Below are 48,394 nucleotides of genomic sequence, written 5' to 3' on the forward strand. Positions count from 1 at the left end.
CGTTCGGGTTTCATAAAACAAAGGTAAGCAAAGGTAGCTAATTTTAAAACTTAACAACCAGAAATTTCCGCTGAGCCCAAATTTATCATCATGATAATACACTAATAGACATAAAAACTGAAAAAGGTTCTATAAATCATTAGATTTACAGAACCTTTCATAGGTGAAGGGGTGACTAGTGGGATTCGAACCCACGACATTCAGAACCACAATCTGACGCTCTAACCGACTGAACTATAGTCACCATGTTAGGCTTTCCTTTCGAAAGCGATGCAAAGGTACTGCTTTTTTTTATATCTGCAAACTTTTTGAGGAAAAATTATTCAAAAAAATACTCTTTTATGCCTCCATTCGATTTTCCTAATAAATTTTCAGTTCCTTTCAAGAAACGTTTCATCACATTAAGTTCCTCATTATTAATGGATTTATTAATAAAAGTAACAGGATATAATTCAAAGTTCTTTTTTTTACTTAAAACAGGTCTTGAAGTCCAAACCAATGCATATTCACAATCCGCTAAACGGGTTATTCGAAAAATCCGTTGCAACTTCAATCTTACCATAGCTCCTCCATCCGTTTTTTCTTTCGACATATTTGAGATAAAATTACCTAATGAATAAACAATGACATGCCGGGCAGGAGTCCGGGGGTCTTTTACAATTTCCATAGGCTGGAGTACATGCGGATGCGAACCTATTACATGATCAACTCCTTGTTCAATCAACCAGTTAGCCAATTCACACTCCGATCGTTCAGGGAACGAACAATATTCCACTCCCCAATGCATACAGGCTATAATAACATCAGGAAGTTTTCTGCGTGCATCAAGAATATCTTTTTTTATTTGTTCCCGATTAATATAATTCACCACATTCGGAGCATCAGTCTTCAAGCCATTCGTTCCATAAGTATAGTTCAACAATACAATTCTAAAACCATTCTTCTCAATCAATAACGGGTAGTTCTTATGACGTTCTTCCGGGTTCCTATAGGTTCCAGCATGATGTATTTTCAAAGAATCCAACATCAGAATAGTACGTTCCAACCCCAACTTCCCCTTATCCAGACAATGATTGTTAGCGGTCAGCAATACATCAAATCCGGCTTCCTTTATAGCATGAAGATATTCATCCGGAGCACTGAACGCCGGATACCCTCTATAAGGCTTTCCTCCCAATGTCACCTCTAAGTTCCCTATAGCCATATCCGCCTCACTTATTTCTTTCTTCACATGACGGAAGCAATCATTATAATTATACCCGTCTCCTTGCCTGGCTGCATCAATTTGAGCCTGATGTTGCATCAAATCACCGACAAACAACAAAGAGATCTGATCTTGCGCCGATAGCGACAAACCAAACCATAGCAAAAAAAGAATGAAGATCTGTTTCATCTATTCTAACATTAAAGGGTACAAGATAGGAAAAAATTCGTAAAGAACAAAGTTCTACACTAATTTACAGTTTTCATACGCTTGAATTCCGTAGGAGCAACCCCGAACTGTGCCAACAGGCTTCACTAACCTGCACCCGTTCTGAAACAGCAGTACCATCGTTTTTTTCAAGCGAATAATACAAATAAAAAATTAGAAAGAGGATCTACAAGCATTTGCAACAAATCTTTATATATCACACACATGCCTTATTGATGACAATGACCCCAACAGAAACCACGTCAGCAAGCATGCCAACCGCCAGTCCAAAAGACAAGGACATTTAAAAAAAAGACCAAGACGTTTTTAAAAAAGACGGCGGCCTTTTAAAAAAAGCTCGTCATCTTTTTTAAAAATGACCTGATCTTTTTTACCACAGCCGGAATCCGCCATATTCCATAAAGGTACAAATCCTCCATGCGCACTTCTTACAAAAAAAACCTAAAAATAGCCTACTTTACATCAAAACGGAATAGCCTATAAAAAGTATATATATAACTGTATTCAAGCATTTTATGCAAAATTCAGCTTCACAATACAGTGAGGGCATAAGAGCATAAGTGAGAGCAATATTTTTTGCCCTCACCATCTAAATCTTTTATAATAAACCTATTATACATGCAGTGAGGGCATGAGGGCATAAATGTCCCGAACTTCCCAGCGAGAAAGACCGATACATCAAGGACACTCCCGAAAGTATGATTACTCCGAAGAACAAAATAATCTTTTAAGAGCGAAAATCCTTCCTTATGATTTTACAGGTAAGTCCGAAAAACAGGCATAACTTTTGTTCATGAAAACAAGTGTGTCAAAAGCAGGTCAGCTTATCTTGTAAGCATTACCAAACTTTTGACACATTCTTTTTTATCCAGCAAGCTTCGCAAAGCGTGTGGCACTTATTTGTAAATGGCCTTTTTTCCAGCCAGCAACGTATTCTTCATTAAAGATACAATAGTCATAGGTCCCACACCACCCGGAACAGGAGTGATATAAGAACATTTGGGAGCCACTTCATCAAATTTCACATCTCCGGTCAGTTTGAATCCGGATTTCTTTGTGGCATCCGGCACACGGGTAGTACCCACGTCAATAACCACCGCACCTTCTTTCACCATCTCAGCCTTCACAAAATTCGGCTGACCCAGTGCAGCAATGATAATGTCAGCTTCCTGACATTCTTTTACCAAATCCTTGCTGCGGCTGTGACAAACAGTTACAGTGGCATCACCCGGATAAGCTTTCTGCATCATCAGGCTCGCCATAGGCTTACCCACAATATTGCTACGGCCCAATACTACACACTTCTTTCCCTGTGTTTCAATATGGTAACGCTTCAGCAATTCCAGAATACCATTAGGAGTAGCAGATACATAGCAAGGAAGACCAATGGACATACGACCTACATTGATAGGGTGAAAACCATCCACATCTTTCCGATAGTCAATGGTTTCAATCACTTTCTGCTCGGAAATATGCTTCGGTAAGGGAAGTTGTACGATAAAACCATCCACGTCAGCATCCTCATTCAGTTCTCTGACCTTTGCCAGTAATTCTTCTTCCGTCACATCTGCTTCATAACGGATCAGACTGGATTTGAAACCACATACTTCACAGGCCTTTACTTTAGCCGCCACGTATGTCTCACTTCCCCCGTCGTGTCCAACGAGGATTGCAGCTAAATGGGGACGCTTGCCACCTTTAGCCACGATTCCGGCAACTTCCGCAGCAATCTCCTGCTTCACCAGTTCCGAAATAGCTTTTCCATCAATTAGTTGCATACTATTTATTTATAAATAATCCATTGAGCAACAAATGTAGCATAAATCAGCCACGTTGCATAATAAAAAAAGGAGAAAGTTCCGCACTTTCTCCCTACCTGTTTATTTAAACCTTACTTTTTAAGTTTCGGCATCATCTTACCCATCTTGCTGCCGGTCACCATCTTCATCATCTTGCGGGTCTGGTCAAACTGCTTCAGCAGACGGTTTACCTCCTGAATGCTGGTTCCACTGCCTTTGGCTATACGCGTACGACGTGTTCCGTTCAGGATTTCGGGATTTGTACGTTCCTGCGGAGTCATGGAATAAATAATCGCCTCAATGCTCTTGAATGCATTATCATCGATATCAATGTCTTTAATCGCTTTACCCACACCCGGAATCATGGAAGCCAACTCTTTCAGGTTACCCATCTTCTTTATCTGATGAATCTGGCTCAAAAAGTCATTGAAGTCGAACTGGTTTTTGGCAATCTTTTTCTGAAGGCGCTTTGCCTCTTCCTCGTCATATTGCTCCTGCGCACGTTCTACCAAAGACACGATATCACCCATACCGAGAATACGGTCTGCCATACGTGCAGGATGGAACTGGTCGATAGCATCCAACTTTTCGCCGGTACCCACAAACTTGATAGGCTTATTCACAACGGTACGAATAGAAAGAGCGGCACCGCCACGGGTATCACCATCCAACTTGGTCAGCACAACACCGTTAAAGTCCAGACGTTCATTAAATTCACGGGCTGTATTCACCGCATCCTGACCGGTCATTGAATCGACAACGAACAATGTTTCATCCGGATTGACCGCTTTCTTAATCGCCTCAATCTCATTCATCATCTGTTCGTCGATAGCCAGACGACCGGCTGTATCGACAATAACCAAATCATAACCTTTCGCTTTTGCTTCATGAATAGCGTTCAATGCAATCTGCACCGGATTCTTGCTGTCCAATTCACTATATACAGGAACCTCGATTTGTTCTCCCAATACTCTTAACTGTTCGATAGCAGCGGGACGATAAACGTCACAAGCCACCAACAGCGGCTTACGGTTCTTCTTGGTTTTCAGCATACGGGCCAGTTTACCGGAGAAAGTAGTCTTACCGGAACCTTGCAGACCTGACATCAGGATAACCGCCGGACGACCTTCCAACACCAATTCGGCAGTCTCACCGCCCATCAATGCAGTCAGTTCATCATGTACAATCTTTACCATCAACTGGCTGGGCTTCACAGCCGTAAGCACATTCTGCCCCAAAGCTTTTTCTTTCACAGTATCAGTAAAGCCTTTGGCGACCTTATAGTTCACGTCAGCATCCAACAAAGCTTTACGCACATCCTTCAATGTTTCCGCTACATTAATCTCGGTGATTTTCCCCTCACCTTTCAGAATCTTAAAAGACCGTTCCAGTCTCTCACTTAAATTATCGAACATATATATTTAATTATAAATTACAAATTATGATTGCCTGTCCTTCTTTACTAACCTTCAGAATAACAACAGGGTGCAAAAATACAAAAAACTTATGAACCTTATATCTTTTTATTCTGCCATTTTGCTTTTTTCAAATAAATAATGCTGCTAAGCAGTAACAAACTATAGTACACCACCTCTATAGAAAAACAAACAGAAACCGGTGCTTTCACCACCATGCCTATCCATAGAATGTAAAGGGCGTAGAATACCAAAGTCCCCATTTCAAGTATCAGAGCAGCCTGCGTATTTCCAGTTCCCGAAATGGCATTGAAATAAATATTCGCCACTGATGCAATAATCATCGCTCCGGCAATGACATACAACGAAGGCACAGACTCTACCAGCAACGCCGGTTCGTTGGTGTAAACCGAAAGCATGGCATGAGGAAAAAGCACCACCACCGCCACACAGACCACCATAATGAGAAACGACATCCGGGCTATACGCCAAATCAAACGCATGACATGGGTTATCCCCCCCGCACCAATCAGATTGCTGACCAATGAATTGGTAGTAGTAGACAATGCCTGAACCGGAATGAGCATCACAATATAGATACTACGCACGATATTGGCAATCGCCAGCTCGCGTTGACCCAACCGTTCTATCGCGATGAAAAAGACAAACCAAGTAGCCATGGCCAAAAAATATTGTATCATGGTAAAACACGAAATACTCAGAATTTTTCCCAATAAAGAAAAGTCAATCTTCTGCCAGTGATTCAAGCCGAATTTCTTAAAATCCACCTTTGCGTAGGTATAAATCAAGAAAAAAGCCAATGAAGCGGCTTCAGCCATCACCGAAGCGACAGCTGCTCCTTTAATCCCCATCTCCGGCATTCCAAACTTACCGAAAATCAAAATATAGTCCAACAGCACATTCACCAATGCCATGACCACTGCATTCATTGTCAGCACCTTAGTACGTGTAATGCCAATATACAGCGCACGGAACATCACGTTGACAAAGGCGAAGAAAAAGCCCCAAATACGCCAGTTGAGAAATTCCATGGTAGCATCAAAAATGGAATCAGATGAAATGAGCAAGCGGACAATGGATGGGGCCAAAAGATGTGTCAGCCCAAACATGAGCACCGCCAATCCCAGCAAGAATGTCCCTCCCTGTATCATTACGGGACCCACATCTTTGTAACGTCCTTCTCCATTACGACGAGCAATCAAGATTTGTGAACCGACACTAAAACCGAAAGCAATAGTGAAGACACAGATATAAAACAATCCACCCATGGCGGAAGCTCCCAACTCGACTTCTCCTACCCTGCCCAGGAAAGCAGTATCTGTCACATTGATAATGTTTTGCGCCAATAATCCGAGAAAAATCGGATAACTTACGTTCCATATTTCTTTGTTGGTATACATATATTTTTTTTGCATTGAGTAAAAGAGTTGCAAAGATACTACATTCTTTTCAATCCGGTGTTCTGAATGGAGTGAAGAAACCGTAAACAGACCAGGAATTTACTTAGCGGACAGGCGTGCCGGAACAAATATATCACAAAAGCATCAGCACGCTCCCTCATTCCACAGTTCCTACCAATCAATCACACAAATAAAAAAAAGGATATTCATCATCCAAGTAAATAGTTTCTATTGAAACAGTTGATTTTTTCAATAGACAACACAAATAATTGCACAAAAGGTTTGCCCGTGTGTTATTTTATCCTACCTTTGCGCCCATAAACAAAAAAATTAAGTAATAAATGAAGAAACTATTATTAATTAGCGCAGCGATGCTAATCGTTTCAAATTCAACTTTCGCAGGAGGTTACTTGACAAATACTAATCAACATGCTTCTTTCCTTAGAATGATTGCCCGTGGTGCTTCTATCGATATAGACGGTGTATATTCAAACCCTGCGGGTCTGGCATTTTTACCCCAAGACGGATTCTATTTATCACTAACTGGACAAAGTGCTTACCAAACACGTGAAATCACTTCAACTTCTCCTTTATTCCAAGCTATTGATGGGCAAGGAACTTCACGCCTTTATAAAGGAACTGCTTCTGCTCCATTTATTCCTAGTTTTCACGGAGCTTACAAAAAAGGAGATTGGACTATCTCAGCTAATTTTGCTATAACAGGCGGTGGAGGTAAAGCCTCTTTCGATGCTGGATTACCAATGTTTAGTGCCCTAGCTATGAAATTAATTAGTCAAAGTTCCGGTGGTAAAATCACTCCTAATATGTATGATATAACTACAGCAATGGATGGAAAACAATACATATATGGCTTGCAATTGGGATTGAGTTACAAAATCAATGATTGGCTTTCAGTATTTGCAGGAGGACGCATGAACTACTTTAGTGGCGGATATGAAGGTTTCTTAAACGCAAAATTGAATGAAAAATCTGCAGCAGTTCTACCTATAGACCCCACGTTAGCAGATATTCGTTTAAATTGTGATCAAAGCGGTTGGGGAATTACTCCTATCATTGGCGCAGACGTTAAGTTAGGGAAATGGAATTTTGGTGCAAAATATGAGTTTATGACTAATCTTAACATCGAAAATAAGACCAAACAACTTGACTTAATCAATGTTGATAAAAAATATTTAACAGCTTATCAAGATGGGGTAAACACTCCCAATGATATTCCATCCTTATTAACCATAGCTGTAGGCTATGAGATCCTCCCTACTTTGCGTACTTCTGTTGAATATCATTTTTTTGATGATAAATCTGCAGATATGGCAGAAAGAAAGCAAAAGTATCTGACAAAAGGAACTAATGAATATCTTGCTGGAATTGAATGGGATGCAACGAAACAATTGACAATAAGCGGCGGATATCAAAAAACTGATTATGGATTGTCTGACGACTTTCAAACTGATACTAGTTTTTATTGTGACTCTTACTCTTTAGGTTTCGGTGCCCGTATCAACTTTAACCAAGCATTGAGCTTAGATATAGCTTATTTTTGGACTAACTACAGCGACTATACCAAGAATAATCCGCGTGGACTTGCAGATGCTTCAAAAAAAATAACAGACATAGATGTTTACAGTCGTACCAATAAAGTGTTTGGCATAAGCTTGAACTATAAATTCTGATTGGGTATGACTATAACTAAAAAAAATTAACTTTAAATTGATTTATATTATGAAATTATTGTGTTTTTTTCTTTTATCTTGTAGCTTACTAATTTCATGTTCTAACGATGAAGAGATGCTTGAAATTTGCAATTCCGAATTATTGCCTCGTTTTGCAGGTGATGGAGAATATGACGTGTTAGGAATGGGATATGATGTTACAGGTGAATATTTACATCCTCTTTCTGTGAAAAGTCCCGTATTGGACATAAATAAATATAAACAAGATCATGAGGGACGTTTAATTACAGGTACTCCTTCATTTGGATATGACAAGATGGTTTCAGGCTATAATTCTACAGATTATGTAAAAAAGATAACTGAAGAATCTAAAGTAAAAATAAATCTACGATTTGGAAATGCTAAAGATACAATGGCGTGTTTTAGTCAAAGTATTACTAACACTTTTACATCAGAATATTCTCGCTCCACTAAGTATTCATTCGCTAGTTTAGATGCTATTAGGAATACAAAATATATACGAATAAATGATGAGGTCAGTGATATTTCTAAATATCTATCCAATGAATTTACCGAAGATTTAAAGAATTTATCTGCTGATAGAATTGTTGAAAGATATGGTACACACGTACTTACAGATTTTGTCATAGGAGGACGTTATAAGTTAATATTCAGGTCAGTAATAGCAAAACAAATGGATTCTAGCACTAAAAGAAAAGCTGTGGAATCTAGTTTTGAATTATCTTTAAAGAAAATAGGCTTTAGCGTAAATGTTGAAAATTCTACTCAAATAGATGAATCATTAACTGTTGAAAACCAAGCTAAAGAATTATATATCTTATTTTATGGTGGTAATGGTACTAATCTAAAATATGATTTGGAAAAGGGAATGCCTACTGGAGTAGATATACAAGGATGGGAAAATTCTGTGAAATTGGGCAACGTGAATTTAACACAGATTAACTGGGAAGAAACTTATCCAATCTATGAATTTATTCAGGATCCGATAAAGAAACAAGAGATAAAAATGGCGGTGGAACGGCATATAGAACAAGCGCAGTTGAAGACATTAGAATTGCTTCCGCTGTATACTTATAGTGGTGGGGATTTTGCCCCCAGTGACATTAGCACTACAACTACCTATATTCCAGATTATGCTCTTAACAAATTGGAGTATATTGAAGGATATGTTTTGAAAGAGCAACTAGAAGGAACTGTTCCATTATATTATTATTGGACATCATATTTCAACTATACTACAACAAAAGATGATATCAGCCCTTATATTTCTAAGGGTATTATAGGATATGTTTATGCAAGTCCTTATACCGCTGATAATCTATGTCCATTATATGAATACTACAAATTAGAAGGGATTCCCCCAACTAAAAGATATCGTACTTCCACAATGTCTAATATACCAGAAATGGATCCTATTTGGCACCGAGATAATCATCTTTCAGGTTATATTTATCCAAATAATTAGGGATATTCATTAAATATTATAAAATTAGCCAATTAATTTATACACAATGTATTGCAAATTAGTTGGCTTTTTTGTATCTTTAGGTATTCCCCCACAAATAAGGTTTGACAGCCAAAACGGGAGAAATATCCAAATTAAGATATGGCAAAGATACAAAATATTTCGGAGATCCACCTAACTTTGGACTTTACAAAATTTGATATTCTGAAGAACTATCGTAAGAGTTTTTATAAGAGTGAGCTTGGCAGACTTCACTCTGTGTTTCCGTTTGAGAGCATAGCCAAAGAAACAGGCTTGTCAGAACACCAACTAGGGCACAGGAACTGTTTCAGTCCTTGTGTAAAATAGCCCTTATGGTCCTGAAAGCATACACCGGATTCTCTGACAGACTGCCAGTAGAATATCTTAACGGAAACATACACTATCAGTTGTTCTGCGACATCATGATAGCCCCGTCCCGACCTATACCAACTACAAGATTATCAGTGCTATCCGTAATGAAATAGCATTTAACATTGATTCCCTTCAGAAAGTGCTTGCCTCACACTGGAAACCTTATCTTGAGAACCTTCACGTGTATATGACTGATGCTACATGTTATGAAAGCCACATGCATTTTCCTACGGACATGAAGCTCCTTTGAGAAAGTATCGAAGGCTCTACGGGCATATATGCCGGCATTGCAAGGAGCTGGATATAAGGCGTCCACGCAACAAATACAGGAATGTGGCAGAATCCTATCTGTCCTACTGCAAGAAAAGAAAGAGGAGAACTTCAAGAACAAGAATGCTCAAGCGTCGTATGGTCAGGCTCCTTGAAAAACTCCTCAGTCAAAGGGATGAAATTCATAGAGAGTATGGAACCTCACTCCGATATACCCAAGATTACCATAAGTGTCTTTCCATCATCAGAAAGGTTCCTGTATAGGAAAAGGAAATGTTTGAAGGGCGAAAAGTCAGTAACCGCAGTCAGCATTGACCGTCATTATGTATGCCCCATCGTCAGAGGCAAGGAAACCAAGTCCATCAAGTTCGATACAAAGGTCAATAATATACAGATAGATGGCATATCGTTCATCGAACACCTCTCGTTCAAGACATTCAATGAGGGTATACGCTTGAAGAACTGTATCCGTATGCAGCAGAAGCTCATGAATGTAAGGGTAAGATGTGTGGCTGCCGATTCCATATATGCCAATAATATCAACAGAAAGTTCTGTACAAAATATGGAATATCCACATCCTTTGTGCGCAAGGGAAGGGTGATAAAAGATGAGCCTTTAAGGAAAGCGCTTAGAAGTGAACTCTCAAAAAAAGAGTCACCCAGCTTGAAGGAAGCTTCGGTAATCAAAAGCAACATTACTCGCTCGCAAGGATAAAGGCAAGGAACAGGAAGACGGAAATCCTGTGGATTTTCTTCAGAATACATACGGTAAATGCCATACTAATGATTTACAGGATCAGGAACAGAACGGTGAAAGCAACATGATATGAGTTTACAGAAAGAATCAGAAGAGGTCAGCAGACTTCTTCCGGAGCTTCATGTCTTACCCAATAAAAGTATATGAGAATATAAAAAAAATGACAACAAAATAGCATATGAAGTGATTATACTCTATCACCTTCATATGTCATGGTATTTTGTAGGAACATTTACTAAATATCTCTTTATAAAAAACTCCAAAGAAACTGATAATCCTTCAGCTGCACCCGCAACTGTTTCAGCGACCGGGTGATATGAAATTCTACAGTCTTTACAGAAATATCCAGCCGCAAAGCAATTTCCTTGTTCGGTAAATTTTTCATCCGGCTCAAAATAAACACCTCCCTGCTTGTAGGAGGCAATTCACTAATGGCTTCCTGCACCAAAGCTTGAATCTCATCACAAAACAATTTATCGGGATCACAAGCCTCCAAAGTCGAGATACGCAAAGCCAGTTCTTTCTGCCGCATATCTCCTATATGCTGCTCGGCACGCATACGTACCTCCAAGTGTTGCAAATGATTCAATGAACGATTTTTTATGGCAGTCAACAGCAACGCAGAAATATTGGTATCCTCCTGTAACTCATTCCGGTGCTCCCATACATTAGTAAAAGCCCCCATTACAATATCCTCAGCCTCTTCCCTGTTCCTGACATACGAGTAAGCAAACTGAACAAACTGTTGCTGACGTTTGCTAAACACCTCCGTCAGTTCTGACATAAAAACATTCTTCGTCTCTTTCATTTAACTAATTTTCTGTTTCCGTTTTTAGATCTTGACATAAATACCTTTCTTGTATAAAATATGAACAATACTCCAACAAAATAATACATACAACAAAGCATAGGCTAATGAACCGGGATAATTTCCCAACACCGGAACCAGTACCTTTTCATAAATAAAGACACTTGCCCCCGTAGCGCCCAATAGAATCCCCATTATTTCCGCAAACACATAGATAAACAAAGGGTTCACTCCGAACGACCGGAAAAAAACGCACCAACCTTGATAACCTTTTATATCAATGATCCAGATAAGCAGAGCCAAAAAGCTGGATGCCAATCCGCAGGTTGTAATGACAAAAGTAGGCGACCACACTTTCTTATTGATAGGGCAGCCGTAACTTAACAAAAAGCCAGCAAATGTGAGAATTGTACCCACCAAAAACAACCGTTGTATCTTCTCGTCATTATCTTTAGCAGAAAACAATAACTTTCCACAATAAAACCCTACCATTACATGGCACACCGCAGGAAGCGTACTCAATAGTCCTTCCGGATCAAACGCCATTCCACCATCATGGTACATGTGGGATGTACCCAATGCCCATACATCAAAACGGGCCACTATATTAGTGGCCGACAAGTTAAAGCCGTCTCCCATAGCCAATAAAAGAAAATAGACGGCCAAAGTCACCAAAATGATAGCGGGAAAATATTTATGCTTCACCGTTATAGCAACCAGACTAGTCACACCGTATCCTATAGCAAGCCGTTGCATGACTCCTAAATAACGCAACTCTTCAAAATTCAGATGATGTGTAAAAACCGATTTGGCCAGAAGATTCAAAAACAGACCGATACAAAAAATAACGACTGTACGTTTCACAATCTTCCGTAATGTAGCATGAGAATAAGTAAAATTATATTTCCGCAAAGAAATATAGGTGGATATTCCCATAATGAACATAAAAAAAGGAAAAACGAGATCGGTAGGGGTTAACCCGTTAAAGGCGGCATGCTCCAACGGAGTATACACATGCCCCCATGAACCGGGGTTATTTACAAGAATCATGCCTGCAATAGTGATGCCTCTCAAGATGTCAAGAGCAAGCAACCGTTTGGGGGTATTTGCTGTCATGCGCGTTAGATTAATAAATTGGTTAACTCGGACAAAGATAGCATTCTATTAGCAATAAAGAAACAAATCTGTGAAAAATATTTTTATATTGTAAACATATTAATCTCTCTGAAAAACATGTTTATTCCGTTTTTATTGCTATTTTTGTCCAAAAAGAATTTCTATACCCCCTTTATTTAAAAACTTAACACAGATTTATTATGAAGAAAAAGAGTCTGCCAGTATTTTTCGTTGGGTTATTAATGTGTGGATGCCAAATGAAAGAAGTAATCAATGAGTACAATGTAGTTCCATTGCCTGTTACCATGAGCGAGCAGCAGGGACGTTTTTACCTGAACAGTGATGTTCCTATCGTCGTTAACGCCTCACAAGAAGTGAAACACATTGCTTCCGGCCTGTCAACCACTCTCCTGGATATAGCCGGTCTCAAGCTGAAACCGACTGACGAGTTACATGAAAATGTACCCTCCATTGTTTTTGACAGCATTCCGGGGATGGAAAAAGAAGCCTACAAGTTATCGGTCACCCCTCAACTGATAAAAATTACCGCATCGGCGCCTAACGGCTTTTACTATGGATTACAAACCCTGTATCAACTGTTGCCGGTGGATGTCTATTGTAAAGAAAGAGCACGTAATGCCGAATGGAGTGTACCTTGCGTTGAAATAGAAGACGCCCCGACATTCCGCTATCGCGGAGCCATGCTGGATGTATGCCGCCATTTCGCATCTATAGATTATATCAAAAAATTCATAGATGTATTGGCTGCACATAAAATGAACACCTTCCACTGGCATCTTACAGACGACCAAGGCTGGAGAATTGAAATCAAAAAATACCCCAAACTGACTGAGATCGGCTCTCAACGTTCAGAAACCATGGTGGATTATTTCTATACCCATTACCCATTCAAATATGACGGCAAGCCCCACGGAGGTTTTTACACACAAGACGAAATAAAAGAAGTCGTTGCATACGCTCAAAGCAAATATATCACTGTCATTCCGGAGATAGAGTTACCTGGACATGCCTTGGCCGCTATCGCTTCCTACCCTGAATTGTCCTGTACTCCGGACAGCACCTACGAAGTTTGCAAATTATGGGGTGTGTTTGACCAAGTATTCTGCCCTACCGACACCTTCTTCCAGTTTATGGAAGGAGTCATGGACGAAGTGGTGGAATTATTCCCAAGCTCTTATATACATATAGGTGGTGATGAATGTCCTAAAACAGCTTGGGAACAATGTGAACATTGTCAAAAACTGATACGTGAACTGGGATTGGAAAATGACATCACTCCCAATCCCGTAGACGGAAGAAAGCATACGAAAGAAGAGAAATTACAAAGTTATATCGTAAGCCGTGTGGAAAAATACCTGAACAGCAAAGGACGTAATATCATCGGTTGGGATGAAATACTGGAAGGAGGGCTTGCCCCCAACGCCACAGTGATGTCATGGCGTGGTGTGGAAGGCGGAATGACCGCAGCCAAAGCCGGACATGATGCTATTATGACTCCTAATCCTTACGCTTACCTTGACCATTACCAGGAAGAACCGGAAATAGCCCCTGTTACTATCGGTGGATACAACACACTGAAAAAGACATACAGCTATAATCCTGTACCGGCTGATGCAGACAGTTTGGTAAAACAGCACATCATTGGTGTACAGGCCAATTGCTGGGCAGAATATATGCCAACTGAGGATAACCGTGATTATCAAATCTTCCCACGCCTGATCGCTATATCCGAAACCGGCTGGACTCCGATGAAGAAAAAGAATTTTACTTCATTCTGCAACCGCATGGTTGAAGACTTCCAACGTCTGGAAGCAATGGGCGTAAAACCTTGCCTCAACTTCTTTGATGTAAATATCAACACCCGTGCCACCCAAGAAGGTGTACTGAATGTAGAGCTGGAAACATTCTATCCGGGAGCACAAATCTATTATACGACTCATGGTGAGCAACCATCCATACATGCCAACTTATACAATCATCCATTCCCATTGGACGGCACATACGACTTGAAAGCCGCTGCTTTCGTTAACGGCAAACAAATCGGTAAGGTTACTCATAAACAGCTTTACAAGAATTTAATCAGTGGGAAAAAATATGAAATCATGCCCGAACCCAAAGGTATGAAAGGTGATATTTTAGGAGAAAATGATATATTGGGCGCAGACACTGTGACTTTAGGACTGACCAATGGAAAACGTGGAAATAATGCCTCCTCCACCCCGTGGGTAGGTATCAGCCCAGACAATAATGACAAAGTTACTTTTATAGTAGACTTTGAGAAAGCCACTATCCGTAAAATCAGATTCGGTACATTGTATAATGCAGCAGGTGGAATATTGCCGGTGAGCAAAGCTGTAGTCTATGTTTCCTCTTTAGACAACAAATTCGAGAAAGTAGCCGAAAAAGAATTCACTTACGATATCAAAGAAAATACGTTCAGAGGTTTTGATGAAGAAATAGAATTTCCGGCACAAGAGGCGGTGAAGGTAAAAATAGAATTTACAAGCGGAGGTAAAATACGCAATGGAATTGATTGCTATAGCCCGCATGATAAAAGCGAGGTACCCAGCACAATAGCTTTGGACGAAATAGAAATCTATTAATTACCTATTTATATAAGGAGAATTAAATTCCATTGTAATCCGGCTCAAAACCTTGTTTTCTATTTCCTGATTGAAAACTTAGCCGGATGACAATGGAATTTCATTTTAAAAAGCACAACAAACGAAACAGGAAAAATGGTATAAAAATCTGTAATCTGGGTACAATCTTATTTTTTTCAACTCCATACTTTTGTACATAGAATTTATATTGAAAGACTTAAAATATGAACGCTATGAACAAAGTCATTTTACTTTTAATATTCAGTATTTTAACAACAACCAGTATGGCACAAAAAAAGATCAAACAGACAGCAGGACGCGACCAATTAGGAACATTCGCTCCTAAATTCGCGGAACTTAATGACGACATTCTTTTTGGAGAAGTGTGGAGCCGCACCGAGCAACTCAGTCTTCGTGACCGCAGTTTAGTCACAATCACCTCACTCATCAGTCAAGGAATAACGGACAGTTCGCTTACATTCCATCTCCAATCAGCCAAAAACAACGGTATTACGCGTACGGAAATTGCAGAGATCATCACTCACATCGGCTTCTATGCAGGATGGCCGAAAGCATGGGCGGCATTCCGTCTTGCCAAAGAAGTATGGAATGAAGATATCTCTTGTAAAGATAAAGATGAAAAAACAACGTTCCAACGCGAAATGATTTTTCCTATCGGAGAACCAAACACCGCTTATGCACAATATTTCACTGGTAACAGTTACCTCGCCCCTATCTCTCGTGAACAGGTAAGCATTTCCAATGTCACCTTTGAACCACGCTGCCGTAACAACTGGCACATCCACCATGCAACTCAAGGTGGCGGACAAATGCTTATCGGCATAGCCGGTCGTGGCTGGTATCAAGAGGAAGGTAAAGCAGCTGTTGAGATTCTTCCCGGCACAGTGATCCATATCCCTGCCAACGTAAAACATTGGCACGGTGCAGCCGCCAACAGTTGGTTCGCCCACCTTGCATTCGAACTTTCCGGAGAAAACACATCCAATGAATGGTTAGAACCCGTAACTGATGAAGAATACGACAAGATTCAAATGTTGCCTTGAATGAGGCAACAAAAATAATTTGTATCGGTGCAGACTTTATATGTAGAGGCGCACAATTCTTTTACCAAGACACACGTGCGATTTTCAAATAAATTATGTAATTTTGCCGACTGTTTATAATAACCCTTTAAAATATGAGAAAATATTTATTTTTATTCACATTTTTACTGCTATCGGCAAAAAGTTTTGCTCAAGACAAAGATTTCAATTACAAGTTCTACGGACAAATCCGCACCGACTTCTATTACAATAGTCGTGCCAATGAAGAAACTGTTGACGGGCTCTTCTATATGTATCCTAAAGATAAAGTGTACGATGCAACAGGTAAAGACCTGAATGCGACAGCTAATGGAAGCTTTTATACTTTATATACCCGTTTGGGAATAGATGTGCAAGGTCCCAAGTTGGGAAGAGCAAAAACCTCCGCAAAAGTAGAAATGGACTTCCGCGGATCAGGAACAACCTTCTCCACTGTACGTCTGCGCCATGCCTATTTAAACCTTGATTGGGGAAAACCGTCTTTACTGTTGGGACAAACCTGGCATCCGTTATATGGTGACGTTGCTCCACAAATTCTGAATCTGAATATGGGAGCTCCTTTCCAACCGTTCAGCCGTGCCCCACAAATACGATTCCGCTACAAAGCTGGTGATATACAACTGACAGGCGCGGCTATTTGGCAATCCCAATACCTGTCTCAAGGTCCTGATGGGAAAAGCCAGAAATACATAAAAGAAAGTTGTATACCCGAAATCTATATTGGTGCAGATTACAAAAGAAGCAACTGGCTAGTGGGAGCAGGCATTGAAATGATTTCATTAAAACCTCGTACTCAATCGGTAGTAGAAGATGAAGTTTACAAAGTGGATGAACGTGTCACTGCCCTGTCTTACGAAGTTCACATGAAATATACTTCTCCCCTATGGTATGTGGCAGCAAAAAGTATTTTGGGTTCCAATCTTACACAAGTATCCATGCTGGGCGGATACGGTGTAAAATCCACTGATGCCCGTACGGGAGAACAAGAGTATTCCCCCAACCGGAATTCTAGTTCATGGCTGAACATTGCATACGGTAAGAAATGGAAACCGGCTGTTTTTTTAGGTTATATGAAAAATTTAGGAACGAGTGACGAAATAAGTAAAATGTATGGTACAGGAACCAATGTAGACCAATTGGTAAGCACCAGCGCAGAACTAACCTATAATGTGCCTCACTGGAAATTGGGAGTTGAATACAATCTTACTTCCGCATGGTATGGTTCCATGAAAAGTTCTAACGGAAAAATTATTGATACTCATTCTGTTTCAAACAACAGACTGGTAGCAACAGTTTTGTTCATGTTCTGAAAAGTACAAAATAAAGAATATAAAAAAGGCAGCTTTCGAAAAGGCTGCCTTTTTTATATATAGCAGAAAATTAATTATTCACCTTTGATAGCTGCAACACCCGGAAGAATTTTTCCTTCAATTGCTTCCAACAAAGCACCGCCACCGGTAGAGATATAAGAAACCTGGTCAGCCATGCCGAACTTGTTGATACAAGCTACAGAGTCACCACCACCGATCAATGAGAATGCACCGTTCTTAGTTGCTTTTGCGATAGCTTCAGCGATAGCACGTGAACCGGCAGTAAAGTTATCGAATTCAAAAACACCGGCAGGACCGTTCCACAGAATAGTCTTGGCATCTTCAATAGCAGCAGCAAATGCTTTCTGAGTTTCAGGACCTGCATCCAAACCTTCCCATCCGTCAGGAATATTATTTGCAGGAACAACCTGAGTATGAGCATCGTTAGAGAATGCATCAGCAGCCACACAATCAGAGCCCAATACCAAATTCACACCTTTAGCTTTAGCCTTAGCAATGATATCAAGAGCCAAATCCAATTTGTCATCTTCTACGATAGAATTACCAATTTTTCCACCTTGAGCTTTTGCAAAAGTATAAGTCATACCACCGCAAAGAATCAAGTTATCCACTTTATCCATCAGGTTTTCAATGATACCAATCTTAGTAGACACCTTGGAACCACCCATAATAGCAGTGAACGGGCGCTTGATATCTTTCAGGATATTATCAACAGCTTGAACTTCTTTTTCCATCAAATACCCCAACATCTTGTTGTCCGCATCGAAATAGTCAGCGATAACGGCTGTAGAAGCATGTTTACGGTGAGCAGTACCGAATGCGTCATTGATATAGCAATCAGCATAAGAAGCCAAAGTCTTGGCAAATTCTTTCTGAGAAGCCTTCATCGCTTTCTTGGCATCTTCGTATGCAGGATCTTCTTTGTCAATGCCAACAGGCTTTCCTTCTTCTTCAGGATAGAAACGCAAATTTTCCAACAACAGGACTTCACCCGGTTTCAAAGCAGCTGCAGCATCACCGGCTTTCGCACAATCAGGAGCAAATTGAACAGGTACACCTAATTTTTCAGAAACAGCATCGACAATCTGGCTCAATGAATATTTAGCATTTACCTTACCTTTGGGTTTACCCATGTGTGACATGATAATCAAGCTGCCACCATCAGCCAACACTTTTTTCAGTGTAGGAAGAGCACCACGGATACGAGTATCATCAGTAATTTTACCATTTTCGTCCAAAGGTACATTGAAGTCCACACGGACAATTGCCTTTTTACCGGCAAAGTTGAATTTGTCAATTGTCATCATAATCTCTTATTTTTGTTTATAGTGTATAAATACAATCTCGCTTATTTTGGGTGTTGCAAAGTTACTAATATTTTTTATTAGCAGTGTGTCAGGGGGGTAATAATTTTACTTGAAATGAAAAAAGAGGATAAAAAGCACTTTTTTTGAGAAAATCGAAAAAAAAATCATTTTTCCACTAGGGTTGTTTCCAGCTATCCTGTTCTATATACAAAATGCAGAAAGAATGAAAACCGAATTGCTACATAAATATTTCAGAGGAGAAACCACCGAAAAAGAGGAAAACCAGATTGTGGAATGGGTAGAAAGCAGTGTAGAAAACAAGGAACACTTTCTAAAAGAGCGAATGCTGTTTGATGTAACCCTTTTTTCTGACGGTTCGAACATACAACGGAAACCGAAAGGGCATCTGTACCTGTACCCACTGATTGCCATTGCCGCCATGCTGGCTATTGTTTTTGTAATGGATTTGCCACATATGCATAAACCTAAACAACAATTGTCACAAACCATCCGTATTCCAGCAGGTCAACGTGCACAGATGGATCTTCCTGACGGTTCTGTAGTATGGTTGAATTCCCAAACCACACTAACTTATGATGAAGACTTCGGTAAAAAAGACCGTAAAGTCACGTTAGACGGAGAAGCCTATTTCGAGGTGGCACACAATAAGGAGATTCCTTTTTATGTGCAGACAGAAAACATAAAGGTGCAAGTCACCGGAACAAAATTCGATGTATGCTCCTATAAAGGTTCAAACAGCTTTATAGCCAGACTGATAGAAGGTTCCATCAACTTGCTTACCAACAATGCAAAAGAAGAAAAGCCAATTACCAGCCTGACAAAAGGAAAGTATTTCTCAATGGAAAACGGCAAATACAAAACGGGCGAAATGAGCAGTAACAATGCTTTGGCATGGATGCAAGGCATTTATTATTTCGATGATGTTCCGTTTAAAGAGTTACTGGACAAGATTGCTCTATATTATAATTATAAGATAACAGTGAAGAATCCTAAAATCTTAGAGAACTACCGCTGCACTGGTAAATTCAAAGATTTGGACGGCATAGAGCATATACTAAAAGTTATACAAAAAGACCATCCGTTTAAATACAATATTGATAACGAACATAACAAGATAACCATAGAATAAAATCACAATAGAAGTTTAACCTTAAAAAATGAACTGTTATGATTACATAAAAACCTTTGAAAAAAGAATCGGAAAGTACCCCCATACTCCCCGATTCGACAGCTAACAATTGACCTTAATCAAATTTATTAACTTAACACATTACAAAGATATGAGAAAAATTTCTTTGGAAGGGTACTTATGCCCAAAAAGTTTAGCTTTTAAACAAATATTACGAACTATGAAGATCACCTTAATTCTTCTGTTAACCACAGCATTCAGCGCATTCAGTATGGATGTACACTCTCAGAACGCCAAAGTCAGTCTGGATACCAACATCATGAAGGTAGCCCAATTGATTTCTGCCATCGAATCACAAACTAATTACCTGTTTGTCTATAGTAAGAAAAATGTAGATCTAAGCCGCAAGGTAAAAATCAACGCAAAAAATAAAGCCGTATCCGAAATTCTAGATGAAGTTTTTTCCGGAACTGGTATCACTTATGTTATGGAAGGTAAAAACATTGTTTTGACAAAAGAAAGCAATATAGCCCGTGAGGAAGTAAAACAGCAAAATACAATTACTGTTAAAGGTGCTATAACTGATATGCAAGGTGAAGCAATTATCGGTGCAAACATTATTCAACAAGGTACTACTAACGGTACAATTACCGATATTGACGGTAACTTTACGTTAGAAGTTCCGGCTGATGCACAACTGGTTATATCTTATATCGGTTATAAAAAAGTCATAATTCCAGTAAACGGAAAGACTAATTTTACCATTAAAATGGAAGATGACGCATTGAAACTGGAAACTGTTGTAGTAACCGCTATGGGTATTAAAAAGAAAGAAGCCTCTTTAACTTATTCCACTCAGCAACTGAATGGTGACGAACTGAATAAAGTAAAGGACGCTAATATGATCAATTCATTAGCCGGTAAATCTGCCGGTGTGCAAATAACAAAGAGTTCATCCGGTCTGGGAGGTTCGGCAAAAGTATCTATCCGTGGTGCACGTTCAGCATTCGCCAGTGGTAACAACCAACCGTTATATGTCATAGATGGCGTTCCTATGCTGAATATCACAACAGAATCAACAGCCACCGTTATGGGAGGTGAAAATGACGGGGTCAACCATGACTCTGGTGACGGTGTTTCCAACTTGAACCCTGATGATATTGAAAGTATGAGTATATTAAAAGGTGCGTCTGCCGCTGCTCTCTATGGCTCCCAAGCTGCCAACGGTGTTATTTTAATTACTACAAAATCAGGGAAAGCCGGTATGTCAAGAGTTACATTCTCCTCTAACCTGACAGTAGACCATGCTGTCAGCCTGCCGGAATTTCAAAACAATTATGGACAAACTGCCGATGGTACCAGCAGTTGGGGCGACAAAGGAAATCTGACAGACTATAATAACGTAGGTAATTGGTTTGGCAATGGTATTACAGCCATCAACTCTTTAACCTTCCAAACAGGTAATGACAAAATGCAAACTTACTTTTCTTATGCCAATACCCGGGGAACAGGTATCGTGGACTCAAATAAGCTTCAAAAGCACAATATTACTTTCCGTGAAACAGCCAGTTTCTTTAATGATCGTTTAAAATTGGACGGAAATGCCAGTTTGATGACACAAACTATCCGTAATACTCCTGCCGGAGGTGGTTATTATCTGAATCCGCTGGTTGGCTTGTATTCTTTTCCCCGTGGTGCCGATCTGGCTCCCTACGCTGAAAACTTTGAAGTTTTCGATACTGACCGCAATATGAACTTACAGAATTGGTATACAAAAAATGAAGACGGCTCATTCAGCGAATGGGATCAGAATCCGTACTGGATAAAAAATCGTGTGACCAACAAGAGTAAACGTTACCGTGCATTAGCTTCTATCAGTGCAAATATAAAAGCAACTGACTGGTTAAGTATCCAGGCACGCGGGAATGTAGACTATGTAAGTGATAAGTTTGACAACAAGATGTATGCATCAACAGCAGCAAACATTGCCGGAAAAAATGATGAAACAGGGTTACCTAACGGACGCTATGTATGGTCGGATGAACAAAACTTCCAAGTATATGGTGATTTCATGGCCATGTTCAACAAAACCTTTGGTGATTTTTCCATCAATGCCGCATTAGGAACCAGCATTAACGTCAGCAAAGCCAATTCTTTAATGATCGACTCCAAAACAGCATCTTTATATCGTCCTAATGTATTTACCGTTTCCAATATCATATTCTCTTCAAAGGGATATATCAACCAAACAATTGAAGCGAAACGTACTATACAATCTTTATTTGGTACAGCACAAGTGGGTTGGAAAGATGCTATTTATTTAGATATTACAGCACGTAATGACTGGTCTTCCACCCTGGCAAACACAGAAAGTATGAAAAATGGATTTTTCTATCCGTCAGTAGGTTTGACTTGGATTATGAGCAACAGCATCAAACTACCGGAATGGATCAATTTTTCAAAATTCCGTGGTTCATTTGCACAGGTCGGCAATGACCTTCCCATCGGCATCACCAATTTAGCTGATATCATTCAATGTGGTGGAAGTATCCAAACAAACGATATAGAACAACGTGGTGATTTGAAACCGGAAATCAGTACTTCCATTGAATTCGGTACAGAATGGAAGTTTTTCAATAATCGTTTCGGAATTGACTTTACATGGTATCGTACAGATACAAAGAACCAACTGTTAAGAGTAGCCAATCCGGCTGGTTCACTTTATGCGTTCCGTTATATCAATGCAGGTAAAATTCGTAACACTGGTATCGAATTGACACTAGAGGGTACTCCTTTGATGAATGAAAATTTCCGTTGGAAAACCGCTGTAAACATGTCCATGAACAGAAACAAAGTTGTTTCCTTACACAAGGATTATAAATCATTCCGCTACGGTTCTGAAGGATTCTCCATGGCTTATGACATGTGGGTAAAAGAAGGTGGGAAACTGGGAGATATTTATGGAAACGGATTCGAAAGAGATGAAAATGGTAAGATTAAATTAAACGAGACAGGAAATCCAATCAAAGTTACAGGTAACAATACTTTACTAGGCAATGCTAATCCTGATGCTTTATTAGGATGGAGCAATACCTTTACTTACAAAGGATTTACTTTGTATTTCTTGATTGATGCACGTATCGGAGGAGATGTCATGTCATTGACACAAGCACATCTTGACGCAATGGGAGTCAGCAAAGAATCCGGAAAATCCCGTGATCGCGGTTATGTGGAATATGAAGGCATCCAATTCAAAGATGTTCCTAACTTCTATGGTACAGTCGGAGGACGTAACGGCATCTCAGAATACTATATGTATGATGCAACGAATGTACGCTTACGAGAATTGACACTAGGCTATTCATTCCCGGAAACCCTCCTTGCCAAAACCAAATTCATCAAAGGATTAGATCTCACATTGGTTGCACGTAACTTATTCTTTTTGTACAAAGATGCTCCATTTGACCCGGATGCAACTTTATCAGTAGGTAATACTCTGCAGGGCGTTGATGTTTTCGGCATGCCGACTACACGTAATATTGGTTTCAACGTTAAATTTACATTCTAATTTTAAAACAAAGACATTATGAAAAGTTCAAAATATATTTCAATTTTATGCGTGGGAAGCCTTCTGAGTTTAGCCTCATGCACAGACGGATTCGAATCTGACAATAAAATCAACGGTAGTTTTGATGATACTGTAAAAGAATATGATTTCCAAAAATACACTACTAACTTTGAGACAATTCAAAAAGGTATTTATTTTAACTACGACTGGGGAGAAGGCACCACTTGGCCTTGGCAGACATTCCAAAACTTGAATCATGATATGTTCTCAGGATATTTTCATGATTTTGCCTCCAAATTCAGCGATAAAAATACAGTATATGCATTAGAGGCCGGATGGACAGCCAGTGCGTGGAATTATACTTATAATTATATATTTCCAGTAGCCCATAAATCAACATTAATTACACAAGATGAAGCCAAATACAAACATTTTTATGGTGCAACCCTTATTTTAAAAGTAGAAGCCATGCACCGTATAACTGATACTTATGGCCCTATTGTCTATTCTAAATTCGGAAAAAACGAAACAAACTCTGTTGATACCCAGGAAGAAGCTTATAAAGCATTCTTTGATGATCTGGATAAAGCTGTAGACGCATTGGATACTTATTTGAAAGAAGGCGGCAAAGAAGATGGCGTGAAAAGCATTAATATGTGCAATTGTCCTACAGCCAGCAGATGGATAAAATTTGCCAATTCATTACGTCTTCGTCTAGCTATGCGCGTATCTAATGTAGATAAGACACTTGCTACCAGTGAAGCCCAAAAAGCATTAGAAAACTCTTATGGTGTCATAGAATCTTCTGATGAAAACATACAAATCTCCGGTAAGGGGTATCAAAACCCGTTAGCAGGTGTTGCCGGTTGGGGAGAAACCTATATGGGAGCAACAATAGCTTCTGTCCTAAACGGTTATAAAGATCCACGCATCAGTATATATTATAATCCGGCGACATTGGCAGAGCATACAGAGGAATATCTAGGAGTACCTCAAGGAGTATATGCCAAGGACGGTGACCCCAATTATTACCAAAGCTATTCCTTTATCAACACCCAAACAATCACAGCATCCACACCCGCCGTTCTTCTGACAGCAGCAGAAACTTGGTTCTTACGTGCCGAAGCATCTTTACGAGGTATCAATCCGAAAAACGAAAGCGCAAAGCAATGTTATGAAACCGGTGTCCAAACTTCATTCAGCCAATGGGGTGCCGGAGATGCAAGCCTATATCTGACAAGTAAAGGTAAACCGACAGATTACATTAATTACGCAGCAGGCCCCGGAAAAGACATGAAAGCATTAATAACCACCACTCCCAATTTTGACGATGCAGCTAATCAAGAAGAACAACTTGAAAAAATTATCACTCAAAAATGGATTGCTTGCTGGCCAGAAGGCATGGAAGCATGGGCAGAACAGCGCCGTACCGGATATCCGAAATTATTCAAAGTACAAACCAACAACAGCAATGGTACAATTGATACAGACATCATGATTCGCCGCCTCCCCTTCTCACAAGATGATGCCAAAAAAGATCCTGAGCAGTATAAAAATCTGTGTACGGCTCTTGGTGGTGCAGACAATGGCGGTACACGGCTATGGTGGGACACAGGTAAAAACAACTTTTAATTCATATTTCAGTAACAACTATTATTTATAAGAGAGATTTTTAAATGTTTCACTTAATCAAGGTATTAGCATAAGGCAAAAAGATTTCATAAGACGGGGAGCGTGATGTTTCCCGTCTTTTTCTGTTTTTCATACGGCATTCTATTTTATTTTTCTATCTTTGTTCAAGCTATGAAATAACATACCTATACAGCAAACTTTTTCCGGATATTCATCGTTTAACTGAAAAAAATATATGAAAAAGTTTCTAAGTAATACTATCGTACAACTGCTTATTGCCGTAATTATCGGACTGTTGGCAGGCTTTGTTGTTAATGACGCAGTGCTGGAAGTCGTTATCTGTATAAAGCACATCACGGGACAGATTATATTTTTCCTGGTTCCCCTTATTATTCTGGGATTCATATCCCCCTCTATTGCCCATTTGCGCAGCAATGCATCAAAGATGCTTTTATTCGCTTTCGGCATAGCCTACCTATCATCTATCGGAGCCTCTTTTTTCGGAGCAGCCGTAGGTTACAATGTGATTCCTTTTCTGCATATAGCCGATGATGCCAATACACTGAAAGCATTGCCGGAAAATTTACTAAAAATAGATATTCCACCGGTCATGAATGTTATGACGGCCCTTGTACTGGCAGCTTTGATAGGACTTGCTACTGCTTGGGTTAAATCGGATGAAATATCAAAACTACTGGATACTTTTCAAAAGATGGTACTTGAATTGGTGAAAAGAGTACTGCTTCCCGTACTTCCCGTATTTATTGCCGCTAACTTCTGCATTCTTAGCTATCAGGGAGCTGTTACGAAGCAGTTACCGGTATTCCTCTCCGTATTGATAGTTGTTATTGTTTGTCATTTCATCTGGCTGTCATTGCTTTATTTCATTGCAGCTGTTTACTCAAGAAAAAATAGTTGGCAGGTATTGAAATACTATGGTCCTGCTTACCTCACAGCATTAGGTACAATGTCTTCAGCAGCTACGCTGGGAGTGGCGTTGGAATGTGCCCGCAAAAGCCCTATCCTTCGAAAAGAAATCAGTGATGTGACGATACCTTTATTCGCCAATATACACCTATGCGGCTCTATCCTGACAGAAACCGTATTTGTACTCACTGTATCCCAAATGCTTTATGGAAGTATGCCCAGTATATTACAAATTACTTTATTCATCCTGTTATTAGGATTATTCGCCATCGGTGCACCGGGAGTACCGGGGGGGAACAGTACTTGCCTCTTTAGGGCTAATCATCTCTGTTCTTCACTTTAATGAAGCCGGAACGGCATTACTACTTACGATTTTTGCATTACAGGACAGTTTCGGAACAGCTTGTAATATTACCGGAGATGGGGCACTAACGCTTATTACAGATACTTTCGAAAAAAAGATAGCTTCGAAGCCGAAGGCTTTTAAATAAAGGCTCTCTAATAACTATCTTTTTACTTAAGGGTTTTGTAAAGTTACTTTTTTTGATATTATTGCAAATATTCTCAACCCATACTAACCACAAATCAAAAATAGATACTATGAAACGAAAAACACTTAAAAGAAAAATTTCTATTGTTGGCATTTTAGTTTTTGTCAGTATGATAGTTTATTCATGTTGGCAAGATGAATGGTCCTCCAATGTAACTGATGAAGTTATTTTTGACAGCAATAAAGAATTGACCATTGCTAAAGCAGAACAATGGTATAATGCCACCAATCCCTCAGCTACTACAGTTAGATCCTTAAGTGCTGACGGGCGAATTCCAGCAAAGCCTAATTGGAACAAGGCTAAAGAAAGTAGAAAAGGAGATTTAGAGGTAGTCGAAACAACTCTAATGACAAGCGGTAGTACATTTTTTATGGATAACGAGACAAAAGAAAAATATGAACTACAAGATGATTTGGATAAAATATATAATGTAGCACGCATGGTAATATTGAAGAATCTAGAAACAGGTGAGATTTACAACTTCATCATGGTATTCATAGGTACTTATGATTATTTGATGCATACCACCTCTTTTGAAAACAATTCTTATTTACATCGTGAAGCTGATTTTGATGGAAAAGTTTTATTCTACAATTTCAATTATGGATTGGTAAATGGTTGGAAATATGAATCAGGGAAAATAACAGCCTCCATTTCTCCGGGAACAGAGGAAGGATACCGTATGAGTTTGCAAAGAGGAAGAGGACAATCCGTATGTAATACGGAAATAGACTGGATGGAAAAGCGGAATTGTCATAATGATATCGTTTGGGATCATGAACTGGGGCTGCCCGGCATCGATGTAATTTGCGACAAGTATTTACATCCTGAGTATCATGAAGTTTGCGTTTCATTGGATGATGACGAAATGGATGGCGGAGGTGGTGGATATAATCCTCCTTCAAATCCTCCTGAAACACCTCCTACTCCTTGTAAACGTGCTAAAACATTATCGCAGGACGCAGCATTTAAATCGCGTATAAAAGATGTGTATAGAAAAACATTTTCTGCAGGCAATACTGTGGAGCAAGGCTTTATACAGACTTCAGACGGGCAAACTATTTTCCCGAACGTACAAGAATCAGGAAGTGCCAAATTCACAAATGATCAAATAGCAGGAAAAGAAATCATGGAATGGTACCATTCCCACCCTACAGGCTCTATGATTACTTCATGGGCAGATTTAAAGGCTTTAGCTATACGATACCAACAGGGATATGTGAAATCAGAGAATTTTACTTATGGAGTAGTTTCAGAGTTCGGATGTATGAGTATTATGATAACTTCTCCCACAGATTTTAATACTTTCGCTACCAAAGTTCGAAATGGTGAACTTTCCGAAAGTTGGAACGCTTATATAGTTGGTGCAAGCGGAGGGGGAGTTGATGAATGTATAGGTCAGTTGCTTAAATTTTTAGATCGCAATAACTCCGGTCTGTCAGTGATGTTTAGTTCGAATATTGATGAAAGCAATCCGACTTGGAATGCTCAGGAACTAGCTTCTAATGGGAAATCTGTAAATATGGAATGTAACCAATAAAAAGAAAAGTCATGAAAAGAATAGAATTTGTTTTGTGTTTGTTTTTTATCAGCACAGTTAGTTTTGCCCAAAAGGAAATTGCTCCAACAAAAAACTTGGATGCTTATATCGGGACTTGGATGTATCAGTCAAATGATACGATTTTTAAAATAGTTCTTAAAAAAGGATATGCAGAGGATCAACACATGATTATAAATGGTCTTATGGGAGGATATTTTCTATCAGTGAAGGGAATAATTGTAGAAAACTATTTTAGTATCAGAGATACTATTTGGCACTTGGACAAAAAAAAGGGAACTCAAGATTTTTCTATCTGGGCTTCAAACAATGCTACCAGTTTGGACTACATTGATCCTAATCGAGTCGGAGTTTTATTTTACGACCAACGGAAGAAGCACTTCGGCGGAAAAGGGATATTAGGCGGAAAAATACTTCTGCTTTCTTCCGATAAAATTCGTTGGCATCTGGATGAAAAATTAGGATTAGCCCTTGAAGAACCGGATGAATATACAGAACTGATAGGATTTTCTGTTCCTTCGGACGTGATAATGACTAAAGAGAAAGAACAATGATGTGAACAAAGACAACAAAATGTATCAAAAGCCAATGGAGAACCAACAGTAACCCCTGGCTTTTGGTACATTTATTTTCATAATCTTACAGCAAACTTGTTATTTCAAAACCTCATCCAGCTTTTGTTGCAAAGCCTCCCCTTCCAATCCTACAGCCAAGATCACCCCATTGGGGTCCAACAAGAAATTCATAGGAATCCAACGAATAGCATACTGCACGGCTGCATCCGATTTCCAGTCCTTCAAGTCTGAAACATGAGTCCATGCCAATTGATCTTTCTCAATAGCGGCCAACCAAGGTTCTTTCTTACGATCCAAAGAAACTCCTAAAATAGTAAAATTCTTATCCTTGTATTTATTCCAGGCAGCAACAATATTCGGATTTTCCTTGCGACAATCAGGACACCAGGAAGCCCAAAAATCAATCAGTACATATTTTCCTCTCAAACCGGATAATGTGACAGGATTACCGTCTACATCGGGCAATGTAAAATCCGGAGCCACAGCACCGACCTGAATATCTTCCATCCGCTTGATAAAGCCATCTATTTGACTGACATACATGGTTTCATCCAATGAAGCATCCAGTTTGGCACGCAATGCCTTCATTTCTTCCAAATTCAACTTATAAGCGAAATCCTTCACTATGAAATAAGGGGTAACAGCAGATGCCGGGTGAACAGCAACCAGACTATCTATGCTATATCCATCCTGACGAGTCAAAGGAGCATTTTGTGCATACAGATCATTAATGGCAGAACCTGTCACTGTCAGTATCTTTTCTGATTCATTCATCTTCAACTGCATCTTTTCGTTATCTAAAAAGAATACCAACGGACGTTTGCTATCCCTGAACGTAGTCAGCCCATAAGCCAATGGCTCAGTACAAACACCTTCAAATTTGAAAGTACCGTCAGTAATCACAGCCGAATCCACAGCTATGAACGATTTATCCTGATATTTTTTCAGATACACCATTCCATTTTTAACATCCGATATTTCTCCATGCAGAGTATATCCTTTTTTCTCTTCGCCACAGGACAGTACAGTCATAGCCAGTACACCAGCAAAAAGCACATTTACCATTCTTTTCATCTCTATCTTCCTTATTATTATAACTCGTCAAAAATAAATATTCCTATGCAATTATGCAAACTCCACCGTTCCTATTTGGAAATTAACTCTCCCTGAGTTACCTTTGTAACTTCAACTAACTATTATATAACCTATGAAAAAACTCCTATTTCTAGGCGCTCTCCTGTTGTCAACAGTATGTATGAACGCCCAAACTTCCGAATATTATCAGGAAGCAGCCAATCCTATTGCCACCAACCCCGCTTTATGGGCGAAAGTTACAGCTCCACAAATCAGCTGGGGAAGCACAGACATCCGCTATAAGAAAGAGGAACCGGCTCCCATCCATAGTGTGCAGAAAAGTATGAATCTTACTGCATGGAAAGGTGAGAAAATTTCAGCCCAACTGGTAGTATGGACTCCCAAAGCGCTGAATGACTTGACTTTCATGGTCAGCGATTTAACCTCAGGCAGTGCAACCATCAGTAAAGAGAATATCCGAACAGGCTTTGTCCGTTACGTTATAACCGATGAACTGAACAAAGACGGTTTGGGCGCATGTGGCTATCGAAACAGTGCTGATTTTGACTCAACTTTAGTAGCAGATGTAATAGACCATATCACTCCTACTCTAACCCTTCCTGCCAACTCCACCCAAGGGGGATGGATCAGCGTAAACATCCCTCAGGGCACTAAAGCCGGGAAATACACAGGAACCGTCACAGTGAAAGCCGACGGTATCACCTTGTCTGAATTAAAACTGAACCTCCAAGTGAAGAACCGTACTCTGCCTCCTCCTTCCGAATGGGCTTTCCATCTGGATTTATGGCAGAACCCTTATGCAGTATCCCGTTACTACAATGTGGAACCGTTCAGCAAAAAACATTTCGATTTGATGCGCCCATTGATGAAACTGTATGCCGATGCAGGTGGTAAGGTAATCACAGCCTCCATTATGCACAAGCCCTGGAACGGACAGACCTATGATGCTTTTGAAAGCATGGTCACTTGGTTGAAAAAAGCGGATGGAACCTGGTATTTTGACTATACCGTATTCGACAAGTGGGTGGAATTTATGATGGATCTTGGTGTCAAAAAACAAATCAGTTGCTATTCTATGGTTCCCTGGCGCCTTTCTTTCCAATATTTTGATCAGGCTAGCAACTCTTTCAAATTTCTGGACGCCAAACCGGGTGAAGTTGCTTATGAAGAATTTTGGATGAATATGCTGCAAGATTTCTCAAAGCATCTGAAAGCAAAAGGCTGGTTCGATATCACTCACATTGCGATGGACGAACGCCCGATGAAGGACATGCAGGAAACACTGAAAGTGATCCGTAAGGCTGATAAAGACTTTAAAGTTTCTTTGGCAGGAACTTATCACAAAGAACTATTGGATGATCTGAATGACTATTGTATCACCATTGCCGAGAAATTTGCTCCCGAAGAGATTGAAGCGCGCCGGAAGGCAGGCAAAGTAACTACTTATTATACCTGCTGCACAGAGCCCCGCCCCAACACTTTCACTTTCAGCGAACCTGCCGAAGCTGAATGGCTGGCATGGCATAGTGCGAAAGAAAATCTGGACGGATATCTTCGTTGGGCTTTAAACAGCTGGGTGAAAAATCCCCTACAAGACAGCCGTTTCACAGCTTGGGCTGCCGGAGACACGTATATGATTTATCCGGGCGCCCGTTCATCCATCCGGTTGGAACGCCTGACAGAAGGAATACAATTTTTTGAGAAAGTACGCATTCTGAAAGAAGAATTTGAAGAAAAAGGCAATAAAGGAGCTATTAAGAATATAGACAAAACCTTGAAAATGTTTGATGAATCAAGCATGGATAAGATTGCTCCTACCACTGCCGTAAACAAAGCAAAAAAAGTTATCAACCGATACTAGAAAAAGGGAAAATACCTTTATTACATACATATATATATCGGACCACACATATGTATGTAATAAAGGTACTTCAAACTAAAAGCCGAACAGAATTAATTTGTGGAAAATAGGATGGATGAATCCCCGATAGCTTCAAAAGTAACTTAAGTGCATTGGGCAAGTAACTTAACTTACTTGACACTTTCACTTAACTTACTTGGCTCACGAAGTCAAGTTACTTTATTTGCCCTATATTTCTCAAATAAATTCTGTTCGGCTATATAAAATGGCAAGTTCTAGTTTTGACTTTATCCTCCCTTTCCTTTATACAAGTTTATTCTTCGGGTACATAAATGATTTCTCCATTATCCAATTCATAGGCAATACCCACCTTTTTTCCTTTCTTGCCGCTTTTGACATCCTGATCCTCAGAAGGGGTATAACGGTTAATCTTCTGCCCTTCCTTGGTTATGATTTCCATGTTTTCCTTACCCGGATTCTTCACCATCGTAAAATCTTCCTGACTAAACATTTCAGTCATATTATAACGGGTAACCAAGGCCACCATTAACGCTACAGCAAACACCATCGCCACATCAAACAGATTGCTGACCACGCTCATCGGGTCACTATCCTCCTCTTTTCTTAATAAATTACGTTTCATCTCAAGCTGTACGTTTTTCAGTGAGCAATTCAGAAAGGAATTCCAGATTGGTCATATCCTGTAAATACCAGCGTTGCTTCACCTGCTGGGTTATGAAACCGATAGCACTAGAAAACAGACCAACTACAGTCGTAGCAAAAGCGACCTGCATATTATACGCCATAGAAGCGATATCACCAGTAGAAAGTCCCACCAAAGCAGGTCCCATTGGAATCAATGTACCCATCAATCCAAGCATCGGTCCCATCTTGGTCAATGTTTTTGAAATAGCCAAATCCTTATCAGCAGTAATTTCAAAATCAGCCAACAGGCGCTGCACATGTGCCGGACGGTCTTTTGACTCCAACACCCGACGGATATACGCAATGACTAATGAGTTCGACTTCACAGGAAGTTTGCCTTCCAATTCGGGCAAAGTATCTATAGTCAGTGTATCAAGCTGTTGACGCAACAACGCATCCGTACGCCGAATAGCCAGATACTGCCCGAAAAAACTGCCTATCAATAATAGCGAACGGATGAAAAGAATAATAAGCAATACAACAACAGGGACTAAAAGTCCGTTCGAAATCCAAAACAGAATGTCTGATATAAGATTCATAATGTCAGTAAGTTTTAAATGTTTGTTTTTATTCGTCTATATTTATATATAACCAATCCAATGAGTCCTCCACCTGCCAGCATAATTATCAAGCCGGTCAATGCCCCCCAATCCACCTCGCTTACACCTGTTACGGCGGTACGACCATTTACAGTAGCAATAATTCCCAATATGGCGGTCAATGCATTAGTGAGGAACAATAGCTCCAACCGTAATTCCTTTTCCGGCAAAAGATAACGAAGAAACAATGTGCCTGCAGAAATCAATATCAATACACCTGCCGCCATACTCCATGCGACAAGAGAAAAGGAAACACCCGGAAAAGAGAAGATAAGATATACCAATCCGCTAAACAAGACAGGAAATATCAAAATCCCCGGAAACCAACGTAAAGCACGGTAAGCCCAAAGAGTACGTTTCTTAACAGGCCCTGTAGTAAGCACATGAACAGCCAACATACAAAAAGCCATCTGTAAGGCAACTTCCACTGTAAGCACCACCGAAGTGTCAAGCATCAATTGGACATTTGCCAACCAATCAGCAATCTGTGTCTTAGACTGCTGAATAGCATATGGCCACATCAGTCCCACAAAGAGGGTGGCTACAACAGCTATTGCTGCAACCGATCCTCGTTTACGAAATGTCTGTTTCATCATAAAATTGAAACAGACCAATATCATAAGAACAACTACAACTGTTTCCATAGCCTGTTATTCCTGCATTTTTTTACGGCGACAACGCACCAATACAATTAAAACAAGAACTGCAGCCACCACTACAACGCAAACAACAGTATTGCTTACCGTATTCGTCTGTTGTTCCGTACCGACTGTATTCATCTCTTCTTTTTTCATCACCATACCCTTTTGCTCTTTTGAAGCAGCAACTTCACGTATCTGACTGATGTTTTCCTTATACCGGGATGCAGTCTGTGCATCCGTTTTAGAAGCTATGAACTGACGTAATTTAGCATTATCACAAACAAAACCAGAACAAGACGGTTTATATTTATTCACCAAATCGGTATGTAGTTTGGCAATATCCGCTATCTGTTGCCCGCTAGCCTGCCACATTCCTTTACGGATAGTTTCCATCATTACCGCAGTCATTTCTTCCAAAGCGGCAGGGTTCTGCTTTTCAAAATAATCCTGCACTCCCAAGTTAAATTTATCCTTTACATACACATCATATATCTCATTCCACATTTCCTTATCAACAGCCTGAGGTTTCATGACATTCCAACCATACGTATTTTGCACAATCTCAGCAAAAGTATTAGCTGCGCCGGCCTCCCCTTTCATTTTTTCCTTAATATAAGCAGGATTGAATATTGTGGTACGGCTCTCTATACCAATAGCTTCTTTCACCTCTTGCATACGGGCATTGTTACGGTTACGATAGTCGCTCAGATATGCATCAGGATCTTTACCGGTCACATTACGGACAGCAAGATTCATACCTCCCATAAACTCATACACATGATCCAGACTTAATGCACCCCATGTATTGCTTTGACGTGGCTGAATAACCGCATCCGTACGTGTCAAAGCAGCTTCCAAAGCAAATTGGCGAACAGTTTCCCAATTCTTTTCACTACCATAAAAAGCACCCATATTATTCAAATAAACATCGGCGATTTCCTTTTCACTTTCCCAACGGTCACCAGATTGCACCATACTTTGTATACCCGTACCATAATTACCATTCACTCCTCCGAACACACGGAAAGTAGACATTTCACGGGCCTCTTTTGGAGTCAGACCTTTTTCTATTAATACACGTTCAGCTTCCACAACACCTGCTGCTACTTGATTTTCAAATTGATCTTCTCTAGCATTGGCTGCCATCTCTACGGCACGATTAATAAGAAACAGACGTGAAGCGGCAATATCTCGCAGCTGCCCGCTAGTCTGCACTACCACATCAATACGAGGACGGCCTAATTCAGCAGAAGGAATCAGACGAAGATCCGTCACACGCCCAAACGTATCACGAACAGGCTCTACACCCAGCATATAAAGCACCTGTGCAATAGTAGCACCGCCGGTTTCTATAAATTCTCCACTCCATAATGTATAACTTACTTTACGAGGAACAGAGTCATTATGACGACGGCGATACATTTCGATAGTGTTGTCAGCCAATTGTTTTCCTTTTTCCCATGCAGATTCCGACGGAGTTTCTTCAGCATTGATAGCGAAAAGATTTCGTCCTGTAGGTAATGTATTAGGATTGGCGATGGGATCACCACCCGGTGAAGGCTGCGTATATCCTCCGTTCAACGCATTCACCATAGAGGTCAATTCTCTTTCCGGACTTTCCAAAAGGGCACTCTTATAATTGCCCACATTCTTCAAGGTACGTTCTACTTCCACGACAGCCAAAGCAAAATTCATCTCCTCTTTAGAATATTCTTTTTTCTTGGACATCATAGCTTTCATCATCGCTTCCATGCCTCCGAATTTATCACTATCCGCTTTTTCACGTTTTCCTCGAGAAGTTGTTTTCATTGTAACCGTATCTTTGGCCAGTGTATTCATACCTACAGCACGGCTCTTGTACATTCCTGTTTCCATTTTCTTTAAAGCTTCAGGGCTTGCACCCATTTTTTTTGCAAGTTCCATAGCTTTCTCAGGATTCATACCTTTCGCTATTTCCTTCATTTTCTCTTTCATAGACCCGGATATGCTATTCCTTTTCGAACATCCGCTTTGGTCAGCCTGCATTATTCCACTGCTCATATCAGCATGTGTTTTAGCCTCAGCCGGAGCTTCTTCAGCTAATGCCATCATCATGGCCATCATGCCTTGAGGAGTATTACGGGATTTATTGATTTCATGTGCTTTAGCAAGTTCATCGGAAGTAATGCCAGTAATACGGCAAATCAATTCATCAGAAGCCAACGATGGATCAGCCAACAGACGAGTGACCAAATCACGTGCAGGTTCTAAATAACGCTGAGTAAAAAGAGTGCGATGTTTCTCTACCTGTCCGTCCGCACGATTACGTAGTTTATCTAATGCCAACAGACTATAGGCTATCGGCTCGGTAGCCATAGCATACACACTGGAAGTAATACGAATGGGTTCATAAGGAATCCCCATTGTATACAACTGACCTGTAATCTTCTCATTTGCCAGTTCCTCTGCAAAATTTTCTATACGCTGAATATCTTCCTCGGCATAAGGAACAGTAAGAAGACTATCCAATTCCAATTCACGATGGATGCCCAGTTTCACCGTGAGTTTCTTTACCGCCAATGAAGCACGGTTCAAAGCGTCTTTATTTCCGGTAGACAGTACAGCCTGCCCATCGGCCGGAAGTAAATTATTGTATGTTTTGACAGCCTCAGTCAGTTCACGATAAATGGTGCGGACACTACTTTCCATAAAAGGTGGAGTAAGATAAGATTGCAATCCCGCATACGAACGACGCTTAGCAATCATCCCTTCACCTACATTGCCGATGGAATAAATATAAAAATGAGGTAATGCACCTACCAGACGGTCGGACCAGTCATTGCTGCACAAAGCAACTTGTTTGCGCGGAGTGAACTCTAAACTGCCATGAGTACCGAAATGAATCAACGCATCAGCTTTAAATCCGAATTGTGTCCACAGATAAGAAGCAATATAAGTATGTGGAGGAGCTGCATTGGTTCCATGTACTACTTTAAATGCATTATCCCCACTACCGGCCGCATTCTGTGGCAAGAGCACCACATTTCCAAATTGCAAACGAGCTACTCCTAAACGGCCGTCGGAAGTAGTCATATATGCTCCGGGAAATTCACCATTGGCAGCTATTACTTCGGCATACATTTCAGGACGAATGGATTTCTTTATCCAACTCTCATATTGTTCTTTTGTTATGAGTTCGGGCTTGCCGGTTTCCATAAACCGATCAAAAGCTCCTTCGGCATACGAACCAAATACGGCTCCTTGAGATTGTATCATCTGTTCCAATTCTTTCGAAGAGGTAGGCAAACCGTCCACCTTGTAGCCCTCGCGTTTCATACGCTGCAACAAGTTATAAAGTGAAGGAACCACTTCCATACCACCCGCAGTCAGTGCATTCTGACCAGGACCTTTATAATAATAAATAGCAACGCGTTTCTCACTATTGGGTTTACGCTGCAGAGCAATATAGTTATTAACTGTTTCTACAAAAGTTTCCAAGCGTTCTGGAATAGCATAAGCGTGTTGCAAACCCTCCTCATCCTTATAATGTCCAAAAAGAGCGAACGGACGGATAGCTCCATCTATCTCGGGAGTAACAATACTTTGTGACATAAAGCCGCCATTCATCCCCATCTTGTCCCTCTCCCACTCCTCTACCAAGCGATTTACATTCAATGGAGAGAAAAGCGGTATATTCTGTTTCGCCAGATAATCTACAATAGGTTCACCCATACGTCCATGCGCCATATTGATAATAGCAAACGGACGGACAGAATCAATTCCATGGTTCTGAATAAAAGAACGCATGGAACGTATAGGATAAACCATATTGCCAGTTTCCTCCAATTTAGCAATAAGCCCGGAAGGTTCACCCATCGGACCGGTCACAATAATACGCGGAGCATTCTCTTTCCACAAGCCGTTATGTTGCAGAAAAGTATTGTATCCGGCTACCGTATTGAAACCCAACTCTTCGTCTTCGGGTTTCTTTGGGTCCATGTGATAAAGCACATCATCGGCACGTTTCATTACGGCTTCCGGTTCAGACACAGAGAATAGTTTTTTATCAATATGCACACGCACATAATTCAGCATACTGCGATAGTTACGACGTCCTCCATTAGACAGATAATGTTTCAATATATCCGCTTGGATGGAATCCAATGAAATAATCTTGTTTGCAGGATTGGTAGCGGCAGTAGTCAATACCGGCAGACCACCATCGGCTGCCTTTTGTATTTGCGCACGTTGCTCTTCAGTAATCCTTAATCCCATGGCATTGATAAATACCATATCATAACCGGCCAATCGGTTCAGATCATCTGTGCCCAGTTCACTGATTTTAATAAATGAATTGTCATTAGCTTTAGATATCTGCCCTAAACTGATTACCTGATAGTTGATGAAAGCCACTTTAGTTGCACTGAACCAAAGATTCCATACACCAAACAAAAGCAGCAAGATGACTGCTATCCCTCCGCCAATCAATAATTGTTTCTTCTTCATATCTTTATTTAAATCACATAGTTTATTTAGTATTAGCAGCCAAATTTCATTTGAACAATTGTTCTATATCCAATGACAAACCGGCTGAAAAAGTTGTTCCTTTAGTAGCAGGCGAATTATTATAATAACGGAAAGGGACATAATTAAACAGGTTGTCTACCGCCAAAGTCATATCAACACCTTTCCATACTTTCTGAGACAACGTAAGCTTCCACATTGTATACGCCGGATAGGTCACCTTCTCAGTTTCTTCATAAGAAGTGTTCGAAGTATATTCCTCCGTATTCACCTTGGACAGAAAGCGTCCGTTCAAAGCAACATTAAACGCATAGTTCTTCCAATGCTTGTCATACTCAAGACGGACAGTAGCCGTATGCGGGCGAGTACTTGAAATGACAGGTTGCCCTTTCTTTATATTCTCATGTGTATAGGCGTAAGATAAACGTGCCGACAGTCCACAAGGATATTTGACGGAAGCATTTGCCTCGGCACCGGATATCCTGATATTTGATATATTGGTATATACCTGCCCTTTCAACGCCTCACTCCACGCCGTAGTGATACGATTATCAACTACATTATAGAAACCTGTCACCGTCAAATTATAACGACCTTTCATATATTCTGCCGAAAGAGAAAAATTATGGCTGGTTTCAGGCTTCAAGTCAGGATTACCATAAATCATAAAAATACTTGCCATATCAAAATTCATATACATTTCTTTCAAAGTAGGAGCTCGGAAACCACCGGCATAGGAACCTCTCAATGAACAGTTTCCTATTTTATACATCAGTCCTAATTTGGGAGAGAAATGATTAATATCGGAATCTGAATAATAATCAAAACGTAATCCTGTGATGACATTGAAATATTTCGTCGGGTTCCAGTCAAACTGTGCAAAGCCGTCCACTGTATACTGATGTTTACTTCCATTATTGGCAAACTGATAGGACATTAAATAATCACGCATATAATCACCACCCACGGTGAGAATATGCTTACCGACAAAAGTATGATTATAAAAAGTATGAACCGAATGTTGTACATTACTATAATCACGTACATCATTAGCGTCTTGCGGCAAGTAGTCGCTCTTATCATACTGGTCGAAAGAATAAGCTATTTCCAGATCCTTATCTTTATCCAATACATAATTTCCTTTCACCCCACCACTGAAGTCGCGATAACGGTCTTTACTAGTCTGTGACTTCTCACGTTCACGAAAAAAATATCCGGCACGTGCCGTCAGTTTCAGATGGTCATTAGCAGTATAGACCAAACGTTCTTTGAAATTCCAAGTTTTATCACCATACACCTTTTTAAATGCCCAATCCTCCGTTTCCTCATTTGTTTTTCCATCTGCCAAATCTTTTTCATCTACTTGGGTATGCTGTACATTAGTCACACTATTGAATTTTCCAACATTGAAACCTATTGTTCCTCCATAACGCTGCTCATTATAAGCCCCGTAACGTCCATTGAGATTCACAGTCCAAGGCTCCGCAGGCACTTTACTTATGATGTTTACCACTCCTCCTACCGCATTCGAACCATAGAGTGAAGAAGCCGCACCTTTTACAATTTCAATACGCTCCACATTGCTCATATTCAATCGGTTGTAGTCTATATTATCCAAAGTCTCACCTGCCAGACGCTCACCATCAACCAGAAAAAGTACAGCATTTCCACCAAATCCTTGCATATTGAGAGAAACTTGCTGGTCCATGGAATAAGAGAATTCAATTCCCGGCAGTTCTGCCTGAAGTAAATCTCCAATATGGGTAGCATCTACTTTTTTTATTTCATCGGCAGTAATGACACGAGTTACAATGGGAACATCTTTCAGGAGTTTCGGAGTACGGGTTCCCGTTACAACTACAGTTTCCATATTTACAGCATCTTCTTTCAGTATAAAATCAACTTTACCTGTTTTACTGACAGACACTTTATGAGTCTGCGAGATATACCCCATGTATGAAACCTGTAGAGTATATTCTCTATTATCGGGTAATTTCAACATGTATTTTCCCTGTGTATCCGTAGTGGTTCCCAAAGTTACTTTTTCTTTTACGGAAACTGTTGCTCCCGTCAGAGGTTCTTTATTTTCATCAAATACAGTTCCCGAAATAATTCGTTGTGCTGATACTGATACCGCCATCAGCCAACACAGTATCAAGCACACGTTTCTGAGTAGTCTATGCATATCGTATGTCGGTTTACAATTCAAACGGATAAATATAATCAATAGTCATGAAGCCTTTTACACCACTAGCATTCATATAATTTGTGAGACGAACAGCCGCATAAGTTCCATCTTTCAGCTTTACCATATAAACCTTGTTTGAAAGAGTATAGGTAGGTGGCATATTACTTTTATCAACATTCAACCATTTGGATAGTTCTTCATTATAATAGGATTCCATATAAACAATATTACCATCCATCATACCTGACATATCAATGGCTATCTTAGCGGTAGTCCAAACATCCTCCACATAGGCTCCTTCGGGCATCGCATCCGCATTCCGTAAAGCGGAAAAACCTGTGAAACCGGTTTCCAATACTGCTCCAGCATTGGTTTTAACATCATAACGATGAACAGCAATATCCCATTCCTCCGGTTCTTTCTGTTCAGAATCCGTCACATTTACAGAATCTACTTTTTGTGTATGGAAATCGATAAAAGTCCAACGTCTATAATCAGTAGCGTCAATATAAATAGTACCCGAATGGGTAGAAGGGTCTGTTCTTATAAAACCCAATTCATTACTATCCGAAGCAGCAGGACTATCATATATTCCTTCCAAAATACCATCACATGCCGAGAATGGCAAAAGCATCATTCCCAGTATGGTTATAATAGAGAGATATCTTTTCATGCTATTTAGTGCCTACAAAAGTCGCAGTAATAGCCATAGGCATGGCTCCCGGCTTTAGTGTAAAGATCAGATCAGCCTTTTCATCCTTAATCGTTCCTTGTAAACTTCCTGTATATTTTACAGAACCAACAGTTACATCAACAGCACTTTCCGGCAAAATATAAGTGACATTATCGGAGGTATGCACTTTAATTCCAGGTATAGCAATATCCGGCAATGACATCATTCCTTCACCAGCACCGCCAACTAGAAGAACTTGAACAGTTCCCCCTTCTTCCGCAGTAATTTTCACCTGACTGTCTGACGTTCCTTGATCATTTCCTGATACTGAGAGTGATAATGTTCCATTGTAAATACCAGCAACCTCCTGAGCCGGAATCACGGTATCTTCCTTTTTATCATCATTGTCACTACATGCTACTGCACACAATGCAATAGCCATCATCGCTAAAAAGTTTTTCAATTTCATAATACTTTAGTTTTATTGATTAATAGTTATTATTTTATGTTTTCAAATTTGTTGCAAAGTTACCCTTACCCCCAAGAGTACACAATACCTAAAAATTGGGGTTTTATTACTGATAATCATATACATAATAAAATACACGAGTACTTATTTTTAGGTATAAAGCCGAAAATTATCACCATTAATAGGTATTATCAGTATGTATTTCTATAACCAATTTTGTAAAAAAAGCAAGCATGATTAAATTGACACATCATGAAATGCCTGTGAACAAGACACTTCATCATAGAACAATAGAGATTCTGACAGCACTTACCCTACTTATAGGTAGTCCGTCATTCCTTATTTACTTCTATTGTTCCCACGACACAAATAATCCATTATGCCAATGGTTGCTTTGTACTTTGAACCATACTCCCGAAGATGGGGAATACTTATATAATCGATACTTAGTAATCAGTATCACATGAGCGGCCTTATATTCGGATTTTTATTTGTAATTTCCTTATTGTTCATTGCAATAAGAAAAAGATCCTTAGATTTATCTCCATTCCAAATCACTTATTTACATTCACTCATAAAAAAAATCAGTAAACATCTTCCACTTTATAAGCTACCATCCAAAGCATCCGGCCTTAAATACCTTATAATTTCATATGTTGATAAACTCTTTCTTAAACAGAAGATTCAATTTCATATTAGCAATGATTTAGTTGCATATTCCTCCTATAGCTTTAAAACATTTTAAATATCAAGTTATATTTGTCCGGGATAGATGTATCAAAACTTTTTTTATCTTAAAATGTTTATAATGTATGGAAATGCTATTTTTACTAAAGAATTTATACCGTGATCCTCTTGCGCTATCCAGATTCAGCCAATTCAGGTGTCTTCATATAAGTAAAGGAGAGATTATCCAAAACTTGAACGAAACCCATGAATTTCAAGTTTGTTTTGTTCTAAAAGGGTCATTATGCCTATTCAGAGATCATATAGAATCCATGCCTCTGATGGCAATGCAGAATGAATTTTTCTTCATCAGCAGCCTGCATCAATGTAAAATCAAGGCAATGGATGAAGTACAACTTGTCATTCATGCATGTAATATTGTGGCTCCTTATCTACATAGCAGAACAATAGAGTATCTGCAAGATATATCCATCGAAGAAGTAAAACCGGTAGAAGTCCTTCCCATTTATCCGTTAATGCGTTCCTACTTAGATTTGCTGGTCGATTACATGAAAAATGGAACAGAAATTCCCGACTTACATCGAGCCAAAGAATATGAATTGTTCTCATTATTTAAAATTTGCTATAAGAAGAATGAAATTGCCTCCATTTTCCGTGATGCGCTATCTAACGACCTTCAATTCTTCGTATCCGTCATGACACATTACAAAGCTTGCAGAACAGCCAAAGAACTAGCTGTTTTATGTGGATATAATGATACTGTTTTCACACAGTTATTCAAAAAAAACTTCCATGGAGATACACCATATCAATGGTTACAAAAACAAACATCTTATGAAATTGAATTCAAATTAAAAAAAAGTACTTTACCCATCAAACAAATAATGCTGGACTATCATTTCAAGACTTTCTCCCATTTTACAACCTACTGTAAAAGAAATATCGGAGCTACTCCTAACGAAATACGTAAAAAAGGAGAAGAATCAAGAGATACACCTTCTCTTGAAACATATTCAGTTTCTGCAAACGATTAAACAAACATCCCGCATCCTGAAAATTATGAATATACTTATCTCCATCATACACACTAAAGCTAATAATAAGTTTGTTTCCTGATCTCGGTATATGGATCTATTTTAAGAGTTTCTATACATCTATAATAACAAATATCACAAAACCTAATCATAATCCACCATCAATATATGGAAAACTTATCACATATACCCCTCTGTAAAATCATATAAAGCATCTACCATTTAAAACTATCCCAAAACGAACATTTAGAAAAATAGGAAACCTTTTTATGCAGATATAAAAGAAAGAACTGATTATATGCAAACAAATCTTTTAAATACGCAACTTCTTTTTAGTACCAAATATAGAACTTTGCACCCAAATAAAATGTGAATATTATTATAATGTAAATCGCACACAGCAGAATAACCTAAAATATAAAATTGCATGCCCCCCAACGATACAATATTCAATAAAGCAGAACGGAGTTTATCCAATATGTAACAACAAAGAACAATTCATTTTTAATAATTTACAGTCATGTATACAAAGAAGAAATGCAAAATTTATGTATTATCAGTGCTACTTTGCACATTTTTTTTCTCGTGCAGCAGTATTGATTTTGAATTACCCCAAGGTCCTCAGGGAACCAATGGCAAATCCGCTTATGAGATATGGAAAGAAGAAGTTGAAACCGGTCATATAAACTGGCCTTCCACCCAAGTTGATTTAGCAGACTTTTTAGTTTATATTAAAGGAGAAAAAGGAGACAAAGGAAAAGATGGAATGTCTGCATACGATCAATGGAAAATCCTGATCACCCAAGGTAATGTCACCAACCCTCATGCCCCTTCGCTCATTTGGCCTTCTTCAAAAAATACAGAAGCCGATTTTTGGGATTTTCTTAGCGGAAGAGACGGAGAATCACCTCATATTGGCGAAAATGGGAATTGGTATATCGGCAATAAAGATACAAAAATCAAAGCTATCGGCAAAGATGGAAAGGATGGAATTAATGGCAAAGACGGATTTTCCGCCTATGAATTATGGAAACAATCTGTTGCCGGTGACAATATAAATTGGCCCAAAGACCAAACAACAATGGAACATTTCTTTTTATATTTAAATATAAAAGATGGTGAAAATGGTATTACTCCACATGTTGGTGAAAATGGTAATTGGTATATTGGCAATCGTGATACAAATTTTCCGGCTCAAGGTCAAAAAGGAGAAAATGGTAAAGACGGAACATCCCCTTATATTGGTCCTAATGGAAACTGGTGGATCAATACATCCGATACAAAAATAAAAGCTCAAGGAGAAAAAGGAAGCGATGGATTAACCCCTTTCATTAAAGACGGATACTGGTGGATAGGCACATCCAATACAGGGATTGCAGTGCAAGGTCCCAAAGGAGAACAAGGTGATAAAGGAGCGGACGGACTTACCCCGGTGATAAAAAATGGGAACTGGTGGATAGGCACCACCGATACAGGAATAAAAGCTCAAGGAGAGAAAGGAGATGATGGCGTATCTCCCCATATAGGTAATAACGGAAATTGGTGGATAGGTACTACTGATACAAGAATAAAAGCTCAAGGAGAAAAAGGAGTTAACGGAGCATCTGCATACGAATTATGGGTAAATGACGTCAAAAATGATAAAATCAAAGACAAAAATAATTCAGCATGGTCCAAAGATAAAATTACAATGGCAGATTTTTACACTTACCTCAGTGGAACAAATGGTAACAATGGAAAATCCGCTTATGAACTATGGAAAGAAACTGTAGGAACAGGCAATATGAATGATCCTAAAAATCCAGGACAAAAATGGCCTTCTGACAAAGTTTCAGAATATGATTTTTTCAATTATTTAGCTGGTAAAGACGGAATAAACGGAAGCAATGGTTTGTCAGCACATGAACTGTGGAAAAATGACTTAGCTAAATTTTGCGGTACAACAGATGCACTTATTGACCACAAAAATGGTGGAGTATGGGACTGTGAAAAAAATACGTTAAAGGATTTTTATGACTATCTACACGGGAAAGATGGCAAAGACGGAGAAGATGGCAAAGACGGCAAACCCGGAGAACCAGGAAAACCGGGAACAGAAGTTACCATCATTAAGGGCATACCTAATGTTATTGCACAATATTCTCAATCAGAATATGGTGAATATGTACGCACAACTGATGGAGGTGTACTCTATAAAGTATATGATGAAACTGGACAAATCGCACCAAAAGCTCAAGTAAAAGGCATGCCGGGTATCAATGCGGAAAAAACTTACATTACCAATGAAAACGGAGAGTTTATTGTACCTAAAGAAGATTTACCCGAAATACAAGACATAAACTTACGCTGGGGAACGGTAAAAGAAGTAACCCTAGCCGGAAAGTTGCCGCAAGAATCCGCTAAAAACACATATGTTCCTAATAGAGTACGCATGAGAATGATCCTCCGCGATAATTCAAATTCATTATACGATTATCAGTATCTATATTTCTATATACAACGAAAAGTTAATCCGGAAGACCAATGGCAAAATATCCCTTCTTATTTACCTAATAGTGGTTCAAGGAATTTAGACGCATATAGAGTCTCTGACAAAAATAATCCCAACAGTATTTTGCCAGACAAAAAACTATATTCAAACCAAAGTTATAGTTCAAATAATGGAGGATATTATTACTATATTTATACCTATCGGTTCATTCAAGAAAATCCCGGAAAATTCAAAAACAATCAATCTGAATATTGGGATGGAAGTGACGTTTATTACACTGTAAAAGCTAGAGAACCTTATTATGGAGAAACTTTCCAATGGAATGGTGTTTGTTTATTAGCTCCTTATCAAATGGGACCTACGCTAAAAACATTAAAATTAAAAATAATATCCAATGGAGAAGCACCCAGTTTCTCATCTGCTGAAGGTGAATTGGATTTTTCAAAAATAGACTTTACAAGAATTTACAAATCATCGACCACACGTGTCGTTAAAGAAAATGGAATGGACTATGTAGAACCGATAGCATATACTGAAGAAGAAGCCAGCAAACTTAAAATGGCATATATCACATTCAGATATACCTCAACAGCTGGCTCACAAGAAGCATCAAGCTCTAATAACAGATCTTCTGCAGAAGTTCCAACGTTCAAAGTATTCGCACCATTTTTAAATTCATCCATATACATTGACAGTGGCAACAGTTCATATTTCTATAGATATTATCAAGGTTATCTCCGAAAAGGAAAGGATGAAAAAACATTTATTATTGAAAACTATAGCAGCTCTTATGAGTTGCCCGAAGTACAAGTTATCTATGAAGAATAAAAATATGAAGAAAATATATATACATAAAATCCATCTCATACTATGCTTTACCTCAGTATTATGTTTCGGTTTACCTATAAATGCACAACAAAATGCAAAGAATGGAGCAGCCGATAATAATAAAAAAGCATGGGAAATAGGTATAGGCGCAACCGGACTTCAAATGACACGTTTTAATGTCATTAATTTCCATACTAATAATAAAGGCGGTTACACTGTAGGTACTAATAAAAAAGATTTTATTTTTGGAGGAAATCTATATTTTGCTCGTGAACTTAACTCTCATTTTTATCTAGATTTACAAGGAACATTAGACTACAGTTCCGATCCTGTCCGTAACGGTAAAGAATCAAGATGGCTAGGTATGGCAGGAATCGGTTTACAGTGGCGTCTAGGTGAATATCTCCATTCAAATTATATTGATCCTTTCCTACGGATGGGAGCCAACTATATGTACAAGAATTTTAAGATCAACTATAAGGGGATGGAAGAATTCAACAGTGAGGAGATGGGATGGAATCTATCAAATGATTATACTAAAGAAGGGAAAGATAAACAAAATCTTATCCCTATTTCATTGGGAATAGGCGTGAATATGTGGCTTAATGACAACATTGGCATAGGACTCCAAGGAGACTACCTCATCATGCCATACAAACATATAGCCAATTCATGGCAAGGAAGCATTCGATTGATGTGGCGCATTGGTGGTAAATCCCTAAAAGTCAAACCGGAAATTCAATATGTGGAAAAAATCATAGAAAAAGTTATAGAAAAACCTATAATCATGAAACAAATTATAGAAACTCCAAGCCAGCCCAATGTTTTATGTGATTTATTCAACAATATCTATTTTGAGTTTGATAAAACAGAAATAACTCCTAAAGCAGCTACTATCATTGATGAAATAGCTCAAATTATGCTGACAGACACAAGCAAAAAATATCTCATCACAGGATGTACTGATGCAAAAGGATCATCACAATACAATATGGATCTATCCCAAAAACGTGCAGACGCTGTAGTCAATGCACTTATAAAGAAAGGAGTTCCCAATAAAATGTTAAAAGCAAAAGGAGTGGGCGCAAAAATATCGTATGCATCTCAGAATGCTCCCAACGAAATACGAGAAGGAGATCGTAAAATTATAGTTCAAATCATTACAAATATGGATTATTGGAATTATATACCATAAAAAATTTCCCCTCTATCAAAACGGCATATATTCCTATATCGTGGAATATAGCCGTTTTGCATATTCCAAAGAAAAGTTCGAGCCATGTATACCCTCATGCCCTCACTGCATATATAACAGGTTTATTATTAACGATTTATGTAGTAAGGATAAAAAAAATTGCTCTCATTCATGCTCTCATACTCTCACAATGTTTTGAAGTACATTTCCACATAAATTACTTGTTTTCAGCCACATACCATTTTCTTATAGATCGTTTCGACTTGATATAAAGTAGGGTGTTTTAGGCTTTTTCCCCGCAAAAAGTACGCATGAAAGGTCTGTACCTCCACAGAATGACGGTTTACGATGCATTGGTAACAATAAAAAAGGGCTCAGCGGAAATTTCTGGTTGGTAAGTTTTAAAATTAGCTATCTTTGCTTACCTTTGTTTTATGAAACCCGAACGACTCCTTCGTGCCATCCTTCCGGATGTGCTTATAGACAACTTTGATATTGTCAATTTCGACAA

At 39.3% G+C, this 48,394-nt stretch carries 30 protein-coding genes, 1 tRNA gene and 3 pseudogenes; 18 read left to right on the forward strand and 16 right to left on the reverse strand.

Going from position 1 to position 48,394, the window contains the following annotated elements; genetic code table 11:
• Positions 1-170 precede the first annotated feature (170 nt).
• From AB5062_RS17480 to AB5062_RS17500, 5 genes are all read right to left on the reverse strand, one after another.
• Positions 171-244: transfer RNA gene (locus AB5062_RS17480), tRNA-His, on the reverse strand.
• 75 nt (positions 245-319) lie between these two features.
• Complete coding sequence (locus AB5062_RS17485) at positions 320-1,393, reverse strand: CapA family protein (protein WP_011965521.1); 1,074 nt, start codon at positions 1,391-1,393, stop codon at positions 320-322.
• Positions 1,394-2,328: 935 nt separating this feature from the next.
• Positions 2,329-3,210 carry a bifunctional methylenetetrahydrofolate dehydrogenase/methenyltetrahydrofolate cyclohydrolase FolD gene (folD, locus tag AB5062_RS17490; RefSeq protein ID WP_005848775.1) on the reverse strand — a complete coding sequence of 294 codons (882 nt, stop codon included), beginning with the start codon at positions 3,208-3,210 and terminating at the stop codon, positions 2,329-2,331.
• Positions 3,211-3,323: 113 nt separating this feature from the next.
• The gene (gene ffh / locus AB5062_RS17495) at positions 3,324-4,646 is read right to left on the reverse strand and encodes a signal recognition particle protein (RefSeq protein ID WP_005839100.1); all 1,323 of its coding nucleotides are present in this window, start codon (positions 4,644-4,646) and stop codon (positions 3,324-3,326) included.
• Positions 4,647-4,744: 98 nt separating this feature from the next.
• Positions 4,745-6,067: an MATE family efflux transporter gene (locus AB5062_RS17500; protein ID WP_005839098.1), complete on the reverse strand. Its 1,323-nt coding sequence runs from the start codon at positions 6,065-6,067 to the stop codon at positions 4,745-4,747.
• Between the two features lie 341 nt (positions 6,068-6,408).
• On the opposite strand from AB5062_RS17500, the gene AB5062_RS17505 reads away from it, so the two are divergent.
• The 3 genes and pseudogenes from AB5062_RS17505 to AB5062_RS17515 all read left to right on the forward strand — a co-directional run bounded on the left by AB5062_RS17505 (position 6,409) and on the right by AB5062_RS17515 (position 10,732).
• Entirely contained in the window at positions 6,409-7,758 is a 1,350-nt protein-coding gene (locus AB5062_RS17505) for an OmpP1/FadL family transporter (RefSeq protein WP_368326925.1), read from the forward strand.
• 49 nt (positions 7,759-7,807) lie between these two features.
• Positions 7,808-9,244 carry an MAC/perforin domain-containing protein gene (locus AB5062_RS17510; protein ID WP_368326924.1) on the forward strand — a complete coding sequence of 479 codons (1,437 nt, stop codon included), beginning with the start codon at positions 7,808-7,810 and terminating at the stop codon, positions 9,242-9,244.
• Between the two features lie 141 nt (positions 9,245-9,385).
• Positions 9,386-10,732 (forward strand): annotated as a pseudogene (locus AB5062_RS17515) (transposase).
• Between the two features lie 179 nt (positions 10,733-10,911).
• Here AB5062_RS17515 and AB5062_RS17520 read toward each other — a convergent pair.
• The gene (locus AB5062_RS17520) at positions 10,912-11,472 is read right to left on the reverse strand and encodes an RNA polymerase sigma-70 factor (protein WP_005839094.1); all 561 of its coding nucleotides are present in this window, start codon (positions 11,470-11,472) and stop codon (positions 10,912-10,914) included.
• Between the two features lie 24 nt (positions 11,473-11,496).
• Positions 11,497-12,588: an acyltransferase family protein gene (locus tag AB5062_RS17525; protein ID WP_008668057.1), complete on the reverse strand. Its 1,092-nt coding sequence runs from the start codon at positions 12,586-12,588 to the stop codon at positions 11,497-11,499.
• A gap of 200 nt (positions 12,589-12,788) precedes the next feature.
• Here AB5062_RS17525 and AB5062_RS17530 point away from each other — a divergent pair, with 200 nt between their 5' ends.
• The 3 genes from AB5062_RS17530 (at position 12,789) to AB5062_RS17540 (ending at position 17,625) form a co-directional block, all read left to right on the forward strand.
• Positions 12,789-15,212: a beta-N-acetylhexosaminidase gene (locus tag AB5062_RS17530; RefSeq protein ID WP_022508585.1), complete on the forward strand. Its 2,424-nt coding sequence runs from the start codon at positions 12,789-12,791 to the stop codon at positions 15,210-15,212.
• A gap of 233 nt (positions 15,213-15,445) precedes the next feature.
• A complete protein-coding gene (locus AB5062_RS17535; RefSeq protein WP_080705328.1) occupies positions 15,446-16,276 on the forward strand; it encodes a carboxymuconolactone decarboxylase family protein in 831 nt (276 codons plus the stop codon).
• 134 nt (positions 16,277-16,410) lie between these two features.
• Positions 16,411-17,625: a hypothetical protein gene (locus AB5062_RS17540; RefSeq protein WP_005848789.1), complete on the forward strand. Its 1,215-nt coding sequence runs from the start codon at positions 16,411-16,413 to the stop codon at positions 17,623-17,625.
• 74 nt (positions 17,626-17,699) lie between these two features.
• Here the strand turns inward: AB5062_RS17540 and pgk are convergent, their stop codons facing one another.
• Positions 17,700-18,953, reverse strand: a complete 1,254-nt coding sequence (gene pgk, locus AB5062_RS17545; protein WP_005848791.1) for a phosphoglycerate kinase — start codon at positions 18,951-18,953, stop codon at positions 17,700-17,702.
• A gap of 223 nt (positions 18,954-19,176) precedes the next feature.
• Between pgk and AB5062_RS17550 the strand changes: the two genes are divergently transcribed.
• The 6 genes and pseudogenes from AB5062_RS17550 to AB5062_RS17575 all read left to right on the forward strand — a co-directional run bounded on the left by AB5062_RS17550 (position 19,177) and on the right by AB5062_RS17575 (position 28,893).
• The gene (locus tag AB5062_RS17550) at positions 19,177-20,103 is read left to right on the forward strand and encodes a FecR family protein (RefSeq protein WP_032952594.1); all 927 of its coding nucleotides are present in this window, start codon (positions 19,177-19,179) and stop codon (positions 20,101-20,103) included.
• Positions 20,104-20,254: 151 nt separating this feature from the next.
• Complete coding sequence (locus tag AB5062_RS17555) at positions 20,255-23,671, forward strand: TonB-dependent receptor (RefSeq protein WP_032952555.1); 3,417 nt, start codon at positions 20,255-20,257, stop codon at positions 23,669-23,671.
• 18 nt (positions 23,672-23,689) lie between these two features.
• Entirely contained in the window at positions 23,690-25,303 is a 1,614-nt protein-coding gene (locus AB5062_RS17560; RefSeq protein WP_022508581.1) for a SusD/RagB family nutrient-binding outer membrane lipoprotein, read from the forward strand.
• Between the two features lie 235 nt (positions 25,304-25,538).
• Positions 25,539-26,721: pseudogene (locus AB5062_RS17565) on the forward strand (dicarboxylate/amino acid:cation symporter).
• A 109-nt stretch (positions 26,722-26,830) separates the two neighbouring features.
• Entirely contained in the window at positions 26,831-28,321 is a 1,491-nt protein-coding gene (locus AB5062_RS17570) for a hypothetical protein (RefSeq protein WP_008668044.1), read from the forward strand.
• Between the two features lie 11 nt (positions 28,322-28,332).
• Complete coding sequence (locus AB5062_RS17575; protein ID WP_005839072.1) at positions 28,333-28,893, forward strand: DUF6705 family protein; 561 nt, start codon at positions 28,333-28,335, stop codon at positions 28,891-28,893.
• 99 nt (positions 28,894-28,992) lie between these two features.
• Here AB5062_RS17575 and AB5062_RS17580 read toward each other — a convergent pair whose 3' ends face one another.
• Positions 28,993-29,988 (reverse strand): TlpA disulfide reductase family protein, encoded by a 996-nt coding sequence (locus AB5062_RS17580; protein WP_005848799.1) that lies wholly within the window; start codon positions 29,986-29,988, stop codon positions 28,993-28,995.
• Positions 29,989-30,121: 133 nt separating this feature from the next.
• Here AB5062_RS17580 and AB5062_RS17585 point away from each other — a divergent pair, with 133 nt between their 5' ends.
• On the forward strand, positions 30,122-31,870 hold the full coding sequence (locus AB5062_RS17585) for a DUF4091 domain-containing protein (RefSeq protein ID WP_005848801.1): 1,749 nt from the start codon (positions 30,122-30,124) through the stop codon (positions 31,868-31,870).
• A 313-nt stretch (positions 31,871-32,183) separates the two neighbouring features.
• Here the strand turns inward: AB5062_RS17585 and AB5062_RS17590 are convergent, their stop codons facing one another.
• The 7 genes from AB5062_RS17590 to AB5062_RS17620 are packed head-to-tail and all read right to left on the reverse strand — an operon-like array spanning position 32,184 to position 41,648.
• Positions 32,184-32,513, reverse strand: a complete 330-nt coding sequence (locus AB5062_RS17590) for a DUF2149 domain-containing protein (RefSeq protein WP_005839066.1) — start codon at positions 32,511-32,513, stop codon at positions 32,184-32,186.
• 1 nt (position 32,514) lies between these two features.
• Positions 32,515-33,114, reverse strand: coding sequence for a MotA/TolQ/ExbB proton channel family protein (locus AB5062_RS17595; protein ID WP_005839065.1), 600 nt, complete (start codon positions 33,112-33,114; stop codon positions 32,515-32,517).
• A gap of 14 nt (positions 33,115-33,128) precedes the next feature.
• Positions 33,129-33,818 carry a hypothetical protein gene (locus AB5062_RS17600; RefSeq protein ID WP_032945923.1) on the reverse strand — a complete coding sequence of 230 codons (690 nt, stop codon included), beginning with the start codon at positions 33,816-33,818 and terminating at the stop codon, positions 33,129-33,131.
• 6 nt (positions 33,819-33,824) lie between these two features.
• Positions 33,825-38,300 (reverse strand): cobaltochelatase subunit CobN, encoded by a 4,476-nt coding sequence (locus tag AB5062_RS17605; protein WP_032952556.1) that lies wholly within the window; start codon positions 38,298-38,300, stop codon positions 33,825-33,827.
• A 46-nt stretch (positions 38,301-38,346) separates the two neighbouring features.
• Entirely contained in the window at positions 38,347-40,503 is a 2,157-nt protein-coding gene (locus tag AB5062_RS17610; protein ID WP_005848805.1) for a TonB-dependent receptor, read from the reverse strand.
• Positions 40,504-40,516: 13 nt separating this feature from the next.
• Complete coding sequence (locus tag AB5062_RS17615) at positions 40,517-41,179, reverse strand: HmuY family protein (protein ID WP_005839056.1); 663 nt, start codon at positions 41,177-41,179, stop codon at positions 40,517-40,519.
• Between the two features lies 1 nt (position 41,180).
• Positions 41,181-41,648: a calycin-like domain-containing protein gene (locus tag AB5062_RS17620; RefSeq protein ID WP_005839054.1), complete on the reverse strand. Its 468-nt coding sequence runs from the start codon at positions 41,646-41,648 to the stop codon at positions 41,181-41,183.
• A gap of 233 nt (positions 41,649-41,881) precedes the next feature.
• Between AB5062_RS17620 and AB5062_RS17625 the strand changes: the two genes are divergently transcribed.
• The 5 genes and pseudogenes from AB5062_RS17625 to AB5062_RS17645 form a co-directional block, all read left to right on the forward strand.
• Positions 41,882-42,115 carry a hypothetical protein gene (locus AB5062_RS17625; RefSeq protein WP_005848808.1) on the forward strand — a complete coding sequence of 78 codons (234 nt, stop codon included), beginning with the start codon at positions 41,882-41,884 and terminating at the stop codon, positions 42,113-42,115.
• A gap of 345 nt (positions 42,116-42,460) precedes the next feature.
• Positions 42,461-43,369, forward strand: coding sequence for an AraC family transcriptional regulator (locus AB5062_RS17630; protein WP_005848809.1), 909 nt, complete (start codon positions 42,461-42,463; stop codon positions 43,367-43,369).
• 520 nt (positions 43,370-43,889) lie between these two features.
• Complete coding sequence (locus tag AB5062_RS17635; RefSeq protein WP_368326923.1) at positions 43,890-46,688, forward strand: hypothetical protein; 2,799 nt, start codon at positions 43,890-43,892, stop codon at positions 46,686-46,688.
• A 4-nt stretch (positions 46,689-46,692) separates the two neighbouring features.
• Positions 46,693-47,883, forward strand: coding sequence for an OmpA family protein (locus AB5062_RS17640; protein ID WP_032952595.1), 1,191 nt, complete (start codon positions 46,693-46,695; stop codon positions 47,881-47,883).
• Between the two features lie 434 nt (positions 47,884-48,317).
• Positions 48,318-48,394, forward strand: a pseudogene (locus AB5062_RS17645) (transposase family protein); the annotation flags it as partial.

The sequence above is a fragment of the Phocaeicola sp. RTP21359st1_B8_RTP21360_211022 genome, from assembly GCF_040911965.1.
Taxonomy (GTDB): Bacteria; Bacteroidota; Bacteroidia; order Bacteroidales; family Bacteroidaceae; genus Phocaeicola; species Phocaeicola vulgatus.

Excerpts from the sequence above, each read along its gene's own strand:
- AB5062_RS17485 (WP_011965521.1), bottom strand. The coding sequence starts at position 1,393 with ATGAAACAGATCTTCATTCTTTTTTTGCTATGGTTTGGTTTGTCGCTA.
- folD (WP_005848775.1), bottom strand. The coding sequence starts at position 3,210 with ATGCAACTAATTGATGGAAAAGCTATTTCGGAACTGGTGAAGCAGGAG.
- ffh (WP_005839100.1), bottom strand. The coding sequence starts at position 4,646 with ATGTTCGATAATTTAAGTGAGAGACTGGAACGGTCTTTTAAGATTCTG.
- AB5062_RS17500 (WP_005839098.1), bottom strand. The coding sequence starts at position 6,067 with ATGTATACCAACAAAGAAATATGGAACGTAAGTTATCCGATTTTTCTC.
- AB5062_RS17505 (WP_368326925.1), top strand. The coding sequence starts at position 6,409 with ATGAAGAAACTATTATTAATTAGCGCAGCGATGCTAATCGTTTCAAAT.
- AB5062_RS17510 (WP_368326924.1), top strand. The coding sequence starts at position 7,808 with ATGAAATTATTGTGTTTTTTTCTTTTATCTTGTAGCTTACTAATTTCA.
- AB5062_RS17520 (WP_005839094.1), bottom strand. The coding sequence starts at position 11,472 with ATGAAAGAGACGAAGAATGTTTTTATGTCAGAACTGACGGAGGTGTTT.
- AB5062_RS17525 (WP_008668057.1), bottom strand. The coding sequence starts at position 12,588 with ATGACAGCAAATACCCCCAAACGGTTGCTTGCTCTTGACATCTTGAGA.
- AB5062_RS17530 (WP_022508585.1), top strand. The coding sequence starts at position 12,789 with ATGAAGAAAAAGAGTCTGCCAGTATTTTTCGTTGGGTTATTAATGTGT.
- AB5062_RS17535 (WP_080705328.1), top strand. The coding sequence starts at position 15,446 with ATGAACAAAGTCATTTTACTTTTAATATTCAGTATTTTAACAACAACC.
- AB5062_RS17540 (WP_005848789.1), top strand. The coding sequence starts at position 16,411 with ATGAGAAAATATTTATTTTTATTCACATTTTTACTGCTATCGGCAAAA.
- pgk (WP_005848791.1), bottom strand. The coding sequence starts at position 18,953 with ATGATGACAATTGACAAATTCAACTTTGCCGGTAAAAAGGCAATTGTC.
- AB5062_RS17550 (WP_032952594.1), top strand. The coding sequence starts at position 19,177 with ATGAAAACCGAATTGCTACATAAATATTTCAGAGGAGAAACCACCGAA.
- AB5062_RS17555 (WP_032952555.1), top strand. The coding sequence starts at position 20,255 with ATGAGAAAAATTTCTTTGGAAGGGTACTTATGCCCAAAAAGTTTAGCT.
- AB5062_RS17560 (WP_022508581.1), top strand. The coding sequence starts at position 23,690 with ATGAAAAGTTCAAAATATATTTCAATTTTATGCGTGGGAAGCCTTCTG.
- AB5062_RS17570 (WP_008668044.1), top strand. The coding sequence starts at position 26,831 with ATGAAACGAAAAACACTTAAAAGAAAAATTTCTATTGTTGGCATTTTA.
- AB5062_RS17575 (WP_005839072.1), top strand. The coding sequence starts at position 28,333 with ATGAAAAGAATAGAATTTGTTTTGTGTTTGTTTTTTATCAGCACAGTT.
- AB5062_RS17580 (WP_005848799.1), bottom strand. The coding sequence starts at position 29,988 with ATGAAAAGAATGGTAAATGTGCTTTTTGCTGGTGTACTGGCTATGACT.
- AB5062_RS17585 (WP_005848801.1), top strand. The coding sequence starts at position 30,122 with ATGAAAAAACTCCTATTTCTAGGCGCTCTCCTGTTGTCAACAGTATGT.
- AB5062_RS17590 (WP_005839066.1), bottom strand. The coding sequence starts at position 32,513 with ATGAAACGTAATTTATTAAGAAAAGAGGAGGATAGTGACCCGATGAGC.
- AB5062_RS17595 (WP_005839065.1), bottom strand. The coding sequence starts at position 33,114 with ATGAATCTTATATCAGACATTCTGTTTTGGATTTCGAACGGACTTTTA.
- AB5062_RS17600 (WP_032945923.1), bottom strand. The coding sequence starts at position 33,818 with ATGGAAACAGTTGTAGTTGTTCTTATGATATTGGTCTGTTTCAATTTT.
- AB5062_RS17605 (WP_032952556.1), bottom strand. The coding sequence starts at position 38,300 with ATGAAGAAGAAACAATTATTGATTGGCGGAGGGATAGCAGTCATCTTG.
- AB5062_RS17610 (WP_005848805.1), bottom strand. The coding sequence starts at position 40,503 with ATGCATAGACTACTCAGAAACGTGTGCTTGATACTGTGTTGGCTGATG.
- AB5062_RS17615 (WP_005839056.1), bottom strand. The coding sequence starts at position 41,179 with ATGAAAAGATATCTCTCTATTATAACCATACTGGGAATGATGCTTTTG.
- AB5062_RS17620 (WP_005839054.1), bottom strand. The coding sequence starts at position 41,648 with ATGAAATTGAAAAACTTTTTAGCGATGATGGCTATTGCATTGTGTGCA.
- AB5062_RS17625 (WP_005848808.1), top strand. The coding sequence starts at position 41,882 with ATGATTAAATTGACACATCATGAAATGCCTGTGAACAAGACACTTCAT.
- AB5062_RS17630 (WP_005848809.1), top strand. The coding sequence starts at position 42,461 with ATGGAAATGCTATTTTTACTAAAGAATTTATACCGTGATCCTCTTGCG.
- AB5062_RS17635 (WP_368326923.1), top strand. The coding sequence starts at position 43,890 with ATGTATACAAAGAAGAAATGCAAAATTTATGTATTATCAGTGCTACTT.
- AB5062_RS17640 (WP_032952595.1), top strand. The coding sequence starts at position 46,693 with ATGAAGAAAATATATATACATAAAATCCATCTCATACTATGCTTTACC.